A 56,192-nucleotide genomic window follows, 5' to 3' on the forward strand; every position below is an offset into this window, starting at 1 on the left:
CCGCCGCCCGGGCCGATCCGGCCTCGGTGGGGGCCGGAGAGGACGCGGACGCGATCGAGGGCGTGATGCTCAAGCGCCTCAACAGCCCCTACCTGCCGGGCCGTCCCAAGGGCCCCTGGTGGAAGTGGAAGCGTGAGCCCCACATCGTCGACGCCGTGATGATGTACGCCCAACGCGGCCACGGGAAACGCTCGTCGTTCTACTCGGATTACACGTTCGGGGTCTGGCGGGAGGCGCCGGAGGGCGGCGACGAGCTGGTGCCGGTGGGCAAGGCCTATCACGGCTTCACCGACGCCGAGCTCGCCAAGCTCGACCGCTACGTCCGCAACAACACCACCAAGCGGTTCGGCCCGGTGCGCGAGGTCACCCACGGGCATGAGGCCGGCTTGGTGCTGGAGATCGCCTTTGAGGGCGTGCAGCGCTCGACCCGGCATAAGTCCGGCGTGGCGATGCGCTTCCCCAGGGTCAGCCGCATCCGCTGGGACAAGCCCTCCGCGGAGGCCGACCGGATCGACGTGCTGGAACGGATCCTGGCCCGCGGTGAGCGCGAGGTCGCGCCGGGGGCTACGCTGACGGAGACGGATGCATGAGGCAGGGCAGGATCGGTTCGGTCGAGCTCCTGGCTTCCGGCGCGGTGGAGCGGCACGCGAGCGGCCGCCTGACCATCGCGACCCCGGGGCCAGGCTTCACGGACTTTACCGGGGCGGTGGCGGAGTTCGTGCGCGGCAGCGGCATCCGGGACGGCCTCGTCACGGTGTTTTGTCGGCACACCTCGGCATCCCTGACCATCCAGGAGAATGCCGACCCGGATGTGCAGGCCGACCTGATGACCGCGCTCGACGGCTTCGCCCCCCGCGGCGCCCATTACGTCCACGGCTCCGAGGGGCCGGACGACATGCCGGCGCATATCCGCACCCTGGTCACGGATTCGGCCCTGAGCATCCCCCTGGTCGAAGGCAGGCTGGCTCTGGGCACTTGGCAGGGGATCTACCTGATCGAGCACCGCGACCGCCCGCACCGGCGGGAGATCGTGATGAGTGTGATCGGGGCGTAAGGCGTGCTGCCCCGGGTCGCGGCGTATCGCAGGGCCCCGACAGCAACATTTGCTGACACACCGCGAGTTAACCATGCTCCGCGCCTATGGACCGCATCAGGATCAGTCCCGGGCTGATCTCGGGCATGGAGACCCCGATGGGCCTTTACGACGCGCTTTCAAACTCGATCTCGGGCGCGTCGGCGCAGTCCTACGCCCTCAACAACATCTCCGGGAATATCGCCAACACCCAAACGGCGGGGTTCAAGACCACGGAGACGAGCTTCGCCGACATGCTGGCCCAGACTACAGCAAAGGCGCAATCGAGCGGCGGCGTCGCGACCAGCACGCGCGACACCCTCGGGCTTCAGGGGACGATCCAGTCCACCGGAGTGTCGACCAACCTCGCCATCTCGGGGAACGGCTACTTCGTGGTGCGGTCGAACACCGGGACGCCGCAGAGCCCGAGCTTCACCGGTGAGACCGCCTACACGCGACGCGGCGACTTCACGGCGGATTCGAGTGGCTACCTGGTCAACGGCGCGGGTTATTACCTGTTCGCCGGCCCCTCGGCGACTGCGCCGGTTCAGGTCCCCACCGGGACGGACACCCTGGCGAGCCTCACGGTCTCGCCCGCGGGCACGCTGACCGGCTCAGGCGCCGATGGCAGCACGCAGGCGCTCGGTTCGCTGACGCTGGCGCAGTTCGGCGGGCAGGACAACCTGACCTCCCTCGATGGCGGAACCTACGTGGCCAACGGCCGGTCCGGCGCGCCGAGCTTCGGGCTCGCGGGCGCGACCATTGCCGCCGGATCGGTCGAGCAGTCGAATGCCGGCATCTCGGACCAGTTCTCCAAGATGATCGAGACCCAGCAGGCCTACACGGCCAACACCAAGGTGATGAGCGCCGCAGACCAGATGCTGCAGGACGCCATCGCTATGGATGTATGAGGCCCGAGGGCGCGCCTCACAGGAACTTCAGCGGATCCGTCTCGGGCGGGGGCGGGGCCACGTCGTTGCGGTTCCACCAGCCGCCGCCGAGCGCCACGGTCAGGGCCGCGCTGTCGCCGTACTGGGTGGCGCGGGCGGCCGCCGAGGTGATCAACGCCGAGAGATAGCCCTGCTGGGCGATCAGCACCTGGGCCGAGGTCACGGCGCCGGCCGTGTATTGCTTCCGGATCAACCCAAGGCTCTGGTTGGTGGCACTCACTGCAGCCTCTGCGGCGGCGACCGCCTTGGCGTCGGCCTGGAGTGCCCGCAGCGCGTCCGCGACGTTCTGGAACGCGGTGATCACCGTCGCCTTGTACTGCGCCTGGGCCTGAGTCAGGCCCTCCTCGGCGGCCCGCTGGCGCCGGAACAGCGTGCCGGCGTCGAAGATCGGCGCCGTCGCTTGGCCGATGATCGAGAAGAACGCGGCCCCGGGATTGGCGACCTGCGCGATCTTCACGGCACTGGAGCCGCCCGTGGCGGTCAAGTTGAATTGCGGCAGGCGGTTGGCCACCGCGACGCCGACGCTCGCGCTCGCCTGCTGCACGAGGGCCTCGGCCGCCTTCACGTCGGGTCGCTGCTGCACGAGGCGCGAGGGCAGGCTCACCGGGAGCTTGGTTGGGAGCCGCAGGGCCGAAAGCTGGAACGTCTCCGCGATCTCGTCGGAGGGCAGACGTCCGGCGAGAGCGGTGAGGAGGTTGCGCTGCTGCGCCAGCTGCTTTTCCAGCGGCGGCAGCAATTGCTGCGACAGGGCCAACGCTGCCTGCTGCTGGACCACGTCGGCCCCGGCGATCTGTCCCAGCGAGAGCTGCTTGTTGAACAGCTGCAGCACTTCGGTCTGCGCCTGGATCACCTTGCGGGTGGCGTCGATCTGCGCCCGCAGGGCAGCCTCTTGGATGGCGGCGGCGACCACGTTGGCAGTGAGGCTGAGATAGGCCGCCTCCAGCTGGAAGCGCTGGTTCTCGGTCGTGGCCTCCAGGGACTCGATCTGGCGCCGGTTCCCCCCGAACACGTCGGGATTGTACGCGACCACCGCCTGCGGCGTGTAGAGACTGTAGAGGTAGTTGGTCTGGTTGTTGAGCGGCGATTGCAGGTCGAGGCCCGGCGCCAGGATGCCCTGCGCCTGCGGGGTCGCGGTCAGGCTCGGATAGAGCGTGCCCTTCTGGGCGAGCACGTTCTGCTGTGCGATCCGCAGCGAAGCCTGCGCCGCCTCCAGGGTCGGATTGTTGGCCAGCGCCTGCTCGACCAGCTGGTTGAGCGCCTTCGAGTGGAACAGGGTCCACCATTGCCCGGGGATGTCCGCACCGGAGACGAAGTTCTGGTCCGCCGAGCCGCCCTGACGGGTGCGGATGTTGTCGGCAGCCGAAGGGTTCTTCAGGGGCTCCTTGGTGTAGCGGCCAACCGGCGGCGCCTCGGGCGGCACGTAGTTCGGGCCGACCGCGCAGGCCGACAGGGACAGGGCCGCCGCCAGCATGGCGGCCGCACGACCGCACCGGTTCGGCGCCAACTCCACCATCATGCCCCCGAAACCCCTCTCTTGGTAGAGCGTCCGGGCCGACGGCCGAGTCAATCCGACGATGCCCCGATCCTGCGTACCGGAGCCGCGCTGTGGCCGCCCGGCCACGTGACGACCCCGCGCCCGCGCCACTCTCATCCGGCTCATGCCGCGACCCGATGCTCAGTCAAAGCCCGGCCATTCGGGTTCGGACGCCGCCGCGAGAACAGCGAGATCAGCACCGGCACCACCACCAGGATCAGGTTGGGTGCCAGGATGATGCCGCCGACCACCACCAGGGCCAGCGGCTTCTGCACCTGCGAGCCGATGCCCGTGGAAATCGCCGCCGGCAGCAGGCCGACGCAGGCAGCCACGCAGGTCATCATCACCGGCCGCATCCGCACGATCGCGGCATTCCATACCGCGTCCTTGCGCTGCCAGCCCTCATCCAGGAGCTGATTGTAGTAGGCCAGGAGGATCACGCCCTCCATGGTCGAGATGCCGAACAGCGCGATGAACCCGATCGCCGCCGAGATCGAGAACGGCGTGCCGGTGAACGCCAGGGCGAAGATGCCGCCGATCATCGCCATCGGGATCACGGAGAGCGTCAGCAGCATGTCCGCCACCGACGAGAAATTGATGAACAGCAGCAGTGCGATCAGCACCAGGGTCACCGGCACGACCAGGCTGAGCCGGGTCGCGGCGTCCTTCAGGTTGGTGAACTGGCCGACCCACTCCATCCGGTAGCCCGGCGGCAGGTCCACCGCGTCGGCGACCTTGCGCTGCGCCTCGATCACCGCGCTGCCGAGGTCGCGCCCGCGCACGGAGAACTTCACCGGGATGTAGCGCTCCTGATCCTCGCGGTAGATGAACGAGGCGCCCGAGACGAGATCCACGTCGGCGATCTCGGAGAGGGGCACCTGGATCACGCCCCCATTGGGGTTCTGCGCGCCGACCGCGATGTTGCGGATGCCGGCCAGCGACGAGCGGTACTCCTTGGCCAGCCGCACCCGCATGGAGAAGTGGCGGTCCGACCCGTACTCGTAGAGGTCGCCAGCGGTCTGGCCGCCGATCGCCGCCTGGATCGTGGTGTTCACGTCGCCGATCGACAGGCCGTAGCGGGCCGCCTTGTGGCGATCGACGTCGATCCGCACGGTCGGCTGGCCGAGGGATTCGAATACCGCGAGGTCGCTGATGCCGGGCACGGAGGCCAGCGCCGCCTTGACCGCGTTGGCGGTCTTGGTGAGCTGGGCGAGATCGCTGCCGTAGATCTTGACCGAGTTCTCGCCCTTCACGCCCGAGGCCGCCTCCTGGACGTTGTCCTCGATATATTGCGAGAAGTTGAACTCGATGCCCGGAAACTCCGCCTCCAGCTTCTTGCTCAGGTCGTGGATGAGCGTATCCTTGTCGAGGCCTTTGCGCCACTGGTCGATGGGCTTCAGGGGAGCCAGGATCTCGACGTTGAAGAACCCGGTGGCATCGGTGCCGTCGTTGGGCCGGCCCTGGTGCGAGATCACCGTGACGACCTCCGGGACCTCCTGGAAGATCTTGCGCAGGCGCTGGACATAGGCGTTGCCCGCCTCCAGCGAGATCGAGGACGGCATGGTCCCGCGCACGTAGAGGTTGCCCTCCTCGAGGCGGGGCAAAAACTCGAGGCCAAGGTTCCGGGCCGCCAGCCCGGAGGCCAGCAGCACCACCAGCATCACCGAGAGCGCCAGCACCCGGTTCTTGAGACCGAAGGCCAGGATGCGCTCATGCCCGGCGCGGAGGAACCGTACGATCAGCGTATCGCGCTCTTCGAGCTTCCTGGGCAGGATCAGCGCCGAGAGGGCGGGCGAGACCGTGAAGGTCGCCAGCAGGCCGCCGACCAGCGCGTAGGCGTAGGTCTTGGCCATCGGTCCAAAAATGTGGCCCTCGACACCGCTCATCGTGAACAGCGGCAGGAAGCCGACGATGATGATGATCGCCGAGAAGAAGATCGCCCGGTTCACCTCGACGCCGGCGATGGCGATGATGCCGAGCCGCCCCTCGAGTCCCCCCGGCGCCTTCTGACCCTCGGAATGCTCGGGCTCGGCGAGGTGCCGGAACACGTTCTCGACCATGATCACCGTCGCGTCGACGATCAGGCCGAAATCGATCGCGCCGAGCGACAGGAGGTTGGCCGAATCGCCCCGTACCACCAGGATCAGGATCGCGAAGCCCAGCGCGAACGGGATCGTGGCGGCGACGATGATCGCGCTGGTGAGGGACCCGAGGAACAGCCACTGCACGATGAACACCAGTACCACCCCGAAGACGAGGTTGTGCATCACCGTGTGGGTCGTGGTGTGGATCAGGCCCGAGCGGTCGTAGATCCGCTCGATCTTCACGTCGGGCGGCAGGATCGTCGAGTTGTTGATCTTGTCGATCTCGGCCTCGACGCGCTGCAGCGTCGGGAGGCTCTGGCCCCCGCGGCTCATCAGCACGATGCCCTCGACCACGTCGGACTGGTCGTCGTGGCCGACGATGCCCAGGCGCGGCGCGTTCGACACGCGCACCTCCGCCACGTCCCGCACCAGCACCGGCGTGCCGTTGACGAGGCTGATCATCGTGTCCCGGATGTCGTCCATGTCGCGGATCAGGCCGATGCCGCGCACCACCGCGGATTGCTGGCCGACATTCAGGGTCTGACCGCCGACGTTGATCGAGGCGTTGTTCAGCGCAGTGGTCAGTTGGACCAGGGTCAGGCCCTGGGCCTGGAGGCGGTTCAGGTCGACTGCGACCTCGTATTCCTTGGCCTTGCCGCCGAAGGCGGTCACGTCGGTGACGCCGGGGATCGCCTTGAACCGGCGCTGCAGCACCCAGTCCTGCAGGGTCTTCATGTCCATGGGCGAGTAGCCCGCCGGACCGACCAGCTTGTAGCGCATGATCTCGCCCACCGGGCTCGTCGGCGAGATCTGCGGCGTGGCGCCGTTGGGCAGGGCCGGCGCCTGCGACAGGCGGTTGAGCACCCGCTGCAGCGCCTGCTCGTACGTGTATTCGTAGTTGAACTGGACCTTGACGTCGGACAGGCCGAACAGCGAGATCGTCCGCACCACCTGGGCGTTCGGGATGCCGGCGAGCGCCACCTCCAGCGGAATGGTGATGTAGCGCTCGATCTCGTCGGCGGATTGCCCCGGATTCTGGGTGATCACGTCGACCAGCGGCGGCACCGGATCGGGGTACGCCTCGATATTGAGCTGGGTATAGGCGCCGTAGCCGATGCCGAGCATCACCACGAACAGCAGCACCACCAGCACGCGCTGGCGCAGCGAGAAGACGATCAGGCTGTTCATCGCCCCGGTTCCCGCTCAGGACGCCTTGTCGCCGGTGGCTGCCCGATCGATGAACAGGGCCCCCCGGGTCACGATCTGGTCACCCGCGTGCAGGCCGTCGACGACCTGCGCGTTGTCGCCGTTGATGACGCCGAGCTTGATGTCCCGCGCCTCCACGGCGCCGTCCTGGCGGGCCACCCAGACATGGGTACGATCGCCCTCGTACACGATCGCGGCGACCGGCACGCTCGGGCTAGGCTCGCCCTTGCCGGTGATGATCGTAAAGGTGGCAAACATCTCCGGACGCAGCACCCGGTCTGGGTTGTCGACCTCGCTGCGCACGGCGAGGCGCCGCGTGGCCGGGTCCAGGCTTGCCGCCATGTAGTTGACCCGGGCCTTGAACACCCGCGCCCCGAAGCCCGCCACCTTCGCCTCGACCTCCTGGCCGATGCGGATCTTCGGGATCTCACTCTCGCGCACGTTGGCGACGAGCCAGACCGTGGACAGGTCGCCGATCACGAAGACCGGATCGCTGGAGGCGGAGAGGTACTGTCCGGTCCCCACCTTCCGCTGGACGATCGTGCCGGCGATCGGCGCCCGGATCTGGGTCTCGGGGCTCAGGCGGCCGTTCTTCTCGTAGGCGGCAATCTCGGCATCGGACTTGCCCAGGAGCCGCAGCCGGTTCTTCACGGCGTCGAGGGCCGCCTCCGCGGTTTTGAGATCGCTCTGCGCGGCGATGACGTCGTTCTGCGCCGACTGGTAGTCCTTCAGCGCCACCGCGTGGGCCTGGAACAGCTCCTGCTGGCGCGCCGCGATGGTCTGGTCGAGCTTCAGCAGGGCCTGCTGCTTCTGCAAGTTGTTCAGTGCCGCCTGGTAGTCGTTCTGCGCCTGGACCATGTCGGTGGCCTCCAGGGTCAGCAGCACGTCGCCGGCCTTCACGTCGTCGCCTGCCCGGGCCAGAACCTTGGTCACCCGGCCCGAATAGGGCGAGACCACCGGCACGTTGTCGTCGTCGTTGAGCGCGATGCGCCCCTCGGCGGAACCCTCTGGGCGGAACACCTGGGTGGCCACCGGCAGGATCTCGAACGCGGCGCGCTGCTCCTTGGTCGGGCGGAACACCCGCTCGACCGTGCCGGCCTTCTCAGCCTCGATGCCCGCATCCGGGTTGCCCGATCCGAACAGTCCGGCGACAACGCCCGAGGCCGCTTCGCGGGCGCGGTCCGAGACGGCCAGCGCCAGGCTGCCTGCGATCGCAACCAGCAGGAGGATGATGAGGGGCCACGGCGCGCGGCGCCTGCGCGCGGACGCGGCGCGGGCCTCATCCTGTTCGAGCGGATTGCGGGCGTCCATGCGGTTGGTCTTCTAGGGCCGGGCGAGGAACCGGGATGGCTGACGAGGACGGGCTTCGCCCCAGACCCCGGCCGTTTCATGGTGATCGGGGTCGCTTGTCGAGGCGTGCCGTCCGGGCGAAGCCGGATTGCACCACGTGCCTAGAGCAAAGCTTGGCTGATCCGCAATCGATCGGGGGGCCGGGTCGCGAAACCGTGTGGCTCCGTCTTCCTTCGCCGGGATTTGTTACAATATGACAACGCTCGCGGGCCAGCAGCCCGACCCATCCCGCAGATCCGATCGAAGAATCCGCCATGACCGACATGAGTTCTGCTTCCGCCCCATCAGGTTCGACCACCGGCAAGATTCCGGTGACCGTGCTGACCGGCTATCTCGGCGCCGGCAAGACCACGCTGCTCAACCGGATCCTCACTGAAAATCATGGCAAGCGCTACGCCGTGATCGTCAATGAGTTCGGCGAGATCGGAATCGACAACGACCTTGTCGTCGGCGCCGACGAGGAAGTGTTCGAGATGAACAACGGCTGCGTCTGCTGCACGGTGCGCGGCGACCTGATCCGGATCATGGACGGATTGGTGAAGCGCCGGGGCAAGTTCGACGCGATCATCGTGGAGACCACGGGGCTGGCGGACCCGGCTCCCGTCGCCCAGACCTTCTTCGTCGACCAGGATGTCGGCGACGCCGCCCGCCTCGACGCCGTGGTGACGGTGGCCGACGCCAAATGGCTGTCCGACCGTCTGAAAGACGCGCCAGAAGCGAAGAATCAGATCGCCTTCGCGGACGTGATCCTGCTCAACAAGAGCGACCTCGTTTCGCCGGCCGACCTCGACCGGGTCGAGGCCCAGATCCGCGGCATCAACCCGCTCGCCACGCTCCACCGCACCCAGAACTGCGCCGTGCCTCTGGAGGCCGTGCTCGAGCGCAACGCCTTCGACCTGGATCGCATCCTCGAGATCGAGCCGGAATTTCTGGAGGAGGGTCACCATCACCATCACGATTCTGAGATCCAGTCGATTTCGGCCCGGATCGATGGCGAGGTCGATCCGGAGAAGTTCATGCCGTGGATCTCGAACCTCACCCAGGTGCAAGGACCCGACATCCTGCGCTGCAAGGGCATCGTCGCCTTCCCGAACGAGCCGAAGCGCTTCGTCTTCCAGGGCGTGCACATGATCCTCGACGGCGACGTCCAGGGCGATTGGCGCCCGGACGAAAAGCGGATCTCCCGGGTGGTGTTCATCGGCCGCAACCTCGACCCGGTGGCGATCCGCGAGGGGTTCGAAGGCTGCCGCATCTAGGACTTTAGGAGCCGGCGCGACGCGAAGCCGATTCTCAACCATTGGATGTCATGGACTCCGTCTTGCGGGCCTGCGTAACCGGCCCGCGGAGTCCGCGTATCCATGGCTCACGCAGCAGCGCCCGGCATTCCGGCCCCGGCGGGATTCGCCGCCGGGATCCCGCTCATCGGGGTCATCCACACGCTCGCCAAGGGGCTGTTTGCCGCCTTCATCTTCTTCGCCTGCTTCGCGTTCTCGGAAACCTCGCCCTACGACGCGGTGGCGATCCCGACGATCCTGCTGTGGCTCTGTCTCGGCGTGCGCCTGCACCGGGGGGCGGTGCCGCTCTTGGCGCTCCTCCTGCTCTACCTGGGTGCGATCGTCATCGCCCTGTTCCCGTATTTAAACGAAGAGTTTCCGGTCACTTGGACGATCCAGCTGATCTACCTCGTGGTCACCTGCCTGTTCTTCGCGATGTTCTTCTCGGAAAACACGCACGCCCGGATGGAGCTGGCGCTCAAGGCCTATACAGTGAGCTGCGTGTTCTCGGCGGCCCTCGGCATCGTCGGTTACCTGCAATGGCTCGGGATCGAGGACCTGTTCTACAAGTACGATCGGGCCTCGGGCACCTTCCAGGATCCGAACGTGTTCGGCTCGTTCCTGACCCTCGGTGCCCTCTACCTGATGCACGGGCTGCTGACCGGCTCGACCCGCCGCCCGCTGGTGTCGCTCGCCGGCCTGCTGATCATCATGGCCGGCATCTTCCTGTCGTTCTCGCGCGGGTCCTGGGGCGGCAGCGTCGTAGCCGTTCTGCTGATGGTCGGCTCCGTCTACGCCGGCAGCGGCTCGATCCGCCTGCGCCGCCGCATCGTGCTCCTGACGCTGGCCACATTGGTGCTCGGCACGATCGCGGTGATCGGCCTCCTGTCGGTCGAGCACGTGCATAAGATGTTCGAGACCCGGGCGGCCCTGACCCAGGACTATGACCAGGGCGAGACCGGCCGCTTCGGCAATCAGGTCCGGGGCCTGGCGATGCTGCTGGAGCGCCCGTTCGGCATGGGGCCGATGCACTGGCGCCTCGTCTTCGGGCTGGAGCCGCACAATTCCTATATCGGCTCCTTCGCCAATGGCGGCTGGCTCGGCGGCGTGGTGTTCATCGGCCTCGTGCTGATCACGAGCTTCGTCGGCTTCCGCCTGCTGGCGCGGCCTTCGCCGTTCCGGGCGCATGCCCAGATCGTCTGGCCGGCACTCCTGATGTTCTTCCTGCAGGCGTTCCAGATCGACATCGAGAAATGGCGCCACGTCTACATGATGCTCGGCATGGTCTGGGCGCTGGAGGCGGCCCGGCTGCGCATGCCCCGGATCGGCGACATCGGGAGCCCGCGTGATGCCAACGTGATCGCGCGCGGCGCCAAGCCCGCTTGAAACGCGGCCGCGGCCGGGTCATCGCTCCTGCGAGGATGCTGGCGATCGCCAAACGGCAGATCCGCTCCCGGAGGCGGTCGGTGAGAGCACACGCGAACGATGAAGCGGCGCGGCTCGCGGCCCTGGACGCCCTGAGCATCGTCGGCACACCGACCGAGCCGCATTTCGACGCCGTGTGCCGTACCGCCCGCCGGCTGTTCGGCGTGCGCAGCGCCTTCGTGGGATTCGTCGACGACACCCAGCTCTGGTTGAAGACCCCGTGCATCGATGTGCCGACCACAAGCCCGCGGGAGCTCGGCTTGTGCGATCACACGATCCGCAGCGATGCCATGCTGGTGGTGCCCGACACACGGGCCGATCCGCGCTTTCGTAAACTGCCCGGGGTCGCCGCGCCGAACGGGTTCCGATTCTACGCCGGCATCCCCCTCAGCCTGACACCAGGGATCCGGATCGGCACCTTCTGCCTCATCGACCCGGAGCCCCGGGAGGGGCTTTCGGAAGCAGATGCGGCGGCGTTCCGCGACCTCTCCGAGATCGTAATCGCCCATCTGCGGCTGACCGAGGCCAATGCCAAGCGGAGCCACGAGATCGCGCAGGCCGCGATCCGCGAAGCCCTGATTCGGGAGCAGCATCGCGAGATCAACGCGCGGTCCGAGGCCCAGGCGGCGGCGAACCATCAGCTTACCATGGCTGAGCAGCTCGCCAGCGTCGGCAACTGGCGCGTGGATCTCGCCGACGGGCAGCCGGTCTGGTCGGAGAGCCTCTACGAGATCGCCGGCCGCGATCCCCGAGGACCGGCGCCGGCGCTCTCCGAATTTTCGCAGATATATCACCCCGACGACCGGGCGCGGCTGGAGGGGATCGTCGCGGACGCCATCGCCAGCGGTGCGAGTTTCGATTTCGAGACGCGGCTGTTGCGACCGGACGGCGAGATCCGCGACGTAGTCGTGCGCGGCGTATGCCGCGGCGAGGGCGCGGTGACCGGGCTCATCGGGGTGCTCATCGACGTGACCGAACGGCGGCGCGCCGAGGATGGGGTCCGCCGCAGCGAGTTGCGCTACCGTGGTTTGGCCGAGACCTTGCCGCTCTTGATCTGGACCATGCGGGTCGGTGACGGACAGGCGACCTACGCCAACGCCCAGTTCCAAGCCTATTACGGACCGATCGGGCTCGATCGGGCCGACCGCCTCGCCCGCAACCACCCGGACGATGCGGCCGCCATGGAGGCGGCGTGGCGCGAGGCGATCGAGACCGGGATCGGCTATACCGGCCAATGGCGGATCCGGCGCCATGACGGCGTCTACCGGTGGCACAAGATCTCGCTCATCCCGATCTACCTCGATCCCGAGGATGGCACCGTTGTGGAATGGCTCGGTACCGCGCTCGATGTCGACGACATCGTCACGGCACGGCTCGCCGTTGAGGAGGCGCGTGGGCTCTTAGGCATCGCCCTCGATGCAGCCGATGCCGGCACCTGGGACTGGGACATGCGCACGGGGTTCGCCACCCTAAGCCTCGAGAGCGCGCGCATGCACGGTCTGCCGGATACCGGCCGAGCCCATACGATGACCGCGGCGGCCTGGACCGCACTTCTGCATCCCGAGGATGCCGGCGACGTCTGGAACGAGATCCGGCGGGCGGTGGAAAGCTCGTCCGCCTTCGTGGCTGAATTCCGGGTGGGCGAGCGCTGGATCTATGCGCGCGGGCGCACGCAGTTCGGGCCCGAGGGCCAGCCCCAGCGCATGGTCGGCCTGCATCTCGACATCACCGACCGCAAAGCGGCAGAGGCGGCCCTGCGGGAGGCGACCCGGGATGCGGAGGCAGCGCGGGCGGAAGCCGAGCGGGCCAGTGCGGCCAAGAGCGAGTTCCTGGCCGCGATGAGCCACGAGATTCGCACTCCGCTGAATGGCATCCTCGGCTACGCCGACCTGCTCCTCCACGAGAGCGCCATCCAGGACGAGGATCGGCGCCGCCTGGAGTTGATCCACAGCTCGGGGGCGGCCCTTCTCACCGTGGTCAACGACATCCTCGATTTCTCGAAGATCGAGGCCGGCGAGCTGACCCTCGACCCGGTCGGCTTCCCACTGGTGGCGATCGTGGACAGCACGGTCTCGATCGTGCGGGGCAGCGCGCTCCGAAGCGGGCTTCGGATCGACGCGCAGATCGACCCGGCGCTCCCGAGCGTGGTGGTGGGCGATCCGGGCCGCTTGCGGCAGGTGTTGCTCAACCTGCTCAACAACGCCGTGAAGTTCACGCCCGAAGGCTCCGTCACCGTCACGGTCCAGCGGGAGGGCGAGGGCGTGGCACCGGATGGGGGCCCCGGCGATGTGGTCCGCTTCGCCGTCACCGATACCGGGATCGGCATCGCGCCAGCCCAGCAGGAACGCCTGTTCAAGCGTTTCAGCCAGGTCGACGGCTCAATTAGCCGGCGATTCGGGGGCACCGGCCTCGGTCTCGCGATCTCCCGGCACCTCGTCACGCTTATGGGCGGCGAGATCGGTCTGGAAAGCCGCGAGGGGGAGGGCTCGACCTTCTGGTTCCGCCTGGTACTGCCGCGCAGCACCGAGGCCATCGATGCGCTCCGCCTCGGGACAGCGCCCTCCCCTCCGCCACCGGCCAAGGCAGCGCGTGTGGTCCCGGCTGGGCCGCCTCTGCGGTTGCTCCTGGTCGAGGATGTGCCGCTCAATCAGGAACTCGCCTGCGCGGTCCTCGAATCACAGGGCTATACCGTGGAGGTGGCCGGGGACGGTGGGGAGGCGATCGCGGCCGTAGGCCTCTCGGTGGCCGAGGGGCGTCCTTACGACCTCGTGCTGATGGACGTGCAGATGCCGGGCGTCGACGGGCTGACCGCAACGCGGCGGATCCGGGCCCTCGCACCGCCTGCCTGCGACGTCCCGATCGTGGCGATGACCGCGAACGTGCTGCCCGATCAGGTCGCGGAACTGCGCGAGGCCGGGATGGACGATCATGTCGGCAAGCCATTCCGCCGGGCCGACCTGTTCGCCACGATCAGCCGCTGGACCGCGCCCGGCGCACGCCGGCCGGCGCGCCAGGACGCGCCGCTGCGCACCACGCCGGTCGACCCCGCAGTGCTCGATGCCGCCGTGCTCACCGATATGGAAACAAATTTCGGCACGGACCAAGTCGGCGCACTGCTGGATTTGCTCGCCAATGAGCTGTCCGAGCGATTTCGTCCGAGCGAGACCGACCGCCTTCAGATCGCCCACGATGCCCACGCCATGGTGGCGGCGGCCGGGCTCCTGGGCTTCGTCGGGCTGTCGAGTTTGTGCCGCGAGGTCGAGGCCGCCGCCCACGCGGGCGCCGACCTCCTTCCGCTGATCCGCCGCCTGGAGGTGCAGCGCGCGACGGCCCTCCGGGCGATCCGCCAGCTGCGGGCAGCCTGACGCGGCTCTACGGCTCCTCCGCCTCCGGCAGAGGATCGCCGGTCCAGGTCGTGGCGAAGGCGGCGAGCTGGCGCGCATCCGTGAAGGCCGCCACGGTCACGTCGCGTTCGGCGGGGATCGCCCCCGGATAGGGGGCGAGCAGCACGCGGACCCGGGGGGGGGGGCCGCCGGGGGCGTTCGCCTCGATCCAGGCCTGCGCCTCCGGGGTGAAACGCTCAGGCCCGTCCAGGGCTCGGGCATCGGCACGCAGCACGACCACATAGGTGCCGAGGCTCGGATCGGCCTGCTGCACCGCCTTGACGATATCGATCACGGGCTCTCCGCGAAGTCGTTGATCTGCACCTGGGCCTGCGCCGTGGTGAAGTTCGGGATGTCGGCGAAGATCTCCTCGCCGTGGGCGGAAGCAGCCTTCTTGAAGGCATCGACGGATTCGAAGGTCAGCAGCGCCATGACCTGGACCGGGGCCGGACCGCCATCCGGCGTGCCGGCGCCCTTGACCACCTTCGCGTCGTGGAGGCCCAGAGCCGACCAGCGCTCGCGCACCAGCGGCATGTGGTGCCCGAGATAGTAGGCCATGTCGAAATTCGGGCCGGCCGGATACATCACGCTGACCAGGATCATACCGTCATCCTCCCTGTTGCGGCCCCCGTATCGTCGGGGTGCCGGTGACATCTCAATGCAGTTTCACCCGCGACTCGGTCTGGCGTGTGAGTGCCCGGGCCAGGGCGTCGAGCGCGGTCTTGACGCTGCCATGGAGCGCCCGCTCGTGCATCTTGTAGAGCGAGCGGTACATCATCCGGGCGAACAGACCGGCGATGAGCATGTTCTTGCCCCGGACGAAGCCCATCAGGCTGCCCACCGTCGAGTACTCGCCGAGGGAGACCAGCGAACCGAAATCCTTGTACTTGAACGGCTTCAGGGGCTTGCCGTCGATCTTGGCCTGAATCTGGACGATCAGGTGGCTGGCGTGCTGGTGCGCGGCCTGGGCCCGGGGCGGCACCGGCCTGTCCGAGCCGGCCTCGACCAGGTAGGCGCAGTCGCCCATCGCGAAGATATCGGGATCGCGGGTGGTCTGCAGGGTCGGGGTGACCACGAGCTGGTTGGTCCGCGTGGTCTCCAGGCCGCCGATGCCCTGCAGGAAGGGCGGCGCCTTCACGCCGGCGGCCCAGACCACCAGTTCCGACGGGATGAAGGTGCCGTCGGCAAGCTGCACGCCGTCGGCCCGCACCTCGGTCACCCGCGCCTGCACGCGCACGTCGACCCCGATCTTGTGCAGCAGCTGCATCACCTCGGCGGAGAGGCGCTGCGGCACCGCCGGCAGGATCCGGTCGGCCGCCTCGACCAGGGTGATGCGGATGTCCTTGCTCGGGTCGATCCGATCGAGCCCGGTGGAGACCACGTGACGGAAGGTCCGGTGCAACTCGGCGGCGAGCTCGGTGCCGGTGGCGCCGGCGCCGATCACGGTGACGTGGAGCTGTCCGGGCCGGACCGGACCGGCCTGGGTGTGCGCCCGCAGGGATGCGTTGACGAGACGCTGGTGGAAGCGCACCGCCTGATCCTGGGTGTCGAGCGCGATGGCGTGCTCGGCGACCCCGGGCGTCCCGAAATCGTTGGTGGTCGAGCCCACCGCCATCACCAGGGTGTCGTAGGGCACCGAGCGCTCCGGCGTGACCTCGCGCCCCTCTGGGTCGTGGCTCGCGGCGAGCCGGATCGTGCGGGTCTCCCGGTCGAGCCCGGTCATGCTGCCGATCCGGTAGCGGAACCCGTGCTTGTGGGCGTGGTGCAGGTAATCGACGGCGTGATGGCCGATATCCAGGCTGCCGGCCGCAACCTCGTGCAGCAGCGGCTTCCAGATATGCGTGCGTGCCCGGTCGACCAGCGTGATATGCGCATGCTTACCGCGCCCGAGCTTGTCGCCGAGCTTCGTCACCAACTGGAGCCCGGCGGCCCCGCCGCCGACCACAACGACGCGATGCAGGCCGGACTCGTTCTCGACGGGTACCATCGACACCCTTTCTTCCCACGGGCCTGGATTGACGCCCAGGCCGGATTAAACGCCTTGGACGTCCGCTTGCCACATCTGCCTGCCAAGAGCACGTCCCATCCGCGCAGGCGTGACGAGAGCACGCGCGACCGTTGCATGTGGGAAAGCCGCCTCGGCCTCAGGCCGCGGGGGCGCCGGGCTGGCGCAGGGGATGGGCCTCGGCGACTTCCGGCAGGGCGAGGCAGGCCTCGGCGATTCGAGCGACCGTCGGGTAGGCCGCCGTGTCGACTCCGAAGATGCCGGTCCCGACCCAGAGGCTGACGAGGCAGAGGTCGGCGTGGCTCACCGCGTCGCCCTGGCAGAAACGGCCGGTCCCCGGCTCGGTGGCGAGCCGGGTCTCCAGGGTCCGCAGCCCAGTGTCGAACGCGTTGCGCAGGAAGGCCAGCATCCGGTCCCGGGGCAGCCCGTATTCCTCCACCAGGAATGTCCGCACCCGTGGCACGTAAAGCGGGTGCGTGTCGCAGGCGACGACTTGGGCGAGCGAGCGAGCGCGAGCCCGCGCTCGCGGCTCCTCGGGCAGAAGCCGCACGCCGCCTCGGGTCTCCTCCAGATAGTCGAGGATCGCCAGGGATTGGGTCAATGGCGGTCCATCGCCGTCGAACAGGGCCGGCACCGCACCCTGCGGATTGATCGTGCGGAACTCCGGCTTGTGCTGGTCGCCGGCATCGAGATCGATGAAGGTCTCCTCATAGGCTATGCCCTTCAGCTTCAGGGCGATCCGGACCCGGAAGGCGGCGGCCGAGCGCCAGTTGCCGTACATGTGCATGGTGTCGAAATCTCTGATTGGCTTGATCGATCAGGCCTGAGTTCGTGGCGCGCTGCAAGGGGCGGCCCAGCCATCGGGGGGCGACAAAGGAGGACCGGCAACCCATATCGGCGGTCTGTTCCGGAGAGGCCCCACGATGCCCGATCAGCCCGATGCCCGCGCCTTCATTCCCCTAGGAATCGCAGTGCTCACTGTCTCGGACACACGGCAAATTGCGGATGACCGGTCGGGCGACACCCTGAGCCAGCGCCTCACCGAAGCCGGCCATCGGCTGGCCGCCCGGGCCATCGTGCCGGACGAGATCCCGGCGATCCGCGAGCAGGTCCAAGGGTGGCTACGCGACCCGGCGGTGGACGTGGTGATCACCACCGGAGGCACCGGCTTCACCGGCCGCGATGTCACGCCGGAGGCGCTGGAGCCACTGTTCGAGAAACGGATGGACGGTTTTTCCGCGGTGTTCCACCGGATCTCGTACGACAAGATCGGCACCTCGACCCTGCAATCCCGGGCCACCGCCGGGGTCGCGCAGGCGACCTACGTGTTCGTGCTGCCGGGCTCGCCGGGGGCGTGCCGCGACGCCTGGGACGGTATCCTGGCCCAGCAGCTCGACTACCGGCACCGCCCCTGCAACTTCGTCGAGATCATGCCGCGGCTCGACGAGCATCTTCGCCGGGGGGCGAGCGTCACGGCGTGACCGCGTTGCCCTGCTTGCGCCGCAGGACCGAGTGCCTGCGGCCGTAGAAAAAATACACGACCAGACCGATCGCCATCCAGATCACCAGGCGCAGCCAAGTGTCGAGGGGCAGGCCGGCCATCAGCAGCAGACAGAACAGGATCCCCAGGATCGGCACCACCGGCACGGCCGGCACCCGGAACGGGCGCTTCATGTGGCGGTCGGTGCGGCGCAGATGGATCACCGCGCCGCAGACCAGGATGAAGGCGGCCAGCGTCCCGATGCTCACCATCTCGCCGAGGATATTGATCGGTACCAGCGCCGCCACCAGGGCGACCACCCCTCCGATCAGGGCTTGGCTGCGATAGGGCGTCTGGTAGGTCGGGTGGACATGGGCGAACAGCTTTGGCAGCAGCCCGTCATTGGCCATGGTGAAGAAGATCCGGCTCTGGCCGTAGAGCAGCACCAGGATCACCGTTGTCAGCCCGGTCAGGGCCCCCAGCTTGATCAGCAGGGAGAACCAGCCAATGCCAATTACATCAACGCCTTTGGCGATCGGATCCGGGACGTTCAGCTCCTTGTACGGCACTAGGCCGGTCAGAACCGCGGCCACGAGCACGTACAGGATTGTGCAGACGGCGAGCGAGCCGAGGATGCCGATCGGCATGTCCTTTTGCGGCTTGCGGGCTTCCTGAGCGGCGGTGGAGACTGCGTCGAAACCGATGAAGGCGAAGAACACCACGCCGGCGCCGCGCAGGATGCCGCTGTAGCCGTATTGCCCGAAGGTGCCCTCGTTCGGCGGGATCAGCGGGCTCCAATGCGCCGTATCGACATGGCCCCAGCCGAGCGCGATGAAGGCGACCACCACGGTGAGCTTGACCGCCACCATGATGTTGTTGAACCGCGCCGATTCCTTGGTGCCGCGCATCAACAGGAGTGTGATCAGGGCGACGATCACCACGGCCGGCAGGTTGAACAGGGCGGTGCCGCCGCCGTCGATCGCCGTGCCCGGCGCATGCGCGAACCGAGCCGGAATTGCGATGCCCACATCCTTCAGCAGGCTCGTGACGTAACCCGACCATCCCACCGCCACGGTGGCCGCGCCCATGGCGTATTCGAGGATCAGGTCCCAGCCGATCAGCCAGGCGAAAAACTCGCCCAACGTCGCGTAGGTGTAGGTGTAGCTCGATCCGGCCACCGGGATCAGCGCGGCCATCTCGGAGTAGCACAGGCCGACGAACGCGCAGGCGATGCCGCCGAGCACGAAGGACAGCATGATGCCCGGGCCCGCATATTGCGCCGCCGCCGTGCCCGTGAGCACGAAGATGCCGGCGCCGATGATCGCCCCGACGCCCATGGCTGTGATCGACAGAGCGCCAAGGGATTTCGAGAGCTGCTCCTCCCCCTCGCCGCTTTCCAGAATATCGTCGACGGACTTCCGCCCCATCAGGCCTGAGGAGTCCATCGGCGCATCCTTCCTCGCCGCGCCGCGGTGCGGCGCTCGGCTATAACCTCCAATTCAGCAAGTTTTCTGCCATAGCGCCAGTAATTTCGGCTGATGTTTAGCCGATACCACTAAGTCGAGCTGCGACAATCTGTCGATTAGGGCCTGTCGATGCGGGCGATCAGCGGCCGGACCTTGAGGCGCGGCGCAAACACGGCACCCGCCCGCAGCGCCTCCCGTCGCACCACGTCACCGGCCCTGGCCCGCCTTGCGCCGGTTACGGACTCGACGCGGCCAACGAGACGGCCCCTCCAGCCCATGGCCGGGCGGTGCAGCCTTCCAAGCCCGGTCTCCGGCCGGGCGGTGTTGACGAAGCGATCGAGGGTGCGGATCCAACCCTCGGCCGGAACGTCCCCGGCCTCTAGGCACAGCACCCAGTCACGCCGCGCTTCCGCAGCGCCTGCCGCATAGGGGCTTCCGCTCCGGTGGAGGACCAGGGTCGCCCCGGTGGCGTCCGCGATGGCAGACGCCGCCTCGCTCTCCTCGTCGGTTACGATGACAGCATCCCCGACCAGGCCACCGGCTACACCGGATACGAGAACGCTGAGCGTGTCGGCCAAGCGATCGATCGCGTCCGGATCGGCCGGGTCGGCCAGATAGGTCACCGCAGAGAGCATGACCGCGCCCATAGACGATTTTGCGCGGCGGTAAACCGGTGGGTAGGCATCCCGGAGAGGCTGGAGGTTATCGAAGCCGGGAAGCAGTTGCGTTTGCCTGAAATTGAGGCGCTGGCCTTCGGTCCGTTCGCGCTATGTTCCAAGCAAACCACAGGGTGAAGCACGATGGCGGCGAGTCGGGATGGATCCACCCCCAGGTTTCCCATGCGCCTCGGTTCGAGCACGCGGTCCCCGGAAGCCCGGCGCGGACGCGGCGCCACAGCCAACCCAACAAGCCGCTACGAAACGGCCAAGCGCGAGAATTTTCAGGACGGCGATTGGGAGACCGATGCGATCGCTCCCCTGCGCACGCAGGTCACCCTCGAGCGTGCAGGGCGGATCATTGCCCGCAACAGCTCGCCGGACATCCCGTTCGACCGGTCGGTCAACCCGTATCGCGGCTGCGAGCACGGCTGCATCTACTGCTATGCGCGCCCAACCCATGCCTGGCTGGGACTGTCGCCGGGGCTCGACTTCGAATCGCGGATCTTCGCAAAGCCCGATGCTGCCCAGCTCCTGAAGCGCGAGATCGCAGCCCCAGGCTACCAGCCGGAAACGATCGCCCTCGGTACCGCCACCGATCCCTACCAGCCGGTTGAGCGGGAGCACGGCATCACCCGTGCGGTGTTGGAGGTGCTGCGGGCGGCGCGCCATCCCGTCGCCGTCACCACCAAGTCCGACCTCGTGCTGCGCGACCTCGACATCCTGGCCGAGATGGCCGCAGAGAACCTCGTTCTCGTGGCCATCTCGCTGCCGACGCTGGACCCACGTCTCGCTCGCCTGCTCGACCCGAGAGCACCGCGGCCGGAGAAGCGGCTCGCCGCAATGCGGCGCCTCAGCGAGGCGGGCGTGCCCGTGATGGTCAACGTCTCGCCGATCATCCCGGGGCTGACCGATCACGAGATTGAGGCAATCCTGGCGAAGGCCCGAGAAAACGGCGCGAGCCGCATCGGCCATGCCCTGCTGCGGCTGCCGGGCGAGGTTACCGACCTTGTGGCCGACTGGTTCGCCGAACACTATCCCGAACGCCAGGCCCGGGCCTTCGCGCTGCTGGCGCAGGCAAGGGGCGGGCGTGAGAATGATCCGCGCTTCGGCCATCGCTTCCGCGGAGAGGGGCCCTACGCCGAACTGATCGGCCAGCGGGTCCGCATCGCCGGCGGCCGGCTTGGCTTCGCCTTCGGGCGGATGGCACTGAACACGGCCGCCTTCCGCAAGCCGGGGGCGCAGCTCGCGCTGTTCTAAAGCAGGGTCGGGCTTCGCAGCAGCGATCGCCACACGACGCAGGCTGCACGAAACCGAGCCTTCGTTCATGACACTCGCCGTGATGAGGGAATCAGATTTTAAGGTAATGGATGCGGATAGCAGCACCGCCGTCATCGGACTTGACCGCAATGTATTTCACGACCGTCGAGAAACACAATTTTCCCTCGAACAAGTAGACACATATCGACTGTCATAAATTCGAGTTGCAAACGTCATGGATCAGATCCAGAAAGGCTATGCTGTCGGTAGAGATTTGGATTTATTCCAAATTAATGGCAAATATTATCCGGCAAAGCATCAACATCCAGACGGAATCATTGTCGATGTCGCGTGGGCAACCCTTAACGTTCGCCGGATTTGAACTCACGACCCTGACGATCGGCAAAATCCTGTGCGCGACCCTGTTCTCGATGAGCGTCATGTTGATCGCCTCAGGGGTGGCGACCCTGCGTGATGCGCAGGTGCAGGCGGAGCGCAGCCACCGCGTGGTGGCCCTGACCGAGGCGAGCCGGACGCTTCTCAAGGATCTGCTGGCCATCCGGATGGAGCGCGGCCGCACACTCCAGGCCCTGAAAGCCGCTCAGCCGATTCCCGGCAAGGATGCGACGCTGATCGCCACCCAACGCACCACGATCGCGGCTGGCCTCGACCAGCTCGCGACGCTCGCCCGAGAGGTAGATGCGCCCGCGGTGCTGGCGAAGGTCGAGCCGCTGCAGCGGGCCTACGCGGCCACGCTCAGGCTGCGCTCGCAGGTCGACGCCGCATTGGCGGTGCCCGCAGAGCAGCGACCCGCCAGCACGCTGCCGGCCATCGCCGAGGCGTCCCAGGCGCTGCTCGAGGCCTTCCTGGCGGCGAACGATGCGGTCGACGCTGCGATCCCGCGCGGCGATGCGCTTCTAGCGCATTACCTCGACTTGAAGCGCTCGGCGTGGGCCTCGCGGGCCCTGATTGGGGGTGTGGTGGTGCGGATCGAATCCGCGGTCGCCGCCGGCACTCCGTGGTCGCAGGCCGATATCGTCGCCGCGGCCGAGGAGCGTGGGCGACTGGCCGCCGCCTGGGCCGGCGTCATCGCGACCGCCGCCAACGAGACCTCGGATACGGTCCGAGCCGCCTTCGGCACGGCCAAAGCCAACAACTTCGAGGGCGAGGCCGAGGCGCGCCGCAATGCCTTCACGGAGGCGCTCACGCAGGGCCGGCGGATCGACCTCTCCATCGACGAGATGCGCATTCGCCACACCGCCGAGGTGAATACAATCGCCGACCTCGCCACAGCAGCGCTCGATGCGCTGGTCGACCGGGCCCGGGCGCTGACCGAAGAGGCGCGCGCCTCCCTGGTGCGGACCGTCCTGTTCCTGATCACCGCTCTGCTGCTGACCGGTGTTGGCACGCTGGTCGTAGTCCGCCGGGTGCTGCGGCCGATTCGCACGATGACCACGGTCATGCGGGCACTGGCTGCCGGCGACGCATCCGTTACAGTCCCGGCCCAGAAGCACCATGACGAGATCGGCGCCATGGCTGTCGCCGTCCAGGTGTTCAAGGACAATCTGATTCGGACCCGGCAGCTCGAAGCCGAGGCGGACGAGGCACGCCGTACAGCCGAGGAGCAGCGTCGGGCGGTCACACGGCAGCTGGCCAAGCGTTTCGAGGCGGCGGTCTCCGGCATCATCACCCAGGTCGCATCCGCCGCAACGGAGTTGCAAGCCACCGCCTCGCAGATGACAGCGAGCGCTCAGGAAACCGCCAGCCAATCCGGCACGGTGGCCGCGGCGGCCGAGCAATCCGCCTCCAACGTCAACACCGTGGCGAGCGCCGCCGAGCAACTCGGCAGCAGCGTCGATGAGATCGGCCGACAGGTGCAGGATTCGACCACCCTCGCCCAGCGCGCGGTGGGCGAATCAGACCAGACCGCCGCCCTCGTCTCCGAGCTGAGCGCAGCGGCCGCCCGAGTCGGGGACGTCGTTCAGCTGATCGCCTCGATCGCCGCCCAGACCAACCTCTTGGCCTTGAACGCCACGATCGAAGCAGCGCGGGCCGGCGAGGCGGGACGGGGTTTCGCCGTCGTGGCAACCGAAGTGAAGGAACTCGCCGGGCAGACCGCCAAGGCGACGGAAGAGATCGCCAGCCAGATCGGCCGGATCCAGGGGGTGACAGGCGAGGCCGTCGGGGCGATCGGCACGATCACCGGCCGCATCCGGGAGATCAACACGGTCGCGACGACGATCGCGGCGGCGGTGGAGCAGCAGGGGGCGGCGACCCGCGAGATCGTCCGCAACGTCACACAGGCGACGACTGGTACGCAGGAGGTCAAAGATAACATCGCCGGGGTGGCGCAGGCTGCCGAGCAGACCGGCGCAGCAGCCGAGCAGGTCCTCGCCTCCGCCACTGGGCTGTCGCGCCAGTCCGAGCAGCTTTCGGCCGAGGTCGACCGCTTCCTCACCACCGTCCGGGCCGCCTGAACGCAGGCTGTTCGCCGCCGCCGTTACAAGCCCGATCACGCTGGCTTAAGATCGATCGACGTCGGTTTTCCCGTTGCCGGTCTTATTCCAAGGCGCTGACATGCGCCGTAAGCCTTGCAGGAAACAGCCGGCCGAAAGCGGGCGACTCGCACGCTTCTGGGGTCCGAAGCGCGGCGCCGCCCGCTCGGGAATTCAGATGAAACCGGGCCGCTTGCCGATCCGAGCGTCCATCAACCCGCGACTTCGATATTGGGTCCGAGCGCGCCGGCAACCAAGCCAGCGCGATAAGAGAAGCGGTGGCTGAGCACGTTAGCCATCGGCGTATCGGGCAGGAACTGATCGCATCCCGATTCGCGAGCGAGACCGGTCGGATGCGCCATCATCGATCCAGCAAGGCCTCCGCCGCGCTCGCCTCCGTCTGTCAATAGATCGTCGACTTACAGGTGCCGCCCGTGGACCGGCTTCTCTGGAACCGGAAGCTGGCCAGCGCCACGAGACGGTCGCCGTGCCAAAGCACGACGAAGCGATAGCCGTCTACGGTCTGGCGCCGCTAGCGTACGACGAGGTTCTCCGAACCGGCTTAGGAGCGGGTAGCAGGCTCACACCGCCGTTTCGTCCACGACGTCGATTGGGCGTTCGGGAACGGGTCGCATCGGCGCGGCCTTCAGGTCGCGTGCCGGGCGAGCGGTGGGAAATGCAGGCCGCCCGCAATGCGGTTCCAGGCGTTGATGGTGGCAATGGCGGCGGTCAGCACCATAACTCCGTCCCGGCCGAACAGCGCGCTCAGAGGTTCCACGGCTGAGGGCCCTGGACCATCGGCCATGCGGGTGAGGTGCTCGGCCCAGGACAGGGCAGCTCTTTCGCGCAGCGAGAAGACTGCGCTGTCGCGCCAGACGGCGATCGCGTCGAGTGTGCCATCCGCGATACCGAGGCGGCGGGCCGTATCAAGATGGAAGTCCTGGCAGAACACGCAGGCGTTGATCTGGGAGACGCGGATTTTGACGATCTCGCTCAGGCGCTTATCCAGGCCGGCCTTGTCCACGGCCCCACCGAGGGCGAGCAGTGCGGCATGGGCCGCCGGGATCGAAGCCCTAAAAATGTCGTACGAAAAAGCCGCTTTCTCAAGTGTCACATCGTCCATGGCATGCCTTCCGCGCTTCGATAATGTCAGCGCTCACACATCATATCAAAGCCCTGATAAGTGCAATGGCTGACGTCTTGGACGAGTTGCCAGAGGCCGGCGAAGGCAAGCGCGGCGTCGACGGTCATCTGGGCTATCTACTTCGGCAGGCGGCCCATGCTCATCGTCAGCGCGTCGAGCAGCGGCTGAGCGGCCTCAGCCTCACCCTGCCGCAATTTTCGGCCCTGACGATGCTGGACGCGTATCCCGGCCACAGTGGCGCGGATCTCGCGCGGCTTGCACTCGTGACGCCACAAACCATGAGCGTCATCGTTGCGAACCTTTTGAAGGCCGGTCTCGTCGAACGGACGCCGCATCCGATTCACGGCCGTATCCAGACGATCACGCTGACGGAAACGGGCGCTGTGATGCTCGGAGCGGCGAAACAATGCGTCTATGCGCTGGAAGCGGAGATGCTTACCGACCTCGCGCCAGAGGTGCGCGCAGCGATTCGCCAGTGGCTGACGCGAATCGCGCGGCCGGAAGCCGGATAGGAACCGGGGGCCAGCCCTTCAGAAGCACGCTAAAACCGCCGCGGCATGGTCAGCCGCGGCGGTTTGCAGTATCAGACCGATAAGGCGTGGAAACGCCGAAGATCAGGCCGCGACGGCCGGGGTCTCGGCGAGCTTCTTGTGAATCTCGCGCTTCAGAAGGCGAGCGGTCTGAGACAGGTCGCCTTCACCGGCCTTGATCAGGAAGGCGTCGAGGCCGCCGCGGTGCTCAACCGAGCGGAGGGCGTGCGCGGTGACGCGCAAGCGAACCCGCTTGCCCAGCGCATCCGACTGGAGGGTGACGTTGCACAGGTTCGGCAGGAACCGGCACTTGGTCTTGTGGTTCGAGTGGCTCACGAGGTGGCCGACCTGAACGGCCTTGCCGGTGAGTTCGCAGCGGCGCGCCATGATGACTAAAATTCCCGTCTCGTTCCGCCCGAGAAGACCCGATCGCAAGCAGCGCGATCATCGTCGCAGCGGGCGGCGCCCGATACGTATTCCAGGTCCAGCGGAGTCCTGTTGAAGGCGCGAGCCTATAGGCGACCTAGCCCCGATGCGTCAAGCTCCGGACGGGTCAGGCGTGTATCCGATGGCAGTCCAGCGCCCAACGGTCTGTTAACCACGATACCGGGATATAACCATCCTCCGCTCGACAAAGGCCGGCACCGCGCCCGCACCGAGCGCAGAGAGCCCGTCTGCGAGTTCGTCTCGCGAGACCGTCTTGCAAACGATATTTGTCGTCCGATTTTCCTGGGATGCGATCCGGATCATGAGCGCCACGCCTGTCCGTCGGACGATCAAACCGCTGACGACGCGCCTTCTCGGGACCGTGCTCGCCCTAGCGACGCTCAGCGCACCGGCCGATGCGGCACGCCGCGCAAAGCGGACTGCCGCCGCTGCGCCCACCACGGTGACGGTCGATTACGGCATCAACCTCGCTGGCCTGCCGATCGGCACCGCCCGACTCGCCGGCACATTCGAGCACGACCGCTACCTGATGGACGTCTCGGCCGTGCTGACCGGCCTGGTCGGGGCCATCACCGGCGGCAAGGGCTCTGCGCGGGCCTCCGGGACCTTCTCGACCGCGCCTCAGCCGGGCGCGTTCTCGATCGCGACCCATACGGCGAGTTCGGGAATCGCAGTGCGCATGGCGCTGGCGCACGGCAACGTCGTGCAAGCTGAGATCACGCCACCGCTGGTCGACATGCAGGATCGGGTTCCCGTCACGGCCGCCCACAAACGCGGCATCATGGATCCGGTGAGCGCGCTGCTGATGCCGGCTCAGGGCCGAGGCGAACCGCTCGATCCGGCCAATTGCAACCGGACCCTGCCGGTTTTCGACGGCGCCACCCGGTTCAACGTCGTGCTGAGCTACGCCGAGACTCGCGAGGTACAGAAGCCCGGCTATGCGGGACCGGTTCTGGTCTGCACAGCCCGCTACCAGGCGGTGGCCGGCCACCGGCCGGACCGGCCCGGCGTGAAGTTCATGGAGGACAACCGCGAGATGTCGGTCTGGCTCGCCCCCGTCGAGGGGACGCGTGCGCTGATCCCGCTGCGCATCTCGGTGCTGACCACCATCGGCACCAACATCATCGAGGCGACGCGCTGGACCCAGGGTGCCGCCATGGGGACAGCCGGCGCCAGCGTCGCCCAGGCAAGCCTGCCCGGGCAGTAGCGCCGGGGCGCGATTCGGCTTTGACCGTCGGCGTCTTTCAGGGCACCCGTGCGGCGCAAGCGTGGCAGCCAGGAAGGGAGAGGACCATGCCGAAGGGCTACATCATCGTCCGGATGACGGTCACCGATCCGGACACCTATGCGGCCTACGCCGAGATGGCCTCCGCGGGGATGCGGCACCACGGCGCCAAACCCCTGGTGCGGGGTGGGCGCTGCGAGGCGCTGGAAGGCGCGGCCCGGCCGCGCAACGTCGTGCTCGAATTCGACTCCTACGAGGCGGCGCGGGCCTATTATTTTTCGCCGGAGTACCAGGCGGCCAAGGCAAAGCGCCTGCCCGCCGGCATCGGCGAGGTCGTTTTGGTCGAAGGCGCCGATTGAGGCGTCGGCTTCAAGCAGCCAGGGGCGAGCGGCCGTAATTGGTCGCGTACGCATTCTCCACGGCCGGGATGATCTCCACGATCGTGAACCACCGGTCCCAGAAGGCCGTCTCGCGCAGGGCCTCGACGACGCATTCGTAGGCGTGGTTGTCGCCCGCCTCCCAGACCCACAGGTCGGTCACGCGGGCGGTGTAGAACTCGGCGTCGTAGAAGCGCAGCCTCACGGCATCCGCGTGGCGGCGCAGGATCGGCTCGAACACCTCGCGCAGTCGGGCGAAACGATCGTCGATCGACAGGGCGAGCCATTCGGGCGACGTCTTCACCAGCATGAAGACGGTGAGCTTGGGATTGAAGGTCTGTTCGGACATGGAATTCACCGCTCCTTGGGTCTGTTGGAACGTCCCAATGATGCCCCTGCGCCGCCCGGCGGCGAACTCGCGTTCATGACAGGTCGAGCGGCGCGGAGGCCGGCGCTCAAGCCTCGGAAAAACCCGGAACAATCCCGATCCGCCGAAACGGTCCGGATGATTCTCGAAGGCGCGGCTCGCGTTCTGGAGGAACAGGGCCTAGCCGGTTACACGACCAATGCCGTGGCCGAGCGGGCCGGCGTCTCGGTCGGCTCGGTCTACCAGTATTTTCCGGGCAAGGAGGCTCTGACTGCAGCCCTGGTCGCGCGGGAGACTGGCTTGCTGATCGCCGCGGTGCAGGAAGCGGCTGAGGCGGCAACGCCGGAGCTCGGCTTGCGTCGGATCGTGCAGGCGGCCGTCGCCCACCAGATGTCCCGGCCGCGCCTCGCCCTGCTGCTCGACCGAGAGGAGAATCGACTTCAGCTTGACGACAACCTGGACGCGGTCACCCGGGCGATCTCGAGCGCCTTCCTGGCCCTTCTCGGGCACCTCGAACCCCGGCCGCCAGTCGAGGCCGAAACCGCGGCGGGCGACCTGTTCGCGCTCGTTCGGGGCATAGTGGATGCCGCCGGAGAGCGCGGTGAGCGAGCCAGCGACGCGCTGGAGCCGCGCGTCCTGCGCGCGGTGTTCGGTTATCTCGGGTTGCCCGCGGCGATGCCGTAACGCGTGCGGCCTACGAGCGCGTCGCACAGTATTTGAGATCGCGCGCGATCGAGCGCCACCGAATCGCATCCTGGTGGACGGATCGATAGACACCACCACGGATATTCCGGATCACCGCCCACACGCCCCTGGGGCGGCTGCGCGAGACGTAGACCTGCTTCCTCTGCCGCAACTGGTGCAGGGCCCGCTGGAAAAAGTGGATCGCCTTCCCGCGATCGAAGAGGGGAAACGTGACCTCAGTCTCGTCCGGAAGATCGCGGATCACCTCGATCATGTCGGCGGTTGCGGAGATGTAGTCGTCGAGCTCCCTAATCGGATCATGCCCTCTCGCTTTATGGCTGCGGCGGCCGTCCCCGAACAGGTTTGTCGCATGCTGCCGATAGGTGACGAGGGGCAGGTTCAGTTCCGCCGTCTCGCCGACCACCTGGCCGAGGAACACGATCCATCGGTCATGCGCGATCTTTTCGTTGGGCACGATGAAGTCTCGGAACCGCCCCTGGATGTCCGCCAGATGTAGAAGCTCCCGGCGGAAGACGATCGAAAACCCGAAGAACGTCAGCCAAGGATCGTAACTCAGCGGTGGCTTGACACCGGTGCTCCGGATGCCTTGGGTAAATTTTACTAGCTTACCGGTCGACTGATCCAAACTTGAAGCGGCGTGTACAATCATTGAGATATTTGGCTTTTGGCAAAAAGCTGCGACGCGCTCGAGTTTTTTGAGATCCCAGATATCATCCTGATCGCAGAATGCTATGAAGTCGCCCTTTGCCAATAAGGCCGCATTCAGGAAGTTGTCGCGAAATCCAAGATTGGCATCGTTAACTTTGATTTCTAACGGCACCGAGGACACTGCTGCAATCGATTTGACAATTTCTACGGTCTGATCCGTCGAGCGGTCATCCGCGACGATGATCTCGATTGGCCTGAAACTTTGGTTGATGACGCTATTGAGCAGCTCATGAATGAATGAAGAGCCGTTATACGCAGCTATAACCACTGAAACAGTTTTACTTTCAACATTCATTTCCACTGGCTCTGATATCCTAGCACTTCAAAATTGAAATCTTTGCTTGATGCCGAATCCCGCACTCGGCAATGCGGACTGAATCAACTCTTGTAATTACAATATCAGACCTGGAAAAATTTTGGAACGGCAGTCGCCGTCGGACCGAGCAGACATAATCGGCTACATGCCCGTATTTACGTATTAATCGCGCACGGTATTGTCGTTCCACTTGAATCAGGGACCGGCCGTTCCATTCGAGATCGCCACCTCGCAGAGCGCTCGGCTTGACCGTTGCGCGTTTTCGATCCGCTTCGGGCACAGTGTGAGTGAGGGGTCGTGTTCGGGATGCCCATCGAGCAGGCCGCTACAACGATCGAATCTTTCATCTTCCCGGCGATGATCCGCGCATGTACTCGCACCGCCTCCGAATCGCCCTCGTCCTGGCAGCCCTGGCAGGCGCCGGATCAGCCACGGCCCAGCCTCTGACCGCCGGATCGGCCGATCCCGGCTGCGGCGGTGATGCCTTCTCGTCGGCCGAGGTGATCGAGCACCGGCCGCCTCGACACGGCCCGCTGGTGGCCATACCCGATACCCTCTGCGCCGACCTGACGCCCCAGCCAGGATCCCCGCCCACGCAGATCGATGTCTATCCGCTGATTATGCCGCAGGTTGGCAGCGGCCCGGGTGATATCCCATATGGGGGAGGACCGACGCGGCCCTATCGTCCCTGACGCGCCCGGCCGCCCGAAACTCCCTGCCCGCGCCAGACGGCGCCGCGCCGGCCTTCCCGTCCGAAGGAACCGCCGACCATCGACGCGCCGCTCCGCCCCCCCCCCCCCCCGTCCCTGCCGCGCGACGTCCGCGCCCGCGGTGTGACGGCGGTTCTCGGACCGACCAACACCGGCAAGACGCATCTCGCGATCGAGCGGATGCTCGCGCACCCGACCGGCATGATCGGGCTGCCCCTGCGGCTGCTCGCCCGGGAGGTCTACCTGCGCGTGGTCGCCAAGGTCGGCCCGGAAAAGGTCGCCCTCGTGACCGGGGAAGAGAAAATCAAGCCGGACCGGCCGCGCTACTGGATCTGCACGATCGAGGCGATGCCGCGCGACCTCGACGTGGCCTATGTCGCCATCGACGAGATCCAGCTCGCTGCCGACATGGATCGCGGCCACGTCTTCACCGACCGCCTGCTCTATGTGCGCGGCCGGGAAGAGACGCTGCTGATCGGCTCCTCGACCATGCTGCCGCTGGTCCAGGGACTGATCCCGAACGTCCACACCACGACGCGGCCGCGGCTGTCGAAGCTGAGCTTCGCGGGCGAGAAGCGGCTGTCGCGCCTGCCCCGGCGCACCGCGATCGTGGCCTTCTCGGCCGAGGAGGTCTATGCGATCGCCGAGCTGATCCGGCGCCAGCGCGGGGGGGCTGCGGTCGTGCTGGGCGCGCTCTCGCCGCGCACCCGCAACGCCCAAGTCGAGATGTACCAGGCCGGCGACGTGGATTACCTCGTCGCCACCGACGCGGTCGGGATGGGGCTCAATCTCGACGTCGACCACGTCGCCTTCGCGGCGAACTGGAAATACGACGGCACTCGCTTCCGCAAGCTGACCCCCGCCGAGATGGGCCAGATCGCGGGCCGTGCCGGTCGCCATCTCGCGGACGGGACCTTCGGCTCCACGGGGCGCTGCCCGCCCTTCGAGCCCGAGATGGTCGAGCGGCTGGAGAATCACGACTTCGATCCGCTGCGCATCCTGCAATGGCGCAACCCGGATCTCAGCTTCGGGACCCTGGAGGCGCTCCAGACGAGCCTCGACGAGCACCCGCGCGAATCCGGTCTCACCCGCGCGCCGATGGGGCAGGACCAGCAGGCGCTCGAGATTCTGATGCGCGAGGATGACATCCGCGACATGGCGCGGAGCCAATCCACGGTCAGGCGTCTCTGGGATGTCTGCGGTGTACCGGATTACCGCAAGGTGCACCCGCAGGTGCATGCCGATCTGGTGGCGCAGCTCTATCGCTTCCTCATGAAGGGCATGGCCGGACGCATCCCCGATACCTGGTTCGCCGAGCAGATGGCGATGATCGACCGCACCGACGGCGACATCGATACGCTGTCCCGACGGATCGCCCAGGGGCGCACCTGGACCTTCGTGGCCAACCGCCCCGATTGGCTGCGCGACCCTGAACATTGGCAGGGCGAGACACGTCGGGTAGAGGACAGGCTGTCAGACGCCCTGCACGAACGCCTCGCGAGCCGCTTCGTCGACCGGCGCACAAGCGTCCTGATGCGGCGCCTGAGAGAGAACACGATGCTCGAAGCCCAAATTTCCGCCGACGGTGACGTCACCGTCGAGGGTCAGCATGTCGGTCACCTGCATGGATTCCTATTTGTCCCCGATGCCAGCGCCGAGGGGCACGAGGCCAAGACTCTGAGGAGTGCCGCCGAGAAGGCGCTCTCCGGAGAGATCGAGGCCCGAGCCGACCGCTTCGCGGCGACCGCCGATTCGACCCTCGTGCTCGCGCATGACGGAATGATTCGCTGGACCGGCGCTCCCGTGGCGAAGCTGACCCCCGGGGAAAAACTGTTCGCCCCGCAGATTCGTCTGCTGGCCGATGACAGCCTGACGGGCGCGCATCGTGAGAAGGTCGAGGCACGGCTCGATGCTTGGCTGAAAGCCATGATCGTGCGCCTTCTCGGCCCGCTGATGGAACTCGAGACCGCGGCCGACCTCACAGGGCTGGCCAAGGGCATCGGCTATCAGGTGGTTGAGGCACTGGGCGTGCTGGAGCGCTCGAAGGTGGCCCACGAGATGCGCAGCCTCGATCAGGAGGGGCGCGGCGCGCGCGGCCGGCACGGCGTGCGCTTCGGCGCCTACCACATCTTCCTGCCGGCTCTGCTGAAGCCGGCCCCGCGGACCCTGGCAGCCCAGCTCTGGGCCCTGCGCAATGGCGGGCTCGACCAGCGCGGCCTCGATGAGATCGCCCATCTGGCCGGCTCCGGCCGCACCTCGATCAAGGTCGATCGCGAAATCGCCAAAGGCCTCTACCGGGCAGCTGGCTTCCGTGTCAGCGGCGAGCGCGCGGTGCGGGTCGACATATTGGAGCGGCTGGCCGACCTGATTCGCCCGGCGATCGCCTATCGTCCGGGCACCACGCCGGGTGCTCCGCCGGACGGCACGGCCGACGGCGATGCCTTCGTGGCGACCGTTGGAATGACCTCACTGGTGGGCTGCTCGGGCGAGGATTTTGCTTCAATCCTGAAATCGCTGGGCTATTCCCTGGAGGCCCGCCCCGGTCCGGCTATCACGGTGCCGCTGCTTCCGGCGGCTGCGACCGCACCGGTCGTGGTGACTCCGGTGTCGGAACTTGCCCCGGCGAGCGAACCCGGCGCCATCGATGAGGACTCGGCCGGCGAATCCACCGGCAATGAGACGGATGCCCCCGCGCAGGCTGCGGATGTGGCGGACTCTGGCGACGAGACAACAGCCCCGGAGAACGCGGAGCCCGCCCTCGTCGCCACGGAAAGCTCCGAATCCGCTCCCGATGCTTCACCGGAAGCCGAGCCTGTCGAAGCGGCTGCCGAAGCCGAGCGGGAGGCGCCGCCCACACCACAGACCGAGTTGGAAAAGGCTCCCGCTGAAACCGCTCAGTCCACCGAGACACATGACTCGGAGATGATCCAGCCGACTGAGACGGTTGCCGAGTCGGAAGCAGCCGAGCCCGCGTCCGAAGTGATATCGGCCAAGAGCGAATCCGACGGTGCGCAGAGCGAGGCCCCGGCCGAGCAGATCCTGATCGAGGTCTGGCGCCTGCAGCGCCATCAGCGTCCGGCCAATCCCCGACCGCAGAACCGCCCGCGTGGGGCTGGTCGCGGACGCGACGGCGGCCAGCAGGGTCAACAGCAAGGTCCCGGTCGCTCGGAGGGCGGGCGCCCCGATCAGCGGCGGGCAGAGGGGGGCGAGCGCCCCGGCAACGAGGGCGGGCCCCGCACCGGGCGCGACCGCGGTACCCGTCGCGAGCGGTTCGAGGGCGTCCGTCCGGAACGCCGGGATGAGCAGCGCAATGCCGAACAGCGCCACGCAGCGCCGCGGCCCGATCAGCGTCCGCCGCGGCGGGAGCGGGCTCCAGATCCCGACTCGCCCTTCGCCAAGCTGGCCGCGCTGAAGGCGCAGCTCGAAGCCGGCGACGGCGGAAAACGCTGATCCTCGCGGATGCGGGAGGGTCGGCAGCGACTCGACAAATGGCTGTGGTTCGCGCGGTTTGCGCGGACCCGTTCCCTGGCCGCGCGTCTCTCCGAAGACGGCTTCGTACGGGTAAATGGAACTCGGGCTGAAAATCCGGCCAAGGGCATCGTGATCGGTGATGTGGTGACAGTGGCGGCCCCGCACACGACATTGGCCGTGCGGGTGCTCAGCCTTGGTGAGCGCAGGGGCCCGGCCCCGGAGGCGCGTCTCCTGTACGAAGATTTGGCCGGCATCCAGCCGGAGATCGGACCGCCCGAGTGAGGAGCGAGCGCCACAGGGGCCGATCGAGCACCGGGTCGCCTGCCCCTGGGACACCCACGCGCTTGTCAGCCCGGAAGGCAGGGTCTAGAGCCCTTGGCTTCCGAAAGACTTGGTTCGACGCCAGGTTTTGCGGCGCACCATCGCAGCGCCACCTGGGCGTGCGGGCCTCCGAGGCTCCGCCCCGGCAGACCAGAATTTTGGGACGAAGACAGCCGATGACCTACGTCGTCACCGACAATTGCATCAAGTGCAAGTACATGGACTGCGTCGAGGTATGTCCGGTGGACTGCTTCTACGAAGGCGAGAACATGCTCGTCATCCATCCGGACGAGTGCATCGATTGCGGCGTCTGCGAGCCGGAATGTCCCGCGGAGGCGATCAAGCCGGACACGGAGTCGAACCTCGAGACCTGGCTGAAGCTCAACGCCGATTACGCCAAGAGCTGGCCGAACATCACGCAGAAGAAGGACGCTCCAGGCGACGCCAAGGAGTGGGACGGCGTCGCCGGCAAGCTTGAGGCGCATTTTTCGGCCAACCCCGGCTCAGGCGATTGAAGCCTGATGCCCACGCGGAGGTCGCTTCCAAACAGGATCGATTGAAACGCAACCCGCGCGGCGCAGAAACTGGATAACGGATTGCCTCACGATGTTGCGATCCGCCGTCCATCCGACGGACGCTTGTGGATCGAGGCGGATTCTGAGTCCGACCTGCGTCAACAGATGCGCTGAGCGGCCCAGAGGTCATTCCGGTCTGGCTTGGCCGGTTTAAAACTCTTTCGAGGCCGCGCCGGGACCGCGCGTGCTTCTTCAGGGATGCTTTGATCTGCGCGCCGGATTGTGATACACAATCCGCCTGCCGTCGCTCGCGCCAGACGTGCTCCCTCCGGCCGAAATGCCTTTCGCTTTCGTGGATTACGTAGGGTGGCACGCGAATGACTGCCGAAGGTGACTTCGGTGGATGTTCCGGTGTTTGCACGGTCGCGCCGGGGAACGCCCGGATCTTCGCCCAACAGGCGGAGATCCCGGGAACGGCGAGGCAAACCGGGTATCCCGCCCGGAAGAACACGGTTTTGCGCGGCGCGGAGCGTCGCGCGCCAGTGGAGGCCCTTCTCGCATGACCACAGCCAAGAAGACGACGACCGCCGGCCGGCAAGGCTTCAAGACCGGTGAAGCCGTCGTATATCCGGCTCACGGCGTCGGTCGCATCACCGCGATCGAGGAGCAAGAGATCGCGGGCTACAAGCTTGAGCTGTTCGTCGTCTCGTTCGAGAAGGACAAGATGGTCCTGCGCGTTCCGACAGCGAAGGCCAACAGCGTTGGCATGCGCAAACTCGCCGAGCCGGAACTGGTGAAGAAGGCGCTGGACGTGCTGACCGGCCGTGCCCGGATCAAACGCACGATGTGGTCGCGTCGGGCCCAGGAATACGAGGCGAAGATCAACTCGGGCGATCTGCTCGCCGTCACCGAGGTGGTGCGCGATCTGTTCCGCTCCGAGGCCCAGCCCGAGCAGTCCTATTCCGAGCGTCAGCTCTACGAAGCGGCCCTCGACCGGATCGTACGTGAGATCTCTTCGGTCAACCGCATCACCGAAACCGAGGCGTTGAAGCTGATCGAGCAGAGCCTGGCCAAGTCGCCGCGCCGTGCCAAGGAAGCTGAGCCCGAGGCGGATGCCGACGGCGAGGGAGACGATATCCAGGAAGTGGCCGCCTGAGGCGCCCTTCTTCGGCGAAACGGAGCCCGGCCTCGAATGGCCGGGCTTTTTTTATGCCGAAACGCCGAGCGCTCTTCGCGGGATCAATTGGACCCCGATCGGCTCCGAGCCCAACGTTTCCTTGTCGGATTGAAGGGTCAGGACTGGACGGCGCGGCGTCGGAACCCATTTTCTTCCAACAGAACACGAAAACGTGGCCATCCAGTTGGCGCACTGCGAAGCGGAGCGGCGGAACTTTCGTGTTTTACCTCCCGTTGTCGGTTGCCTGGCGCCGCCCATCGGTGACGCCCTGCGGGTTGAACGCTCCGTTCGGCGCCGCAACAGCACTCGGCAACAAGAGGCAGGCGGGATGGCTGATATCGCTGGAATTCGTCGGCAGTTCATACGGACTGCCATGGAGGCGCCCTTCCTGGCACGGGAAGAAGAGCGTGGCCTCGCTGTCCGTTGGAAGGACAACCGCGACGAACGCGCCCTGCACCGCCTAATTTCAGCTCATATGCGCCTCGTCATCGCCCTGGCGGGGCGCTTTCGTCACTACGGCCTGCCGATGGCCGACCTCGTCCAGGAGGGGCATGTCGGTCTCATGGAGGCTGCAGCGCGGTTCGAGCCGGAGCGGGATGTCCGCTTCTCGACTTACGCGACGTGGTGGATCCGGGCCTCAATCCAGGATTACATCCTGCGCAACTGGTCGATCGTACGCGGTGGCACGTCCTCGGCCCAGAAGGCCCTGTTCTTCAATCTGCGCCGCCTGCGTGCGCGGCTGATGCAATCCACCGAGGAGCATGTCGGCGACGAGATCCATCGCCGCATCGCGACGGCGATCGGCGTCTCGCGCGACGACGTCGCACTGATGGATGCCCGCCTCTCGGGCCCCGATATGTCGCTCAACGCGCCTATCGGCGAGGACAACGAGGCCTCATCCGAGCGCATGGACTTTCTGGTCGATGGCGCAGCGCTACCGGACGAGACCGTCAGCGCCACAGTCGATGGGGAACGGCGCCTCAGCTGGCTGCAGCAGGCACTTACGGTTCTGTCCGAGCGGGAGCTGCGGATCGTGCGCGAGCGGCGCCTCGCCGAGGATCAGGCAACCCTGGAGGCTTTGGGCCAGCGCCTCGGCATCTCGAAGGAGCGGGTCCGCCAGATCGAGAACCGCGCCCTGGAAAAACTCCGCCGCGCCCTGGCCGACCGCTTCCCAGCCGCCACCGGCAGCCCGCATATCGGCTGATCGTCCCCGCGAGACGGTTATTCTTCGAAGTAGCCCGGCCTCACAGGCCGGGCTTTTCGTGTTTTTAGAGCTGCTTTCTCATCAGGATCGCCCGGGAAGTAACGCGTTCGCCCCGGAACGGCTTGATTTCACCGGTTGGGCTGAATCCCATCCGCGTCCAGAAGCTCATGACCGGATTGGTCTCCACCACGGCCAAGCGCAGCGTGCACACGTGTAGGTTCTTCCGAGCGAATTGCTCCGCTGCTTGGTAAAGCGCCCGTCCGAGGCCGGATCCTTGAGCACTCTCGCGGATCGCCAAGAGCCCGATGAAGGCTGTTTCTGCTGTGGGATAGCCATTGACGAGATGCAGAAGACCGATGGCCGTGTCGTCGCACTTTGCCAGGAACGCGTGCCTATTGTGCAGATCGCATCCCGGCGGGAGCATTGTCACGAACGCCGCAGCCGCATTTGCGCGTCGCGGCACGCCATCGACCCGCATCGAATAGGCGGTGAGATCGTCGAAGACGGCGTCTACGGCGCGCAGGTCGTCCGGGGTCACCACCACAAGTGATACGGGGGACCGATCCCTCATCGCTCCCTCTCCCCGCAGCGTGAGACTGTACCAAAAGTCGACAGCCCGGAGAAAACCTACGCTCCCTGGATCGCCGCGCTGCGCCGCTCCCGTCGACGCCGGCGCCGCCCAGGCTCGGGGGTTGTATCGAGCCAGATTACCAGCGCGAGGGCCATAAGCGCCGGCACGCCGAGGGCGAGGAACGCGCCGGTCCAGCCGAACAGCCCGTAGGACAAGCCGCCATACCAGCCCGACAGGGCGACGCCGCCGGCGTGCACGGCGTTGACGCTGCCGAGTGCCGTCTGGGTGCGGCCGGAGCCCCAGGTCAGGTCCGCCACGATCACCGGCACCGCCACCCCGACAATGCCCGAAGCCACGCCGTCCAGGACTTCCGCAGTGATGAGCCAGACCGGATCGTCGATCAGGCCCGAAAGCACCGCCCGTACCGGCAACACCGCGAAGGCCACCATCAGGAGCTGACGCCGTCCGCGCCGATCCGCCAGGGAGCCGGCGAACAGCGCCACCGGCACCATCACCAACTGTGCCACCATCACGTAGCGGGCGGTCCAGGTCGTGGCGTCAGCAGCGGTGGCAACCAGCTTCTGGCCGAGCAGGGACAGCATGCCGCCGCTGCCGAGGTTGAACAGCGTCAGCGCCACGGTGAGAACCAGGAGGCGCCGGTTGCCGAGAACCTGCCGAATGCCGCTGCGCTGCGGCTCGTCGTCCTCGTCTTCCTTCCAGCCTACGGCGCGACGCTGGTTCCAGGCGCCGGCCGGTGTCGTCAGCGTGGCGACGATCGCGGCGACCGCCATGCCGCCCAGCACCCAGAAGGCGATGGCTGGGCCGAAGGTACTAGTACCGAGGCTGATGCCACCGGCAGCGATCAGAATGCCGATATGATTGAAGGCCTGATTGCGACCCTGTTGCTTGGGGAATCCGTCCTTCCCGACGATTCCCAGGGTCAGCGCCGCGACCGCTGGCAGAAGCAGCGTGCCACCTGCAGCGGCCAGCAGCTGCGCCACCAGAACCGCCGGGAAGCTGCGCGCTGGCAGGAGCAGCAGCGTGCCTACCAGGATCGCTGCGCAGGCGAGCGCCACCAACAGGCGCGGGCGCGGAAAGCGGTCGACAAGGGCCCCGAACGGACCACTCAGAAAGAGCGTCCCGAATCCAACCAGGGTGATGACGAACCCGATCCGCGCCGGACTCCAGGATGCGGCCTGCGCCAGCCAGGTCCCCAGGAATGGCCCAAGACCACCCTGGATGTCGCCGATGAACAGGTTGATCAAAGCGAGGTGCGCGGTGGGGCTCATGCGATCCAGATCTGGCGGCGGGCCCCGCACCTGGACTCCGGTCTCGCTACGGTCAAGCCCGCCTCCCGCACCGTCAGGGGTCCGGCGGACCATACTGCATCAGCCCGTCGCCGAACGACCAGTTCTCGGGGGCGACCTCGACCAAATTCACGAGCACGTCGGCCGGCTTCACCCCCGGCTCGCGCCCGAGGTTGCGCGTGATGGCGGCGTAGAGCGTACGCTTCTGGGCCGTGGTTCGGGTGGCGTTGGCGGTGATCTGGATGATCACGAGTTCGTCGCCGCGGCGGATGCCAAGATAGTCCGGGCCGTAGTGGAAATTCGCCGTCTCGTGCTCGTGGACGAGGGCGAACAGGTCGCCTTCGGGCACTGCGAAGGTCTCGCGCAGGGCCGCGTAGACGCCCTCCACCAGGGCGGTGCGGTAGGCCGGAGGGGTGCCAGCGCGCAGGGAAATGCGGATCAGGGGCATCGCATCATGCCTTCCTCATAGACCGCGCAGGGCCGCGAGGCCGGGGGCGGCGAGATGCACGACCTCGGTGCCGGATTGGGCGTCGGCTCGGTCGGCCTGCAGGGTGAAGCGCGTCAGCCGCCACGTGGCGGCTTCGAGCCCGACCAAGGTGGCCAGGACGCCAGGGTGCCCGGCGATGTCCCGTCCCCAGACTTGCTCGGTCTTCCGCAACTGGCCGAGATCCTCGTTGGGACCGATCTGCCGCGTCTCCTCCGACAGGGCAACTATGGTCGCGGCAGCGCCGAAGCTCACATCGAACGGAAGCCACGTCTCCACCTGCGGGCGCCCGAAACTCTCGATCACGGCCCGGAAGCCCGGCCCGATAAGGAATTCGGCCGCCGCACCGGCGTCGCGCCACAGATAGAGCGAGCTATAGGCATTCGCCGCCGCGCCGCGTGCGCGCTCCTCAATGGTGACCGCCTTGAAGACGAGGCCAGGTATCGCGTTCCAAGCAGGCGCCCGTTCGGCGACCCGCGCACGGATCCGGTCCATCGGATAATCGGCCGGCAAGCGGTGCCGGTAGCGTGCAACAAGCATCGTCCTCTCCTCTGTCGCGCCGACAGAGTTGCAAAGGACGATCATAAGAGCGAGATATCGCCGGGAATATCTCTGATAACGGACGCTTGTGATGCTGCCTCGTCCCCTCGATCTCGACGGCGTCCTGGCTTTCGTGCGGGTGGTCGATCTCGGCAGCTTCACCCGCGCCGCCGAGGCGCTGGACACCTCGCAGGCGGCGATCAGCCTGCGCCTCAAGCGTCTTGAGGATCGGCTCGGGGAGCGGCTGCTCGACCGGACGCCCCGACACGTGGCCACGACCCGGAAGGGCGAGCTGTTCCTGTCGGCGGCGCGGCGGCTGCTGGAGGCGCATGAGAGCGCCCTGTCGGAGATCACGGCCGACGTGCCGGCTCGGCTGTGCCTCGGCATGAGCGATCACGTCGCCGGTCCGGACCTGCCCGCTCTGCTCCGGCGCCTCGGCCTCGACAAGGCAGGTCTGACCCTGGAGGTGCGGATCGTCCCCTCGCGGGACCTCGCTTCCGCTTTCGAGTCCGCCGGCGAGTGCGGCTACGACGCGGTGCTGCTGCGAGCCGAGGAGAGGCCTGAGCGCGACGGGACCGTCCTGGCGCAGGAGCGCTTGGGCTGGTTCGCGGCGCCGGATTTCCCGGCCCCTCCGGCGGGAGAGCCTCTACGGCTCGCGGGCCTGTCGGGGCCCTGCAACGTCCGGGCGGCGGCGGCCCGCACCCTGGATGCGGCCGGCCTGCCCTGGACAGAGGTGTTCGTCGGCGGCGGCGTGCTGGCCGTCGGTGCAGCGGTCACGGCGGGCCTCGCAATCGCCGCCCTGCCGCCGCGCCCCGCCCCGCCAGGCGCCGTGGAGGTTGGCGCACGGCTGGGCCTGCCCGAGTTGCCGCTCACCTGGATCGTGATGCGATCCAGGCATCTGACCGGGCGCCCGGCAGAGGCGCTGCGGACGCTGGCGGCGGCCTATCGCGGTCCCGGCGGCCACTGACGGGCTCGCCGGGCCGATTTAAGTGCCTCAAGAAGCCAGCGGGCCGCCGGCACCCTGGGCTTCCATGGCCTTCTGGCGGTAGAGCGCGACGAAATCGATCGGATCGATGTAGAGCGGTGGGAAGCCGCCGTTGCGCACCGCCTCGGCCACGATCTGGCGGGCGAACGGGAACAGCAGGCGCGGGCACTCGATCATAACGGCGGGATGAAGCTGGTCGGCCGGGATGTTGACCATGCGGAAGACGCCCGCATACTTCACGTCGAACGCGAACAGCACTTCATTCTGAATCTTGGCATCGCCTTCCAGCGTCAGCTCGACCTCGAAATCGGTGTCCGAGAGCTGCTGCGCGGTGACGTTGACCTGGATGTTGATCTGCGGGCCGAGGCCCTCCTTGGGCTGCAGCGAGCGCGGCGCGTTCGGGTTCTCGAAGGACAGGTCCTTCGTGTATTGCGCCAGCGCGTTGATGGTCGGCGCGTCGCCCTGCGGCATGCCGCCGCCGTTGCCGTTGGCTGCCGGAGAGTCGGCCATGCGGATCATCCTTCTCGATCGGCCGGCAGGGCCGGCCCGGGTTGTCGCGGCGGAAGCCGCTGAACGGCACCGCGAAGCGGCCCGGAAGGCAGCGCCGCTAACACGCGCGCCGGGCACGGACAAGCAGCAGGCTGGCGTGGCGCTGGCGGCGGCGGTGTCCACGCCCCATATCGGTTGAGGCACGGGGATCGCGGCGTTCCGCACCGGTACAACCGGCTCGCTCCGGGCGCGCTGGTCGGTTATGAGTCGCCTGGACCCGCGAGCGCTTTGCCGGCGCCGCACCGCGCACGACCTCGGCAAGGGGCACGAGGTCCCGCCGCGGCCACCATCGGATCGGTGATGCAGGACAGCTTCGACGTTACGACGATCATCTTTCTCGCGCTCGCCGTCTTTGTGATCTGGCGCCTGCGCTCGGTGCTCGGCCAGAAGACCGGCGCGGAGCGCTCGCCATTCAAGCCGGTGGACCGCAGCCGGACCGAACCCCAGGCGCGCTCCGAGGGCGACAACGTCGTGCGTCTGCCCGGCGCCGACCGGGTGCAGCCCGCCCCGGCCCAGGCCGCTGTGGCCGCCCGCGACTGGCGCGGCATCGCGGAGCCCGGCTCCGAGATCGCCCGCGGTCTCGAGGCTGCCGTGCAGGCGGAGCCCGGCTTCGACCCGCGCGCCTTCATCGAAGGAGCCAAGGCGGCCTACGAGACGATCATGATCGCCTTCGCCAAGGGCGACCGGAAGACCCTGCGGGGCCTCCTCTCGAAGGAGGTTGGCGAGGCGTTCGAGCGAGCGATCGCCGAGCGCGAGCGCAATCGGCAGACCCTGGAGACCACCTTCGTGTCGATCGACAAGGCCGAGATCGTTGCGATCGAGGTGCGCAACCGTGTGGCGCAGATCACCGTGCGCTTCCTGTCGAACCTCATCACCGCCACCCGCAACGCCGAGGGCAAGGTCGTCGACGGCAGCGCCGAGACCGTGGTCGAGGTGCCGGACGTTTGGACTTTCGCGCGCACCCTCGGCTCGCGGGACCCGAACTGGCAACTCGTGGCTACCGAAGCCGGCGCTTGATTTCGTGATCCTGTTGCCGTGCCAAACCTGCCTATCTGGTCCGGACGGCTCCCGACCGCCCTCTTTGCGATCTTCCTAGCTGGTTCGGCGCCCGCCGCCCCCGCCCAGGTCGGCGACGCTGTCCTGACACCGATTCCGTTCGAGAGCCTGAGAGACTTTCCGGGCTCGGATCCCACCGCAGCGCTTGACGCGTTCCGCCGGGTCTGCGTCGCGCCGGCGCCGCCGACGCCGCAGCCCACGGGGGTTGTCGGCAATCCGGCCGCCCTATCGCAGACTTGCGCCGCGGCGGCCGGTGTCGGGCCGGAGACGGTGGCGGCGTTCTTCCGGGATCGATTCGAAGCCTTTCAGGTGGTCCGGCCGGGGGCCGAGCGACCCGGCTTCCTCACGGGCTATTTCGAGCCGGAACTGGAGGGCTCGCTGACGCAAGGGCCGGACTTCGCGACGCCGGTGCTCGCGAGGCCCGACGACCTCGTCTCTCTCGCACCGGGCGAGACCCGGCCCGGTCTCGACCCGGCGCTGCGCGCGGCGCGGGCCACCGCGGAAGGGTTCGAGCCCTATCCCGATCGGGCCGCCATTGACGACGGTGCGTTGGGTGCCCGGGCGGGTCCGATCCTGTGGCTGCGCGACGCCGTCGACCTGCTGGTCTTGCAGGTCCAGGGTTCGGGCCGCGTCCGGCTGCCCGACGGGCGGGCCGTCCGTGTGCTGTATGACGGGCGCAACGGCCGGCCCTACACGGCGGTGGCCAAGCTGATCGTGCAGGAGGGCCACCTGCCGTTGGAGGGGCTGACGCTCGCCCGCTGGACGACGTGGTTGCGGGCGCATCCCGAGACCGCCCGGCGCCTGATTCGTGCCAACGCCTCCTACATCTTCTTCCGCCTCGCCGCGGTGGAGGATCCGGCTCTCGGTCCGCCAGGCGCCGCCAACGCACCGCTGACGCCCGGACGCAGCCTTGCGGTGGATGGCGGGCTGTGGCGCTACGGCCTGCCATTCTGGCTCGTCGGACAGCTCCCGGGCGGTGCGCCGGGCGAGACGGGGCGCCTCGTCATCGCCGCCGATACGGGATCGGCGATCGTCGGGCCGGCCCGGGGCGACCTGTTCGTCGGGACGGGGGCGCAGGCCGGGATCGCGGCCGGAAACCTGCGCGATGCCATCGGCTTCGTGGTGCTGCTGCCAAAACCCGCCCGCGGGGTCGCGCCGTGAGGCCGCCGCGCCGCACGCGCCGCTTGACCGCCGGGGAGGCCAGGCTCTGGGGCGAAATCGCCAAGCTGGTGACGCCGCTGACGGGCCGGGCGACGCCTCAGCCGCACGAGATCCCGCCAGCGCCGACCGCGATCATGCCGCCACTGACGGCACCGATCCTCAAGCCAAGCGCGAACCCGACACCGAAAAAACTCCGTCCGAAGCTGCCGCCCAAGCCGGCGGCCGCCCTGCCCCACAAGGTCACCGCCGCGCCCTATCAGGCGCCGCCGCAGAGCCACGCAGCGCCGTCCGGGCTGGAACGGCAGGCCAAGGTCGGGCTGCGTAGGGGGCGTCTGGCGGTCGAGGCGCGGATCGACCTGCACGGGATGGTCCAGGCCCAAGCCCATGCCGCGCTTACGGGATTCCTGCTCCAGTGCCGGGCGGCCGGGCATGCCTATGTGCTGGTGGTCACCGGCAAGGGCGGGCAGGAGAAGGGCGGTTCCGCCTATCCCGACGCCTTCGCCGAGCGGGGGGTGCTCCGGCGCAGCGTGCCGCACTGGCTGCGCGGGGCCGAGCTGCGGGGCATCGTGCTGGGCTTCGAAGAGGCGGCCCGCCGCGATGGCGGCGGCGGCGCGCTCTACGTCAGACTTCGCCGGCGTTGAGCGTCAACCGTCGCAGGCTCTTCGCCGGGAAGGGCGGCAAACCGCGCCGTTGCCGGTCCCGTCGAAGAATTCGATATCCAAGCCGCGTGCGCATGCGGTCCAACGAAAAAGTCTCGGAAAAAAAATGCCGGAGCTTCCCGAGGTCGAGACGGTACGGTGCGGCCTGGTGCCCGCGATGGTCGGCGCCCGGTTCAGCCGGGTCACTCTGCGCCGGCCCAATCTGCGCTTCCCGTTCCCCGAGCGATTCGCAGCGCGGCTGGAGGGGCGGAGCGTGACCGATCTCGCCCGCCGGGCGAAGTACCTCACCGCCGCCCTCGATTCGGGCGAGACCCTGATCATGCATCTCGGCATGAGCGGCCGGTTCGACGTGGCCCTGCCCGACGGCCGCAACGTTTCGCCGGGGGATTTCTATCTGGAGGGGGCACAGGGCACGCCCAAGCACGACCACGTGGTCATGGCGATGAGCACCGGCGCCACGATCACCTACAACGATGCCCGCCGCTTCGGCTTCATGGACCTCGTTCCGAGCGAGACCCTGGAGTCCTGCCGCCACTTCGCCAACATGGGGATCGAGCCCCTGGACGGGCTGACCGGGGCGGTGATCGCCGGCCTGTTCCGGCACAAGATCGCGCCGCTCAAGGCCGCGCTCCTCGACCAGCGCCTGATCGCGGGCTTGGGCAACATCTATGTCTGCGAGGCCCTGCACCGGGCGCGCCTCCACCCGGAGACCCCGGCCGGCTGCCTCGCCAAGCCCGACGGGCGGCCGACGCCCAAGGCCAACGCCCTGGCCAAGGCGATCGTGCAGGTCCTGCAGGAGGCCGTGAAGGCCGGCGGCTCGACCCTGCGCGACTACGCCCATACCGACGGCAGCGCCGGCGCCTTCCAGCACGCCTTCCGGGTCTACGACCGGGTCGGCGAGCCCTGCCGCCACCCGGGCTGCGGCGGCGCGATCACCCGGATCGTCCAGGCCAACCGCTCGACCTTCTTCTGCGCGACCTGCCAGCCGGCGGTCTGATCGGCCCGTTCCCGCGGCGCGAAACGGCAATTTCGCCACAAACCCGGCTAGGGTCGCGGATCTCGACGCGCGCACCCGGTTGCGGGCCGCCGGTCCCGGCCCGCGGCGCGAAACGGTGCGCGCGGGCCCGGTGTTGTATCATCGTCGTCCCGAACGCCGGCCGCCGGCTTTCGGGACGATGATCTCGACAGGATCTCGATGTTCTTCCGCCGCTCAAAGATGCCTGCGCCCGAGATGATCGCGCGGGATCCGGCCGACGAGCCCGCCCTGCCGCAGCGCTTGTCGCCGCGCCCGCCGGGCGAGGCGATCAAGCCGACCGCCGCGCCGCCCCCACCGGAGAAGCCGGTGCGCGAGCGCAGCGGCCTCGTCGGTATCATCAGCGGCGCCCTCACCTTCGCGGTGGTGATCGCCATCGCGGCGATGATCGGCATCACCCTGTTCCAGCGGCAGGTGCGCGAGCCGGGCCCCCTCGCCACCGACAAGGTCGTGGTGATCCCGCCCCATAGCGGCACGGGCGAGATCGCCGAGGCGCTGAAGCGCGAGGGCGTGATCGACCATACCGGCCTGTTCGAGTTCGCCGCCCGCTTCGGTGGCCGTCCGGCGCTCCGGGCCGGCGAGTACATGTTCAAGGCCCATGCGAGCATCGCGGATGCCCTCGACACGGTGACCACCGGCCGGCAGGTCCAGCACGCGATCACGTTCCCCGAAGGTCTCACCTCCGAGCAGATCGTCACGCGGCTCAACGACAACGACATCCTCTCCGGCGAGATCAACGAGATCCCACCCGAGGGCTCGCTCCTGCCCGACACCTACAAGTTCGAGCGCGGCGCCACCCGCCAGCAGATCGTCAACCTGATGCGCGCCAAGCAGCGCGAGGTGCTGAACCAGATCTGGCTCCGGCGCAGCGCCGACGTGCCGGTGCGGACCCCGGCCGAGATGGTCACCCTGGCCTCGATCGTCGAGAAAGAGACCGGCCGGGCCGACGAGCGCCCCCGGGTCGCCGGGGTGTTCATCAACCGCCTGAACAAGCGGATGAAGCTGCAATCCGACCCGACCATCGTGTACGGGCTGGTGGGCGGACGCGGCACCCTCGGGCGCGGCATCCTGCGCTCCGAGATCGACCGGCCGACGCCGTACAACACCTACGCGATCGAGGGCCTGCCCCCGGGCCCGATCGCCAATCCCGGCCGGGCCGCCCTGGAGGCGGTCGCCCATCCGTCCCGCACCAAGGACCTGTACTTCGTGGCCGACGGCAGCGGCGGCCACGCCTTCGCCGACTCGCTGGAAGGCCACCAGCGCAACGTCGCCCGCTGGCGCGCCGTTGAGAAGAGCCGCCAGGCGCCGCCGGCGGATGCGGTCGACAAGGTCGAGCCGGGCCCCGACCCGAGCGTCCCGGGCCGGGCCTCGGCGGTCGCGCCGGGCGGCAACGCCCCGAACACCAACGCCGCCTTCGCCCTCGATTCCGGGACGCCGGGCACCCGTGCCTTCGATGCCTCCGAGGGCACGCGCCTCGATCCGCTGAAGAACCGCAGCTACGATCTCGGCTCGCCCAAGACCGTCCCGGCGGGCGTCGCCCCGACCCCGGCCCCGCGCGGGCGGCGATAGCGCGGTGTGAGGCACGCGCGATTGGTCGAGGCGATCTCCCGTCCACGGCCTCGTCCCGGGAGGGTGTGAGACTTTCGGCTCCGCACCTGCGGACGACGACGTGGCTCTTCGCAAAGGCGAAAGCCGCGAAGGAGCCCTCCGGGCGGCGTCGCGATCTCCGGAGCGCGCCTGTAAGGCCGCTGACGCAGCCCCTCAGCATGAGGTACCCCTTGCGATGGGTGCCAGCCGTCGGATTTCGACCGCTCGCCTGCGCTCGGAAGCGGACATTCGCCGCACCGTCCCATGGGCCTGGATCGGCTGGCCCCAGCCATCGGCAGATTGTTTCCTGACCACAGGAGCGTCGCGGCGATCCAACGCCGCGTGGCCTGACTGCGTCCCCACGCGGACGGTGGCCCGATCAGATGTCCTGGGGTCTGAACGCAATCACCAGGGCCATGGTGATGCCAGAGAGGGGTGGATTTCCGTTGGTCCGCTTCCGGGTGACAATGGATGACAGCGGACGTAATCGCTGCGCCTGATTACGACACTTTGAAGTCCATCGGAACGTCAGCTTCCCTGCAGCTTAACGACGATGACCTGCGACGTTAATAAGTGAAAACGCGAATGTTCTCTTCAGAATTACTAGCCGTTGAATTGGCATTGAAGTTCAAAACATAAAGCTTCTACTCACAATCATACAAGTAGGGGGCGGCTCTCTTTTGCTTGGGAACCTTGCTCTTTGCAATCTACATTCATTGCTTATTATAACTTTTAGGTTGGCCCAACCTATGAGCAGAAAAAATTAGCCGTGGGCTAATGCACTGTCCCTCTGTCAAACTGTTACCCAGCAACTTTTGGTTGCATCCACGCAGTAAGTCCGAGATTTATCCACGAAAATGGCGATGACGCTTGATCTATAGCTAAGAAGCGCAACGAAAATTAATATTTTAAGGTTTAAGGGTCCCAAAAGTGGCAATTGGCTGGGTTGGGCCATGCGGTTAATAGGCTTATTGAGGGTGGGGGGGCGCAGTCCAGCGAAGATTGCTGCGCGGCTGTATGGGGCTAGAGATGGTGCTACGGCCGTGGAGTTCGGTCTCGTCGCACTGCCCTTTCTCGCTCTACTTGGCGGCTGCCTGGAGAACGGCCTTGTTTCCTGGGAGCAGGAAATTCTTCAGCAAGCCGTCGTCGAGGCTGGGCGGCAGATATACACGGGCAGCTTTCAGACTACGAATGCCGGCGTAACCGATGCAGCAACCTTGATGAGTCGGTTCCGCAACGCGATCTGCACCCAGCCTAATGGCGCAGCACGCATCACGATCTTCAATTGCGCTAATGTCCGGGTTAGTGTCACGCAAGCGTCGAACTATGCATCCGCCGCGCCAGTTTCGCCCGTGGCCACAGATGCGAACGGAGTCAGCGACTGGAACGCCAATTTTCCGAGCTATACCTGTGCGGGAGCATCCGCGATCATGATCGTGCAGGCAGCCGTGGACGTTCCGGTGTTCTTCCCGCTTTTGGGCTCCACCTCGTCCAACCTGCCGAATAAGCGGCGTGTGCTCCAAGCCGCTACGGTGTTCAAGGTCGAGCCGTACACGACCAAATCCGTGTGTTCGTGATGGACGGTTTCTACGGACGTCTTGCGCGTTACAAGAAAGATGAGCGCGGGATCGCAGCGGTCGAATTTGCCCTCATCTTACCGATACTCATCGTGCTTTATTTTGGCACAATCGAGCTGGCCCGCATCCTCGACGCGAACCGAAAGGTTACGTTGTTCGCGCGGACACTCGGTGATCTGTCAGGAAGGGCAGATAATCCAAGTCCTTCCTCAAATGACATGGCGACCATTGCGGGGGCTGCAAATGCAATTCTTAGGCCTCTAGACGCATCAAGCCTGCAGATCATCGTCAACTCCATGGGAGTGGAATCGATCTCCGGAGCGTTATATGGCGGCGTCTGTTCCAGTTGGTCACAAAACGCAACTAAACGTCCAGCATTGCAGATTAACGGCACCAGCGGCCTACCTGCGACGCCGGCTGCCTATCAGTTCGATGGCGCTCGCTATATTCTCGCCGAAGTGACAATGAGCTACACGCCAATCATCGGTAGTTCACTCTACAGATGGATTTTTGGCAGCCGTGGCCTGTCTTTCACCAGGCAAATACCTTGGTCGCAGAGAACCGTCAAAGAGATCATCATGCCCGGCGGCTCGGCTTGCCCAAACTATAACTAGACTTCGAGGGTGCCGTGTCCCGACTGCTGCATCAGATGGAAAGTCGGATTGGGAGGGCCGCCCGAAGCTACAAGTGCGCCCGATCCGGTCAGGTCGCACTTACATTCGCTCTCGTCGCTATGCCGGTGCTGTTCGCTTCGGCGGCAGCTATCGATTACGGTCGACGTAACGCAGCCAAAGCGCAGCTTGACGCGGCCCTAGATGGAGCCGTGCTCGCGGTGATGTCGCAAAAGACGAACACCATATCGACGACCAATCTTCAGAACATGGAGGCGCAGTTTCGTACGGAAGCTGCGAAGGTTCCTGGCGTTACGGTCACGTCTTTCACGCCAGGCTCACCGGTGAATGGCGCTTCGTCGTTAAGCTTGACGGCCAATTATACCGCGACTGTAAAGACCACGCTATCATCAATGATGAAAATCATGACGATGAACATCGGTGGCTCGTCGTCAAGCACGAGAAATCTATTTCAATATATAAACTTTTATCTTCTGCTTGATAATTCACCTTCAATGGGGCTCGCTGCGACCGATGCCGACGTCAATAATATGAAGATTGCTACTGGTGGGTGTGCTTTCGCTTGTCATCAACATACCTTCGACAGCAAAGGCAATGTGACGGGCGATAATCAGAATGACAATTATCACATTGCCCAGAAAAACAATATCAAACTTCGCATTCAGGTTTTGAGGGATGCTGTTTCCGCCCTAGTGGATCAGGCCAACTCAAGCATGTCATTGTCTCAGCAGTTTCAAATGGAAATGTGGACCTTCAACGACTCCACGACGCAAACCAGATTACAGGCGATGACGCCGACACTAGGTCAGATAAAGTCGGCTGCAAGCAATATCGATATTGCATACGCATATTACAATCAAACTGACAATCAAACAGATTTTGAGCGAGCTATCGCTAAAATGAATTCTACTATACCGGCGAGTGGAACTGGAGCTACTTCAGCCTCGCCGATCCGATTTCTATTTTTTGTTACTGATGGCGTTGAGGACACCGGCGGCAGCGTCACAAATCAGAGTGCAGGATTCCAGTTTCAAAGCAATCGATTCATTGGCCCATTCAGCCCTTCAACCTGCAACCTATTAAAGACCAACAATGTCAGGATTGGCATTATCTACACACAATATTTGCCGATTTATGACAACGATTTCTATAATAGTTATGTTCGGCCATACGAGGCGAACATCGGTCCTGCTCTCAAGGCCTGTGCATCGGACGGACTATATTTTCCTGTTGCATCAGGTGGTGATATCACTGCCGCACTGCTACAGTTATTTTCAACAGCCGTAGCCTCAGTTAGACTAAGCAACTGATATTGTGGTTGCATTTATATGATGTCTCGACCGTCTTTGAGGACGGATAGGGCTCTGGTTTGCTAATTTAATTATATTCTATGCCACAGAGCCGACGAATGGGTACTTACGGGAGGCAGCCAATACGACACGAGCGTCCGGATTGGGGCGCTTCCGGAATGACCGTTCCGGGTGGTTTTGCGACGGTCCGCTCGTGAGCGGGCACGCGCAGAAGCAGACATTGCTGATTAGCTGGATGCGACCGCCGACCCGCCAGCGAAACTAGCTTGATCTTTAAGCGTTGAGCCCAGCCCTGCTGGAGAGCATCATGTTGGCCAAAGTTTTCGTTGCTGCCGTTATCGTTGCCGCCGGGTCGGGCCTTGCGCTCGCAGAGACAGCCGCACCGAACGCAGCTGGGACGGCAACCATGACGACCCGACAAACTCCTGACACCGGCGCCGGAGCCACGACCGGAAACCCACCGGCTTCCTCCGTGGGCGGGGGTATCATCGGCAGCGATGCCGTGCACGGCACGGGCCCCCACGAGGCGAAAGGCTTATCGCCTGAGACGTCACGCGTGCCGCCCGCGAAGAAGTAACGGACGCCTGTGTTCAGGCGGATGTCGGCACGCGCGTCCCGCGTGCGCTGAGCGTGGCGACACTCTCAGCAAGCGTTTCGGTCGCCGCCCGGATTTCCTCGGCGGCATCCGGCTCAGAACAGGTGGCGCAGGATGAAGAACAACGTCCCGGCGATCAGGATCGCGGCCGGCAGGGTCATCACCCAAGCCAGCGCCATGTTGCGCACCGTTGATATCTGCAGGCCCGAGCCGTTGGCGGCCATGGTGCCGGCGACGCCCGAGGACAGGATGTGCGTGGTCGAGACCGGCAGGCTGTTGAGCTCGGCGAGCCCGATGGTGCCGGCGGCCACGATCTCGGCCGAGGCGCCCTGCGCGTAGGTGAGATGGGTCTTGCCGATCTTCTCGCCGACGGTGACGACGATGCGCTTCCAGCCGACCATCGTGCCGAGCCCGAGCGCCAGGGCGACGCAGACCTTCACCCAGCCCGGGATGTAGCGAGTGCCCTCGTTGAGGAGCTCGGTGTAGCCCTTGAGGGTCTTGGCGTCGCTCTCGGACAGGGTCGCGCCCGACTTCGGCAGCAGGCGGATCGCGTCGGAGGCGAGGTACATGTCGTTGCGTACGTTCGAGGTCGCCCCCGCGGGGACCTGCTGGAGCGAGCCGTAGCCCTTCACCGAGGCGGCGATGTCGGTCGAGAGCGCGGAGAGGGCGCCGAACACCTCCGGCTTGTTGAGCGCCTTCGCCTTCAGCGCGTCCGCCACGGTCTTGCGGGCCTGGGCGGCGTCGGGCCGTGCCCCGCCACCGGAATAGGTCGAGAACACCTTGCTGGCGGCATCCGAGGTCTGAACGAAGGCTGGCGTTGCGTCGGCGTTCATGGTCCGGTTGAGCGCGTACGCCGTCGGGGCGGCGCCGATCAGGATGAGCATGATCAGGCCCATGCCCTTCTGGCCGTCGTTGCCGCCGTGGAAGAACGACACCAGGGTGCAGGTCAGGATCAGGACGCCGCGGATCCAGAGCGGGGGCGGCGCATCGCCCTTGGGCGCCTCGTACAGGTCCTTGCGGCGCACGGTGAACTTGAGGGCGAGCAGCAGCAGTGCGGCCGCGACGAAGCCGCAGATCGGGCTGAAGGCGAGCGCCTTGAACACGCCGAGCGCCTGGTTCCAATCGACGCCCGAGGTGCCGTCCTGGCCGCCCATGAGCTGATTGGCGAGGCCGACGCCGAGCACCGATCCGATCAGCGCGTGCGATGACGAGTTCGGCAGGCCGAGCGCCCAGGTGCCGAGGTTCCAGATGATGGCTGCGATCAGGAGCGAGAAGATCATCGCATAGCCGGCGCCCGAGCCGACCTGCAGGATGAGCTCGACCGGCAGCAGGGTGACGATGGCGTAGGCTACTGCGCCCGACGACAGCAGCACGCCGAGGAAGTTGAAACTCCCCGACCAGATCACCGCCACCAGGGGCGGCATCGAGTGGGTGTAGATCACGGTCGCCACCGCGTTTGCGGTGTCGTGGAAGCCGTTCACGAACTCGAAGGCGAGCGCGATCAGCAGGGCGAGGCCGAGGAGCACGAAGGCGCCGACGGCCAGGGGTTCCTGGTGGACCGCGTTCATGTCGGCGATCAGGCTGAAGACCGCGTAGCCGAGCCCGGCGACGAGCACGAGCAGGAAGGCGATGACGCCTCCGGGATGAATGCCGTGGTCGAGGCTGGGCTTCCCGGAAGTTATCGAGCCGCCCGATATGGCCGAGGTCAATGTTGCGTCGGCCATTACGGTCTCCGAAAAATATTCGCGCTCGATCCAGGATTAAAACTCCGTGATGACGGTGGGGTGACGCTCCATGAGTAAAACTTCTCCGCCTCCCGATGACCGTCGCGGAGCACCGGAATTCTCATCCCGTTGAGGAAATCCGACACCTGGCCCCCCGCGGCCGGAGCTGCTTTCCACCCCGAACCGACGTTATCGGATGGCTCACGAATGGCTGCTTTCGGGAAGCGTCGAGGGTTGCTCGTACGGCTGGCATGGGTCGCTTCCGGAATGACCGTTCCGGGTGGTTTTCGGCCGGTCCGCTTTTGGATGGCGGATGCATCGAAGCCGACATCAACGCGAGGATTGCTCCTACCCATTGCAGGGGATCGGAACGTCCGCTCATAAGCGCTTGTCTGCTCTCCCGCGACATGCTCCCTTTCCTCAAGAGCCTATGGCTCTCAGAGCGTTGAGCGCAGACGGCATGCCAAATCTCGCGCAGAACAAGGCGAACGTGATCGCGTTCTATGAGCTGATGTTCAACGATTGCCGTCCACGCGAGGCTATCGAGCGATATGCCGGCGACACTTATATCCAGCACAACCCGCATGTAGCTACGGGCAAGGACGGATTCGTTGCCTATTTCGAGCGTATGTCGCGTGAGTGGCCGGGCAAGCGCGTTGAGGTCAAGCGGGCCATTGCCGAGGGCGATCTGGTTGTGTTGCACTGCCTTCAGCACTGGCCGGGTAACCATGACTATGTGGCCATCGATATATTTCGCCTCGATGAGGACGGCCGGATCGTTGAGCACTGGGACGTGCTGCAGATCCTGCCTGATGCCTCGGCCAATCCGAACGGGATGTTCTAGATCTCGGATACCTCAGGCGCGGCGGAAGTCCGCAATCCGTTTCTCATCATGAGCGGACATTGCTGCGAGCCGGCGAATGGCTGCTTTAGAGAAGCGCCGACAGCGATCCGAGCGTCCGGGCTCGGCCGCAAGCAGACGACCGACGCAAACGCTGATTGGGATCAAGCATCTAGGTCGACTTGGTAGCTTGTCGGTTGTCGAGTTTGCGCAGCTCTGTGGCGATATCCTGGAGACTGGAATCGCCCTTGCGCAGGACGCGGTCGGCCTCGGACAACCGGTCGCGCTCGTCGGCCGTGACGTCCCGGGCGCTCAGGACCACCACCGGCACGTCGGCGCAACCCGGCAATCCCCTCAGACGGTCGAGGAACGAGAACCCGTCCATCACCGGCATCGTGAGGTCGAGGAGGACAAGGCGCGGGACGCCGAGCCTGACCTGCTCCAGCGCCTCCTGGCCGTCGCCCGCCTCGCGGACGCTCCAGCCGTTGCGTTCCAGGGCTGTTCGCAGGCGGTGGCGCATGTCCGCATCGTCGTCGACGACGAGGACGTCGCCGTCGGCCGCCCGGAACTGGTCCAGGATCGTCCGGAGGCGCACCCAGTCCACCGGCTTCGGCACGGCTTCGATGGCCCCGAGCGAGGCACTGAGCGTCGCGTCGGCGACGAAGCTCACCATGACCACCGGGATCCCGGCGGTCTCGGGATCCGACTTGAGGGCGGCGAGAACCGACCAGCCGTCCATCTCGGGCATCATCACGTCGAGGAGGATGGCGCGGGGCTTGAGCGACCGGGCCAGGGCGAGGCCGGTGCGCCCGTCCCCCGCCGTGCGCACGGAGAAGCGCTGGCGTTCGAGGAACCGGGTCATGAGCTCGCGCTGGGACGCCTCGTCGTCGATGACGAGGACCAGGTCGTCCAGGCGTTCGCCGTTCTCCGGTACCGCGTCCGGCGCGACGTCGACCGTCCGGTCCGGGGCCGCCGCCGGCACGCGCAGGGTGAAGCTCGTTCCCTCGCCCGCGACGCTGGAGACGGAGATGTCGCCGCCCAGCAACTGGGCGAAGGCGCGGCTGAGCGCCAACCCGAGGCCGGTCCCGCCGTAGTTGCGCGTGGTGCTCTCGTCGGCCTGCGTGAAGCGCTCGAACAGGCGTCCGACCTGCTCGGGGTTCATGCCGATGCCGGTATCCCGCACCGTGAACCAGAGCCAGTCGCCGCGAGCGCCCGACTCGCGTCCGGCCTCCAGGGTGATGGTGCCGCCCTCGGTGAACTTGGCGGCGTTCGAGAGCAGGTTGAACAGGCACTGGCGCAGCTTCACCGCGTCCGTTCGGGCCTGGCCGACGTCATCGGCCACGTCGAGAACGAGGACGTTGCCCTTCTTCCCGACCAGGGCCTCGACCGTGGCGGCCGCGTCCGTGACGAAGGCGGCGACGTCGATGTCCTCGGGATAAAGCTCCATCTTCTCGGCCTCGACCTTCGACAGGTCGAGCACGTCGTTGATCAGGCCGAGGAGGTGCTGGGCGTTCGACTTGATCTTGCCGAGGTCCTTGAGGAGGCTCTCCTGACCGAGTTCCTCCGCCTCCTCCTCCAGCATCTCGGAATAGCCGATCACGGCCGAGAGCGGCGTCCGGAGCTCATGGCTCATGTTGGCCAGGAACCGGCTCTTGGCCCGGCTGTGCTCCTCGGCGGCGTCCCTCGCCTCCTTGAGGGCCACCTCGAAGGCGTGACGCTCGGTGATGTCCTCGTGGACGCCCACCCACTCCCGGATCGCCCCGTCGGCATCGCGCACCGGCACCGCCCGCGCCACGTACCGGCGCCAGCCCGCCTCGGCGGTCCGCACGCGATGCTCGACCGTGTACGGGGCCTCAGCACGCAACGCTTCGGTCCAGGTCGCGACGGTCGCCGGGAGATCCTCGGGATGGATCGCCTTCGCCCAGCCCGTGCCCATGTACTGCTCCGGGGTGTGCCCGGTGATCTCCGCCCACCCGGCCTGCTCCTCGACGAAATGCCCGGCGGCGTCGGTGGTCCACATCACGCCGTTGACGGCCCTGACGGCGGATCGGAAGCGCGCCTCGCTGACATGCAGGCGTCGCTGCACCCGGCGCTGGTCGAGCGAGGAGGCGATCATCGCCAGGAACAGGATGAGGAAGGTGACGCCCGCGACCGCCAGGGCGAGGTCGCGTTGGCTCGCCGCCAGGGTGGCGCCGTGGGCCGCATGGGCGCCGGCCTCCTCCGCGGTGAAGGTCGCCGCGGCCATCCCGGTGTAGTGCATCCCGGCGACCGCAAGCCCCATCACGCAGGCCGCGGCGAGCTTCTGCCAGGGCCGATTGCGGCGGAAGGTCAGCCAGAGGGCAGCGGTCGCAGCCGTGACCGCGATGGCGACCGAGACCGCCACCACAGCCGGGTTGTAGGCGAGGTTGCCGGGCACGCGCATCGCCGCCATGCCGGTGTAGTGCATTGCCGCCACGCCGAGGCCCATGAGCGGGCCCGCCACCAGCAACGAGCCCGCCCCCGTTCCCCGGCGTGCGACCCAGGCAAAGGCGCCGGCCGTGACACCCACCGCAATCAGCAGCGACAGGAGCGTCAGACCCAGGTCGTAGGCCGCAGTCATGCCCATCTCGAAGGCGAGCATGCCGACGAAATGCATCGCCCAGATGCCGCCGCCCACCGCCACGGCCGCGCCGGCACCCCAGGCCCACCGCGCACCGGCGTCCGGGCGCCGAACGCGGGCACCGA

At 66.7% G+C, this 56,192-nt stretch carries 52 protein-coding genes (2 of these 52 cut by a window edge); 31 read left to right on the forward strand and 21 right to left on the reverse strand.

The window, feature by feature from the left end; translation table 11 throughout:
- The 3 genes from AO398_RS04840 to AO398_RS04850 all read left to right on the forward strand — a co-directional run.
- On the forward strand, positions 1 to 590 hold the 3' portion of the coding sequence (locus AO398_RS04840) for a cisplatin damage response ATP-dependent DNA ligase (protein ID WP_058190893.1). It extends 1,282 nt beyond the left edge of the window; 590 of the gene's 1,872 nt are visible here — the last part of the coding sequence; the start codon falls outside the window, past its left edge; the stop codon is at positions 588 to 590.
- A complete protein-coding gene (locus tag AO398_RS04845; protein WP_058190894.1) occupies positions 587 to 1,054 on the forward strand; it encodes a secondary thiamine-phosphate synthase enzyme YjbQ in 468 nt (155 codons plus the stop codon). Before AO398_RS04840 ends, AO398_RS04845 begins: the two co-directional genes overlap by 4 nt.
- 137 nt (positions 1,055 to 1,191) lie before the next feature.
- The gene (locus AO398_RS04850; RefSeq protein WP_058190944.1) at positions 1,192 to 1,983 is read left to right on the forward strand and encodes a flagellar hook basal-body protein; all 792 of its coding nucleotides are present in this window, start codon (positions 1,192 to 1,194) and stop codon (positions 1,981 to 1,983) included.
- A gap of 16 nt (positions 1,984 to 1,999) precedes the next feature.
- Here AO398_RS04850 and AO398_RS04855 read toward each other — a convergent pair whose 3' ends face one another.
- The 3 genes from AO398_RS04855 to AO398_RS04865 all read right to left on the reverse strand — a co-directional run bounded on the left by AO398_RS04855 (position 2,000) and on the right by AO398_RS04865 (position 8,157).
- Positions 2,000 to 3,538, reverse strand: coding sequence for an efflux transporter outer membrane subunit (locus AO398_RS04855; RefSeq protein WP_244498667.1), 1,539 nt, complete (start codon positions 3,536 to 3,538; stop codon positions 2,000 to 2,002).
- A 140-nt stretch (positions 3,539 to 3,678) separates the two neighbouring features.
- The gene (locus AO398_RS04860) at positions 3,679 to 6,828 is read right to left on the reverse strand and encodes a CusA/CzcA family heavy metal efflux RND transporter (RefSeq protein WP_058190895.1); all 3,150 of its coding nucleotides are present in this window, start codon (positions 6,826 to 6,828) and stop codon (positions 3,679 to 3,681) included.
- A 15-nt stretch (positions 6,829 to 6,843) separates the two neighbouring features.
- Positions 6,844 to 8,157 carry an efflux RND transporter periplasmic adaptor subunit gene (locus AO398_RS04865; protein ID WP_058190896.1) on the reverse strand — a complete coding sequence of 438 codons (1,314 nt, stop codon included), beginning with the start codon at positions 8,155 to 8,157 and terminating at the stop codon, positions 6,844 to 6,846.
- A gap of 293 nt (positions 8,158 to 8,450) precedes the next feature.
- Here AO398_RS04865 and AO398_RS04870 point away from each other — a divergent pair, with 293 nt between their 5' ends.
- The 3 genes from AO398_RS04870 to AO398_RS04880 all read left to right on the forward strand — a co-directional run bounded on the left by AO398_RS04870 (position 8,451) and on the right by AO398_RS04880 (position 14,260).
- A complete protein-coding gene (locus AO398_RS04870; protein ID WP_152997412.1) occupies positions 8,451 to 9,452 on the forward strand; it encodes a GTP-binding protein in 1,002 nt (333 codons plus the stop codon).
- A gap of 102 nt (positions 9,453 to 9,554) precedes the next feature.
- A complete protein-coding gene (locus AO398_RS04875; protein ID WP_058190897.1) occupies positions 9,555 to 10,856 on the forward strand; it encodes an O-antigen ligase family protein in 1,302 nt (433 codons plus the stop codon).
- 80 nt (positions 10,857 to 10,936) lie between these two features.
- Positions 10,937 to 14,260: a GAF domain-containing hybrid sensor histidine kinase/response regulator gene (locus AO398_RS04880; protein ID WP_058190947.1), complete on the forward strand. Its 3,324-nt coding sequence runs from the start codon at positions 10,937 to 10,939 to the stop codon at positions 14,258 to 14,260.
- Positions 14,261 to 14,267: 7 nt separating this feature from the next.
- On the opposite strand, the gene AO398_RS04885 is transcribed toward AO398_RS04880, so the two are convergent.
- The 4 genes from AO398_RS04885 to maiA form a co-directional block, all read right to left on the reverse strand.
- Complete coding sequence (locus AO398_RS04885; RefSeq protein WP_058190898.1) at positions 14,268 to 14,573, reverse strand: hypothetical protein; 306 nt, start codon at positions 14,571 to 14,573, stop codon at positions 14,268 to 14,270.
- On the reverse strand, positions 14,570 to 14,881 hold the full coding sequence (locus AO398_RS04890; RefSeq protein ID WP_058190899.1) for an EthD family reductase: 312 nt from the start codon (positions 14,879 to 14,881) through the stop codon (positions 14,570 to 14,572). The genes AO398_RS04885 and AO398_RS04890 overlap by 4 nt, the downstream gene beginning before the upstream one ends.
- A 52-nt stretch (positions 14,882 to 14,933) precedes the next feature.
- On the reverse strand, positions 14,934 to 16,265 hold the full coding sequence (locus AO398_RS04895; protein ID WP_058190900.1) for an NAD(P)/FAD-dependent oxidoreductase: 1,332 nt from the start codon (positions 16,263 to 16,265) through the stop codon (positions 14,934 to 14,936).
- 157 nt (positions 16,266 to 16,422) lie between these two features.
- On the reverse strand, positions 16,423 to 17,070 hold the full coding sequence (maiA, locus tag AO398_RS04900; protein WP_058190901.1) for a maleylacetoacetate isomerase: 648 nt from the start codon (positions 17,068 to 17,070) through the stop codon (positions 16,423 to 16,425).
- A gap of 136 nt (positions 17,071 to 17,206) precedes the next feature.
- Between maiA and moaB the strand changes: the two genes are divergently transcribed.
- A complete protein-coding gene (gene moaB / locus AO398_RS04905; RefSeq protein WP_058190902.1) occupies positions 17,207 to 17,764 on the forward strand; it encodes a molybdenum cofactor biosynthesis protein B in 558 nt (185 codons plus the stop codon).
- On the opposite strand, the gene AO398_RS04910 is transcribed toward moaB, so the two are convergent.
- The gene (locus AO398_RS04910; RefSeq protein WP_058190903.1) at positions 17,754 to 19,208 is read right to left on the reverse strand and encodes an amino acid permease; all 1,455 of its coding nucleotides are present in this window, start codon (positions 19,206 to 19,208) and stop codon (positions 17,754 to 17,756) included. The genes moaB and AO398_RS04910 overlap by 11 nt on opposite strands.
- Positions 19,209 to 19,345: 137 nt before the next feature.
- Positions 19,346 to 19,864, reverse strand: coding sequence for a hypothetical protein (locus AO398_RS04915; RefSeq protein WP_058190948.1), 519 nt, complete (start codon positions 19,862 to 19,864; stop codon positions 19,346 to 19,348).
- Between the two features lie 204 nt (positions 19,865 to 20,068).
- Here AO398_RS04915 and AO398_RS04920 point away from each other — a divergent pair, with 204 nt between their 5' ends.
- The 3 genes from AO398_RS04920 (at position 20,069) to AO398_RS04925 (ending at position 23,622) form a co-directional block, all read left to right on the forward strand.
- The gene (locus AO398_RS04920) at positions 20,069 to 21,145 is read left to right on the forward strand and encodes a PA0069 family radical SAM protein (RefSeq protein ID WP_244498668.1); all 1,077 of its coding nucleotides are present in this window, start codon (positions 20,069 to 20,071) and stop codon (positions 21,143 to 21,145) included.
- A 235-nt stretch (positions 21,146 to 21,380) separates the two neighbouring features.
- On the forward strand, positions 21,381 to 21,527 hold the full coding sequence (locus AO398_RS28950) for a hypothetical protein (RefSeq protein ID WP_201025711.1): 147 nt from the start codon (positions 21,381 to 21,383) through the stop codon (positions 21,525 to 21,527).
- Between the two features lie 49 nt (positions 21,528 to 21,576).
- A complete protein-coding gene (locus tag AO398_RS04925) occupies positions 21,577 to 23,622 on the forward strand; it encodes a methyl-accepting chemotaxis protein (RefSeq protein WP_058190949.1) in 2,046 nt (681 codons plus the stop codon).
- 230 nt (positions 23,623 to 23,852) lie between these two features.
- Here AO398_RS04925 and AO398_RS28745 read toward each other — a convergent pair whose 3' ends face one another.
- Positions 23,853 to 24,002, reverse strand: coding sequence for a hypothetical protein (locus AO398_RS28745; RefSeq protein WP_160329306.1), 150 nt, complete (start codon positions 24,000 to 24,002; stop codon positions 23,853 to 23,855).
- Positions 24,003 to 24,286: 284 nt separating this feature from the next.
- Positions 24,287 to 24,763: a carboxymuconolactone decarboxylase family protein gene (locus AO398_RS04930; protein ID WP_152997413.1), complete on the reverse strand. Its 477-nt coding sequence runs from the start codon at positions 24,761 to 24,763 to the stop codon at positions 24,287 to 24,289.
- Between the two features lie 65 nt (positions 24,764 to 24,828).
- Between AO398_RS04930 and AO398_RS04935 the strand changes: the two genes are divergently transcribed.
- Entirely contained in the window at positions 24,829 to 25,296 is a 468-nt protein-coding gene (locus AO398_RS04935; RefSeq protein ID WP_058190905.1) for a MarR family winged helix-turn-helix transcriptional regulator, read from the forward strand.
- A 102-nt stretch (positions 25,297 to 25,398) separates the two neighbouring features.
- Here AO398_RS04935 and rpmB read toward each other — a convergent pair whose 3' ends face one another.
- Positions 25,399 to 25,701 (reverse strand): 50S ribosomal protein L28, encoded by a 303-nt coding sequence (gene rpmB, locus AO398_RS04940; RefSeq protein WP_058190906.1) that lies wholly within the window; start codon positions 25,699 to 25,701, stop codon positions 25,399 to 25,401.
- A gap of 361 nt (positions 25,702 to 26,062) precedes the next feature.
- On the opposite strand from rpmB, the gene AO398_RS04945 reads away from it, so the two are divergent.
- On the forward strand, positions 26,063 to 26,968 hold the full coding sequence (locus AO398_RS04945) for a DUF3108 domain-containing protein (RefSeq protein ID WP_243956669.1): 906 nt from the start codon (positions 26,063 to 26,065) through the stop codon (positions 26,966 to 26,968).
- A gap of 86 nt (positions 26,969 to 27,054) precedes the next feature.
- Entirely contained in the window at positions 27,055 to 27,345 is a 291-nt protein-coding gene (locus AO398_RS04950; RefSeq protein ID WP_058190907.1) for a DUF1330 domain-containing protein, read from the forward strand.
- A 10-nt stretch (positions 27,346 to 27,355) separates the two neighbouring features.
- Here AO398_RS04950 and AO398_RS04955 read toward each other — a convergent pair whose 3' ends face one another.
- Positions 27,356 to 27,712 carry a darcynin family protein gene (locus AO398_RS04955; protein ID WP_058190908.1) on the reverse strand — a complete coding sequence of 119 codons (357 nt, stop codon included), beginning with the start codon at positions 27,710 to 27,712 and terminating at the stop codon, positions 27,356 to 27,358.
- A 156-nt stretch (positions 27,713 to 27,868) separates the two neighbouring features.
- Between AO398_RS04955 and AO398_RS04960 the strand changes: the two genes are divergently transcribed.
- On the forward strand, positions 27,869 to 28,414 hold the full coding sequence (locus AO398_RS04960; RefSeq protein ID WP_244498669.1) for a TetR/AcrR family transcriptional regulator: 546 nt from the start codon (positions 27,869 to 27,871) through the stop codon (positions 28,412 to 28,414).
- A 10-nt stretch (positions 28,415 to 28,424) separates the two neighbouring features.
- On the opposite strand, the gene AO398_RS04965 is transcribed toward AO398_RS04960, so the two are convergent.
- Positions 28,425 to 29,438, reverse strand: coding sequence for a glycosyltransferase (locus AO398_RS04965; protein ID WP_058190910.1), 1,014 nt, complete (start codon positions 29,436 to 29,438; stop codon positions 28,425 to 28,427).
- 389 nt (positions 29,439 to 29,827) lie between these two features.
- On the opposite strand from AO398_RS04965, the gene AO398_RS29780 reads away from it, so the two are divergent.
- The 6 genes from AO398_RS29780 to AO398_RS04995 all read left to right on the forward strand — a co-directional run bounded on the left by AO398_RS29780 (position 29,828) and on the right by AO398_RS04995 (position 36,857).
- Positions 29,828 to 30,151, forward strand: a complete 324-nt coding sequence (locus AO398_RS29780; protein ID WP_058190911.1) for a hypothetical protein — start codon at positions 29,828 to 29,830, stop codon at positions 30,149 to 30,151.
- Positions 30,152 to 30,349: 198 nt separating this feature from the next.
- A complete protein-coding gene (locus AO398_RS04975) occupies positions 30,350 to 33,619 on the forward strand; it encodes a helicase-related protein (protein WP_058190952.1) in 3,270 nt (1,089 codons plus the stop codon).
- 9 nt (positions 33,620 to 33,628) lie between these two features.
- Entirely contained in the window at positions 33,629 to 33,922 is a 294-nt protein-coding gene (locus tag AO398_RS04980) for an RNA-binding S4 domain-containing protein (RefSeq protein WP_058190912.1), read from the forward strand.
- Between the two features lie 215 nt (positions 33,923 to 34,137).
- Positions 34,138 to 34,476 (forward strand): ferredoxin FdxA, encoded by a 339-nt coding sequence (gene fdxA, locus AO398_RS04985; protein ID WP_058190913.1) that lies wholly within the window; start codon positions 34,138 to 34,140, stop codon positions 34,474 to 34,476.
- A 559-nt stretch (positions 34,477 to 35,035) separates the two neighbouring features.
- A complete protein-coding gene (locus AO398_RS04990; protein ID WP_058190914.1) occupies positions 35,036 to 35,632 on the forward strand; it encodes a CarD family transcriptional regulator in 597 nt (198 codons plus the stop codon).
- A gap of 349 nt (positions 35,633 to 35,981) precedes the next feature.
- A complete protein-coding gene (locus tag AO398_RS04995) occupies positions 35,982 to 36,857 on the forward strand; it encodes an RNA polymerase factor sigma-32 (protein WP_058190915.1) in 876 nt (291 codons plus the stop codon).
- Between the two features lie 64 nt (positions 36,858 to 36,921).
- Here the strand turns inward: AO398_RS04995 and AO398_RS05000 are convergent, their stop codons facing one another.
- The 4 genes from AO398_RS05000 to AO398_RS05015 all read right to left on the reverse strand — a co-directional run bounded on the left by AO398_RS05000 (position 36,922) and on the right by AO398_RS05015 (position 39,759).
- Positions 36,922 to 37,428: a GNAT family N-acetyltransferase gene (locus tag AO398_RS05000; RefSeq protein ID WP_082643128.1), complete on the reverse strand. Its 507-nt coding sequence runs from the start codon at positions 37,426 to 37,428 to the stop codon at positions 36,922 to 36,924.
- Positions 37,429 to 37,484: 56 nt separating this feature from the next.
- Positions 37,485 to 38,717 (reverse strand): MFS transporter, encoded by a 1,233-nt coding sequence (locus AO398_RS05005; RefSeq protein WP_058190917.1) that lies wholly within the window; start codon positions 38,715 to 38,717, stop codon positions 37,485 to 37,487.
- A gap of 73 nt (positions 38,718 to 38,790) precedes the next feature.
- The gene (locus AO398_RS05010) at positions 38,791 to 39,183 is read right to left on the reverse strand and encodes a tautomerase family protein (protein WP_058190918.1); all 393 of its coding nucleotides are present in this window, start codon (positions 39,181 to 39,183) and stop codon (positions 38,791 to 38,793) included.
- 15 nt (positions 39,184 to 39,198) lie between these two features.
- Positions 39,199 to 39,759, reverse strand: coding sequence for a DUF4865 family protein (locus AO398_RS05015; RefSeq protein WP_058190919.1), 561 nt, complete (start codon positions 39,757 to 39,759; stop codon positions 39,199 to 39,201).
- Between the two features lie 91 nt (positions 39,760 to 39,850).
- On the opposite strand from AO398_RS05015, the gene AO398_RS05020 reads away from it, so the two are divergent.
- Positions 39,851 to 40,726: a LysR family transcriptional regulator gene (locus AO398_RS05020; RefSeq protein WP_058190920.1), complete on the forward strand. Its 876-nt coding sequence runs from the start codon at positions 39,851 to 39,853 to the stop codon at positions 40,724 to 40,726.
- 27 nt (positions 40,727 to 40,753) lie between these two features.
- Here the strand turns inward: AO398_RS05020 and secB are convergent, their stop codons facing one another.
- The gene (secB, locus tag AO398_RS05025) at positions 40,754 to 41,254 is read right to left on the reverse strand and encodes a protein-export chaperone SecB (RefSeq protein WP_058190921.1); all 501 of its coding nucleotides are present in this window, start codon (positions 41,252 to 41,254) and stop codon (positions 40,754 to 40,756) included.
- Between secB and AO398_RS05030 the strand changes: the two genes are divergently transcribed.
- The 9 genes from AO398_RS05030 to AO398_RS27290 all read left to right on the forward strand — a co-directional run bounded on the left by AO398_RS05030 (position 41,253) and on the right by AO398_RS27290 (position 50,308).
- Positions 41,253 to 41,432, forward strand: coding sequence for a hypothetical protein (locus AO398_RS05030; protein WP_058190922.1), 180 nt, complete (start codon positions 41,253 to 41,255; stop codon positions 41,430 to 41,432). The genes secB and AO398_RS05030 overlap by 2 nt on opposite strands.
- A gap of 161 nt (positions 41,433 to 41,593) precedes the next feature.
- Positions 41,594 to 42,310, forward strand: a complete 717-nt coding sequence (locus AO398_RS05035) for a Tim44/TimA family putative adaptor protein (protein WP_058190923.1) — start codon at positions 41,594 to 41,596, stop codon at positions 42,308 to 42,310.
- Positions 42,311 to 42,328: 18 nt separating this feature from the next.
- On the forward strand, positions 42,329 to 43,510 hold the full coding sequence (locus AO398_RS05040; RefSeq protein ID WP_152997414.1) for a murein transglycosylase A: 1,182 nt from the start codon (positions 42,329 to 42,331) through the stop codon (positions 43,508 to 43,510).
- On the forward strand, positions 43,507 to 44,151 hold the full coding sequence (locus AO398_RS05045; protein ID WP_058190924.1) for a Smr/MutS family protein: 645 nt from the start codon (positions 43,507 to 43,509) through the stop codon (positions 44,149 to 44,151). The genes AO398_RS05040 and AO398_RS05045 overlap by 4 nt, the downstream gene beginning before the upstream one ends.
- 124 nt (positions 44,152 to 44,275) lie before the next feature.
- Positions 44,276 to 45,166, forward strand: a complete 891-nt coding sequence (mutM, locus tag AO398_RS05050) for a bifunctional DNA-formamidopyrimidine glycosylase/DNA-(apurinic or apyrimidinic site) lyase (RefSeq protein WP_058190925.1) — start codon at positions 44,276 to 44,278, stop codon at positions 45,164 to 45,166.
- A 198-nt stretch (positions 45,167 to 45,364) separates the two neighbouring features.
- On the forward strand, positions 45,365 to 46,771 hold the full coding sequence (gene mltG, locus AO398_RS05055) for an endolytic transglycosylase MltG (protein WP_058190926.1): 1,407 nt from the start codon (positions 45,365 to 45,367) through the stop codon (positions 46,769 to 46,771).
- 1,061 nt (positions 46,772 to 47,832) lie between these two features.
- The gene (locus tag AO398_RS05060; RefSeq protein ID WP_243956720.1) at positions 47,833 to 48,366 is read left to right on the forward strand and encodes a TadE/TadG family type IV pilus assembly protein; all 534 of its coding nucleotides are present in this window, start codon (positions 47,833 to 47,835) and stop codon (positions 48,364 to 48,366) included.
- On the forward strand, positions 48,366 to 48,980 hold the full coding sequence (locus AO398_RS27285) for a TadE/TadG family type IV pilus assembly protein (RefSeq protein ID WP_082643129.1): 615 nt from the start codon (positions 48,366 to 48,368) through the stop codon (positions 48,978 to 48,980). Before AO398_RS05060 ends, AO398_RS27285 begins: the two co-directional genes overlap by 1 nt.
- A 14-nt stretch (positions 48,981 to 48,994) precedes the next feature.
- On the forward strand, positions 48,995 to 50,308 hold the full coding sequence (locus AO398_RS27290; protein ID WP_244498670.1) for a pilus assembly protein TadG-related protein: 1,314 nt from the start codon (positions 48,995 to 48,997) through the stop codon (positions 50,306 to 50,308).
- A 690-nt stretch (positions 50,309 to 50,998) separates the two neighbouring features.
- On the opposite strand, the gene AO398_RS05065 is transcribed toward AO398_RS27290, so the two are convergent.
- Positions 50,999 to 52,627 (reverse strand): inorganic phosphate transporter, encoded by a 1,629-nt coding sequence (locus tag AO398_RS05065; RefSeq protein WP_058190928.1) that lies wholly within the window; start codon positions 52,625 to 52,627, stop codon positions 50,999 to 51,001.
- A 460-nt stretch (positions 52,628 to 53,087) separates the two neighbouring features.
- On the opposite strand from AO398_RS05065, the gene AO398_RS05070 reads away from it, so the two are divergent.
- Positions 53,088 to 53,471 (forward strand): nuclear transport factor 2 family protein, encoded by a 384-nt coding sequence (locus AO398_RS05070; protein WP_058190929.1) that lies wholly within the window; start codon positions 53,088 to 53,090, stop codon positions 53,469 to 53,471.
- A 169-nt stretch (positions 53,472 to 53,640) separates the two neighbouring features.
- Here AO398_RS05070 and AO398_RS05075 read toward each other — a convergent pair whose 3' ends face one another.
- Positions 53,641 to 56,192 carry the 3' portion of an MHYT domain-containing protein gene (locus AO398_RS05075; protein WP_058190930.1) on the reverse strand. Its footprint extends 82 nt past the window's final position, so only the last 2,552 of its 2,634 coding nucleotides appear in the window; the start codon falls outside the window, past its right edge; it ends in the stop codon at positions 53,641 to 53,643.

Origin of the sequence: Methylobacterium sp. GXS13 (assembly GCF_001455965.1) — a bacterium.
Taxonomy (GTDB): Bacteria; Pseudomonadota; Alphaproteobacteria; order Rhizobiales; family Beijerinckiaceae; genus Methylobacterium.

What these genes read in the sequence shown, in the direction of transcription:
- moaB (WP_058190902.1), top strand. Translation starts at nt 17,207, where the DNA reads ATGCCCGATCAGCCCGATGCCCGCGCCTTCATTCCCCTAGGAATCGCA.
- AO398_RS05020 (WP_058190920.1), top strand. Translation starts at nt 39,851, where the DNA reads ATGCTGCCTCGTCCCCTCGATCTCGACGGCGTCCTGGCTTTCGTGCGG.
- AO398_RS04935 (WP_058190905.1), top strand. Translation starts at nt 24,829, where the DNA reads ATGGCTGACGTCTTGGACGAGTTGCCAGAGGCCGGCGAAGGCAAGCGC.
- secB (WP_058190921.1), bottom strand. Translation starts at nt 41,254, where the DNA reads ATGGCCGACTCTCCGGCAGCCAACGGCAACGGCGGCGGCATGCCGCAG.
- AO398_RS05030 (WP_058190922.1), top strand. Translation starts at nt 41,253, where the DNA reads ATGCGGATCATCCTTCTCGATCGGCCGGCAGGGCCGGCCCGGGTTGTC.
- mutM (WP_058190925.1), top strand. Translation starts at nt 44,276, where the DNA reads ATGCCGGAGCTTCCCGAGGTCGAGACGGTACGGTGCGGCCTGGTGCCC.
- AO398_RS29780 (WP_058190911.1), top strand. Translation starts at nt 29,828, where the DNA reads ATGTACTCGCACCGCCTCCGAATCGCCCTCGTCCTGGCAGCCCTGGCA.
- AO398_RS05015 (WP_058190919.1), bottom strand. Translation starts at nt 39,759, where the DNA reads ATGCTTGTTGCACGCTACCGGCACCGCTTGCCGGCCGATTATCCGATG.
- AO398_RS04855 (WP_244498667.1), bottom strand. Translation starts at nt 3,538, where the DNA reads ATGATGGTGGAGTTGGCGCCGAACCGGTGCGGTCGTGCGGCCGCCATG.
- AO398_RS04860 (WP_058190895.1), bottom strand. Translation starts at nt 6,828, where the DNA reads ATGAACAGCCTGATCGTCTTCTCGCTGCGCCAGCGCGTGCTGGTGGTG.
- fdxA (WP_058190913.1), top strand. Translation starts at nt 34,138, where the DNA reads ATGACCTACGTCGTCACCGACAATTGCATCAAGTGCAAGTACATGGAC.
- AO398_RS05010 (WP_058190918.1), bottom strand. Translation starts at nt 39,183, where the DNA reads ATGCCCCTGATCCGCATTTCCCTGCGCGCTGGCACCCCTCCGGCCTAC.
- AO398_RS04960 (WP_244498669.1), top strand. Translation starts at nt 27,869, where the DNA reads ATGATTCTCGAAGGCGCGGCTCGCGTTCTGGAGGAACAGGGCCTAGCC.
- AO398_RS04870 (WP_152997412.1), top strand. Translation starts at nt 8,451, where the DNA reads ATGACCGACATGAGTTCTGCTTCCGCCCCATCAGGTTCGACCACCGGC.
- AO398_RS04995 (WP_058190915.1), top strand. Translation starts at nt 35,982, where the DNA reads ATGGCTGATATCGCTGGAATTCGTCGGCAGTTCATACGGACTGCCATG.
- AO398_RS05070 (WP_058190929.1), top strand. Translation starts at nt 53,088, where the DNA reads ATGCCAAATCTCGCGCAGAACAAGGCGAACGTGATCGCGTTCTATGAG.
- AO398_RS05065 (WP_058190928.1), bottom strand. Translation starts at nt 52,627, where the DNA reads ATGGCCGACGCAACATTGACCTCGGCCATATCGGGCGGCTCGATAACT.
- AO398_RS04965 (WP_058190910.1), bottom strand. Translation starts at nt 29,438, where the DNA reads ATGAATGTTGAAAGTAAAACTGTTTCAGTGGTTATAGCTGCGTATAAC.
- AO398_RS04990 (WP_058190914.1), top strand. Translation starts at nt 35,036, where the DNA reads ATGACCACAGCCAAGAAGACGACGACCGCCGGCCGGCAAGGCTTCAAG.
- rpmB (WP_058190906.1), bottom strand. Translation starts at nt 25,701, where the DNA reads ATGGCGCGCCGCTGCGAACTCACCGGCAAGGCCGTTCAGGTCGGCCAC.
- AO398_RS04865 (WP_058190896.1), bottom strand. Translation starts at nt 8,157, where the DNA reads ATGGACGCCCGCAATCCGCTCGAACAGGATGAGGCCCGCGCCGCGTCC.
- AO398_RS28745 (WP_160329306.1), bottom strand. Translation starts at nt 24,002, where the DNA reads ATGGCGCATCCGACCGGTCTCGCTCGCGAATCGGGATGCGATCAGTTC.
- AO398_RS04895 (WP_058190900.1), bottom strand. Translation starts at nt 16,265, where the DNA reads ATGGTACCCGTCGAGAACGAGTCCGGCCTGCATCGCGTCGTTGTGGTC.
- AO398_RS05035 (WP_058190923.1), top strand. Translation starts at nt 41,594, where the DNA reads ATGCAGGACAGCTTCGACGTTACGACGATCATCTTTCTCGCGCTCGCC.
- mltG (WP_058190926.1), top strand. Translation starts at nt 45,365, where the DNA reads ATGTTCTTCCGCCGCTCAAAGATGCCTGCGCCCGAGATGATCGCGCGG.
- AO398_RS04875 (WP_058190897.1), top strand. Translation starts at nt 9,555, where the DNA reads ATGGCTCACGCAGCAGCGCCCGGCATTCCGGCCCCGGCGGGATTCGCC.
- AO398_RS04850 (WP_058190944.1), top strand. Translation starts at nt 1,192, where the DNA reads ATGGGCCTTTACGACGCGCTTTCAAACTCGATCTCGGGCGCGTCGGCG.
- AO398_RS05005 (WP_058190917.1), bottom strand. Translation starts at nt 38,717, where the DNA reads ATGAGCCCCACCGCGCACCTCGCTTTGATCAACCTGTTCATCGGCGAC.
- AO398_RS28950 (WP_201025711.1), top strand. Translation starts at nt 21,381, where the DNA reads ATGGATCAGATCCAGAAAGGCTATGCTGTCGGTAGAGATTTGGATTTA.
- AO398_RS04950 (WP_058190907.1), top strand. Translation starts at nt 27,055, where the DNA reads ATGCCGAAGGGCTACATCATCGTCCGGATGACGGTCACCGATCCGGAC.
- AO398_RS04915 (WP_058190948.1), bottom strand. Translation starts at nt 19,864, where the DNA reads ATGCTCTCTGCGGTGACCTATCTGGCCGACCCGGCCGATCCGGACGCG.
- AO398_RS04930 (WP_152997413.1), bottom strand. Translation starts at nt 24,763, where the DNA reads ATGGACGATGTGACACTTGAGAAAGCGGCTTTTTCGTACGACATTTTT.
- maiA (WP_058190901.1), bottom strand. Translation starts at nt 17,070, where the DNA reads ATGCACATGTACGGCAACTGGCGCTCGGCCGCCGCCTTCCGGGTCCGG.
- AO398_RS04925 (WP_058190949.1), top strand. Translation starts at nt 21,577, where the DNA reads ATGAGCGTCATGTTGATCGCCTCAGGGGTGGCGACCCTGCGTGATGCG.
- AO398_RS04920 (WP_244498668.1), top strand. Translation starts at nt 20,069, where the DNA reads ATGCGCCTCGGTTCGAGCACGCGGTCCCCGGAAGCCCGGCGCGGACGC.
- AO398_RS04845 (WP_058190894.1), top strand. Translation starts at nt 587, where the DNA reads ATGAGGCAGGGCAGGATCGGTTCGGTCGAGCTCCTGGCTTCCGGCGCG.
- AO398_RS04980 (WP_058190912.1), top strand. Translation starts at nt 33,629, where the DNA reads ATGCGGGAGGGTCGGCAGCGACTCGACAAATGGCTGTGGTTCGCGCGG.
- AO398_RS04955 (WP_058190908.1), bottom strand. Translation starts at nt 27,712, where the DNA reads ATGTCCGAACAGACCTTCAATCCCAAGCTCACCGTCTTCATGCTGGTG.
- AO398_RS04945 (WP_243956669.1), top strand. Translation starts at nt 26,063, where the DNA reads ATGAGCGCCACGCCTGTCCGTCGGACGATCAAACCGCTGACGACGCGC.
- AO398_RS04890 (WP_058190899.1), bottom strand. Translation starts at nt 14,881, where the DNA reads ATGATCCTGGTCAGCGTGATGTATCCGGCCGGCCCGAATTTCGACATG.
- AO398_RS04975 (WP_058190952.1), top strand. Translation starts at nt 30,350, where the DNA reads ATGCTCGCGCACCCGACCGGCATGATCGGGCTGCCCCTGCGGCTGCTC.
- AO398_RS05000 (WP_082643128.1), bottom strand. Translation starts at nt 37,428, where the DNA reads ATGAGGGATCGGTCCCCCGTATCACTTGTGGTGGTGACCCCGGACGAC.
- AO398_RS04910 (WP_058190903.1), bottom strand. Translation starts at nt 19,208, where the DNA reads ATGGACTCCTCAGGCCTGATGGGGCGGAAGTCCGTCGACGATATTCTG.
- AO398_RS27285 (WP_082643129.1), top strand. Translation starts at nt 48,366, where the DNA reads ATGGACGGTTTCTACGGACGTCTTGCGCGTTACAAGAAAGATGAGCGC.